Origin of the sequence: Myxococcus sp. AM011, assembly GCF_013372595.1 — a bacterium.
Lineage (GTDB): Bacteria > Myxococcota > Myxococcia > Myxococcales > Myxococcaceae > Myxococcus > Myxococcus eversor.
This window is the reverse complement of sequence record NZ_JABXEM010000057.1, coordinates 1-44684: the sequence shown is the minus strand read 5'-3', so window position 1 is coordinate 44684 and position 44684 is coordinate 1. Positions and strand designations below refer to the sequence as shown.

General features: G+C 69.4%; 29 protein-coding genes. 12 read left to right on the top strand and 17 right to left on the bottom strand.

What is annotated here, in order from left to right; translation table 11 throughout:
* The 6 genes from hutF to HUW62_RS14620 all read right to left on the bottom strand — a co-directional run.
* The coding region (gene hutF, locus HUW62_RS14645) for a formimidoylglutamate deiminase (RefSeq protein ID WP_176434794.1) at window positions 1-1247 on the bottom strand (1247 nt) is incomplete at its 3' end.
* A gap of 65 nt (window positions 1248-1312) precedes the next feature.
* Window positions 1313-2842 carry a ChaN family lipoprotein gene (locus HUW62_RS14640; protein ID WP_163869419.1) on the bottom strand — a complete coding sequence of 510 codons (1530 nt, stop codon included), beginning with the start codon at window positions 2840-2842 and terminating at the stop codon, window positions 1313-1315.
* 56 nt (window positions 2843-2898) lie between these two features.
* Window positions 2899-4392: a hypothetical protein gene (locus HUW62_RS14635; protein WP_255203430.1), complete on the bottom strand. Its 1494-nt coding sequence runs from the start codon at window positions 4390-4392 to the stop codon at window positions 2899-2901.
* 65 nt (window positions 4393-4457) lie between these two features.
* Entirely contained in the window at window positions 4458-5930 is a 1473-nt protein-coding gene (locus HUW62_RS14630; protein WP_255203429.1) for a ChaN family lipoprotein, read from the bottom strand.
* An 89-nt stretch (window positions 5931-6019) separates the two neighbouring features.
* A complete protein-coding gene (locus HUW62_RS14625) occupies window positions 6020-6499 on the bottom strand; it encodes a ferritin-like domain-containing protein (protein WP_163869421.1) in 480 nt (159 codons plus the stop codon).
* A 115-nt stretch (window positions 6500-6614) separates the two neighbouring features.
* Entirely contained in the window at window positions 6615-6920 is a 306-nt protein-coding gene (locus HUW62_RS14620; protein ID WP_163869422.1) for a hypothetical protein, read from the bottom strand.
* Between the two features lie 181 nt (window positions 6921-7101).
* On the opposite strand from HUW62_RS14620, the gene ligD reads away from it, so the two are divergent.
* Window positions 7102-8331 carry a non-homologous end-joining DNA ligase gene (gene ligD, locus HUW62_RS14615; protein ID WP_368670414.1) on the top strand — a complete coding sequence of 410 codons (1230 nt, stop codon included), beginning with the start codon at window positions 7102-7104 and terminating at the stop codon, window positions 8329-8331.
* A 78-nt stretch (window positions 8332-8409) separates the two neighbouring features.
* Window positions 8410-9357: a DMT family transporter gene (locus tag HUW62_RS14610; RefSeq protein ID WP_176434793.1), complete on the top strand. Its 948-nt coding sequence runs from the start codon at window positions 8410-8412 to the stop codon at window positions 9355-9357.
* Between the two features lie 10 nt (window positions 9358-9367).
* On the opposite strand, the gene HUW62_RS14605 is transcribed toward HUW62_RS14610, so the two are convergent.
* The 6 genes from HUW62_RS14605 to HUW62_RS14580 all read right to left on the bottom strand — a co-directional run bounded on the left by HUW62_RS14605 (window position 9368) and on the right by HUW62_RS14580 (window position 19335).
* Entirely contained in the window at window positions 9368-9781 is a 414-nt protein-coding gene (locus HUW62_RS14605) for a hypothetical protein (protein ID WP_163869424.1), read from the bottom strand.
* A 66-nt stretch (window positions 9782-9847) separates the two neighbouring features.
* Complete coding sequence (locus tag HUW62_RS14600) at window positions 9848-13588, bottom strand: FG-GAP-like repeat-containing protein (RefSeq protein ID WP_176434792.1); 3741 nt, start codon at window positions 13586-13588, stop codon at window positions 9848-9850.
* Window positions 13589-13629: 41 nt separating this feature from the next.
* Window positions 13630-15195 carry a hypothetical protein gene (locus HUW62_RS14595; protein WP_163869426.1) on the bottom strand — a complete coding sequence of 522 codons (1566 nt, stop codon included), beginning with the start codon at window positions 15193-15195 and terminating at the stop codon, window positions 13630-13632.
* 5 nt (window positions 15196-15200) lie between these two features.
* A complete protein-coding gene (locus HUW62_RS14590; protein ID WP_163869427.1) occupies window positions 15201-16598 on the bottom strand; it encodes a DUF1501 domain-containing protein in 1398 nt (465 codons plus the stop codon).
* 17 nt (window positions 16599-16615) lie between these two features.
* Window positions 16616-17293, bottom strand: a complete 678-nt coding sequence (locus HUW62_RS14585; protein ID WP_163869428.1) for a hypothetical protein — start codon at window positions 17291-17293, stop codon at window positions 16616-16618.
* Window positions 17293-19335: a DUF1585 domain-containing protein gene (locus HUW62_RS14580; RefSeq protein WP_163869429.1), complete on the bottom strand. Its 2043-nt coding sequence runs from the start codon at window positions 19333-19335 to the stop codon at window positions 17293-17295. Before HUW62_RS14580 ends, HUW62_RS14585 begins: the two co-directional genes overlap by 1 nt.
* A gap of 171 nt (window positions 19336-19506) precedes the next feature.
* Between HUW62_RS14580 and HUW62_RS14575 the strand changes: the two genes are divergently transcribed.
* Complete coding sequence (locus HUW62_RS14575; RefSeq protein ID WP_163869430.1) at window positions 19507-20064, top strand: DUF420 domain-containing protein; 558 nt, start codon at window positions 19507-19509, stop codon at window positions 20062-20064.
* 6 nt (window positions 20065-20070) lie between these two features.
* Here HUW62_RS14575 and HUW62_RS14570 read toward each other — a convergent pair whose 3' ends face one another.
* On the bottom strand, window positions 20071-20661 hold the full coding sequence (locus HUW62_RS14570; protein WP_163869431.1) for a biliverdin-producing heme oxygenase: 591 nt from the start codon (window positions 20659-20661) through the stop codon (window positions 20071-20073).
* A 190-nt stretch (window positions 20662-20851) separates the two neighbouring features.
* Between HUW62_RS14570 and HUW62_RS14565 the strand changes: the two genes are divergently transcribed.
* On the top strand, window positions 20852-21592 hold the full coding sequence (locus HUW62_RS14565; protein WP_368670413.1) for a metallophosphoesterase: 741 nt from the start codon (window positions 20852-20854) through the stop codon (window positions 21590-21592).
* Window positions 21593-21648: 56 nt separating this feature from the next.
* On the opposite strand, the gene HUW62_RS14560 is transcribed toward HUW62_RS14565, so the two are convergent.
* Window positions 21649-24216: a S8 family peptidase gene (locus HUW62_RS14560; RefSeq protein ID WP_176434790.1), complete on the bottom strand. Its 2568-nt coding sequence runs from the start codon at window positions 24214-24216 to the stop codon at window positions 21649-21651.
* Window positions 24217-24285: 69 nt separating this feature from the next.
* On the bottom strand, window positions 24286-28641 hold the full coding sequence (locus tag HUW62_RS14555; RefSeq protein WP_163869434.1) for a DEAD/DEAH box helicase: 4356 nt from the start codon (window positions 28639-28641) through the stop codon (window positions 24286-24288).
* A 285-nt stretch (window positions 28642-28926) separates the two neighbouring features.
* On the opposite strand from HUW62_RS14555, the gene HUW62_RS49965 reads away from it, so the two are divergent.
* Both HUW62_RS49965 and HUW62_RS14545 read left to right on the top strand, forming a co-directional pair.
* The gene (locus HUW62_RS49965) at window positions 28927-30786 is read left to right on the top strand and encodes a serine protease (protein ID WP_163869435.1); all 1860 of its coding nucleotides are present in this window, start codon (window positions 28927-28929) and stop codon (window positions 30784-30786) included.
* Between the two features lie 1859 nt (window positions 30787-32645).
* The gene (locus HUW62_RS14545) at window positions 32646-33923 is read left to right on the top strand and encodes a hypothetical protein (RefSeq protein WP_240357015.1); all 1278 of its coding nucleotides are present in this window, start codon (window positions 32646-32648) and stop codon (window positions 33921-33923) included.
* Between the two features lie 12 nt (window positions 33924-33935).
* Here HUW62_RS14545 and HUW62_RS14540 read toward each other — a convergent pair whose 3' ends face one another.
* Window positions 33936-34532 carry a DUF2378 family protein gene (locus HUW62_RS14540; protein ID WP_163869436.1) on the bottom strand — a complete coding sequence of 199 codons (597 nt, stop codon included), beginning with the start codon at window positions 34530-34532 and terminating at the stop codon, window positions 33936-33938.
* A 69-nt stretch (window positions 34533-34601) separates the two neighbouring features.
* Window positions 34602-36071 carry an ATP-binding protein gene (locus tag HUW62_RS14535; protein ID WP_163869437.1) on the bottom strand — a complete coding sequence of 490 codons (1470 nt, stop codon included), beginning with the start codon at window positions 36069-36071 and terminating at the stop codon, window positions 34602-34604.
* A gap of 174 nt (window positions 36072-36245) precedes the next feature.
* Here HUW62_RS14535 and HUW62_RS14530 point away from each other — a divergent pair, with 174 nt between their 5' ends.
* From HUW62_RS14530 to HUW62_RS14505, 6 genes are all read left to right on the top strand, one after another.
* Window positions 36246-37208 (top strand): PLP-dependent cysteine synthase family protein, encoded by a 963-nt coding sequence (locus HUW62_RS14530; protein WP_163869438.1) that lies wholly within the window; start codon window positions 36246-36248, stop codon window positions 37206-37208.
* Between the two features lie 144 nt (window positions 37209-37352).
* Window positions 37353-37670, top strand: a complete 318-nt coding sequence (locus HUW62_RS14525; RefSeq protein ID WP_368670412.1) for a hypothetical protein — start codon at window positions 37353-37355, stop codon at window positions 37668-37670.
* Window positions 37671-37777: 107 nt separating this feature from the next.
* Window positions 37778-39007 (top strand): TolC family protein, encoded by a 1230-nt coding sequence (locus HUW62_RS14520; RefSeq protein ID WP_176434788.1) that lies wholly within the window; start codon window positions 37778-37780, stop codon window positions 39005-39007.
* Entirely contained in the window at window positions 39004-40197 is a 1194-nt protein-coding gene (locus HUW62_RS14515; protein WP_176434787.1) for an efflux RND transporter periplasmic adaptor subunit, read from the top strand. Before HUW62_RS14520 ends, HUW62_RS14515 begins: the two co-directional genes overlap by 4 nt.
* Window positions 40187-43321: an efflux RND transporter permease subunit gene (locus tag HUW62_RS14510; RefSeq protein WP_163869442.1), complete on the top strand. Its 3135-nt coding sequence runs from the start codon at window positions 40187-40189 to the stop codon at window positions 43319-43321. Before HUW62_RS14515 ends, HUW62_RS14510 begins: the two co-directional genes overlap by 11 nt.
* A gap of 109 nt (window positions 43322-43430) precedes the next feature.
* Window positions 43431-44258 (top strand): N-acetylmuramoyl-L-alanine amidase, encoded by an 828-nt coding sequence (locus tag HUW62_RS14505; RefSeq protein WP_176434786.1) that lies wholly within the window; start codon window positions 43431-43433, stop codon window positions 44256-44258.
* Window positions 44259-44684 lie beyond the last annotated feature (426 nt).

Here is a 44684-nt window from a genome sequence, read left to right as displayed (position 1 = left end):
ATGGAGGCCAGCAAAGACGAAGGACTTGCGCCCACCAGCGACGGGTGCCCCACGTCCACCGTGAAGAAGTCCGCGAGCGCCCCGGGCTCCAGCGTCCCCGAGGACAGGCCCAGGCTGCGCGCCCCCTCCACCGTGGCCATGCCCAACAGCCGCGCCGCCAGGCCCGACACCTCCCCGCCCCCCGGGTCCAGCACCGCGCGCCGCAACCTCGCGAGCCGCAGGTGCCCTTCGAGCTGCCGCGCCTCGTCCAGCAGGTCCACCAGCGCCTGACTGTCCGAGCCCAGGCTGATGCTCGCCCCCGCCTTCGCCAGCGCGTCCGCGGGGACGATGCCGTCGCCCAGGTTGCGCTCCGTGGACGGACACGCGCACACCGTCGCGTGGGCGGTGCCCAGCATGGCCACCTCCTCGTCCGTCAGGTGCACGCCATGCACGGCGGCGAAGCCCGGGGTCAACAGCCCCAGGTCCGACAGCAGCTCCACCGGCCGACGCCCATGCTCGGCGAGACACGCTTCGATTTCCTTCGGCTGCTCCGCCACGTGCATGTGCACGGGGAACCCTCGCACCTTCGAGACGGCGGAAAGCCAGTCCTTCGTCACCGCGCGCACGCTGTGCGGCGCCAATCCCACGCTGACCGCCGCGTCGTCGCCTACCTCGCGAGCCAGCGACTCCGCCGACGCGAGGAAGGTGTCCACGTCCGGGTCGATGAAGCGACGCTGGCGGGGATTCGCCGCCACCTGGAAGCCCGCGCGCGCATAACCCACGCGCAACAGGCAGATGCGCAGCCCCGCGTCCCGCGCCGCTCGGATGACGGCGTGGGCCAGCACGTTCCGGTCGGCATACGGCGTGCCGTCATGCTGGTGGTGGATGTAGTGGAACTCGCCCACCGTGGTGATGCCCGCCAGCGCCATCTCCACGAAGACCTGCCGCGAGGCCACGTACACGTCCTCGGGCCCCAGGGCCTCGGCGGCGCGATACATGGCCTCTCGCCAGCTCCAGAAGTCATCCGCCTCGCGCCCGGAGACGACGTACTCGGTGCGTCCGCGAATCAGGCGCTGGAAGGCATGGGAGTGGCCGTTGACCAGGCCCGGCAACAGCGCGCGGCCTGGAAGCCGGACGACGCTCGCCCCGGTGGGCACGGACGACGCGTCGACGACGCGGCCCTCGGCGCCCACGGCCAGGGCGAGCCCCTCGATGAGCCGGCCTCCCACGTACAGGAAGTCCGGCTGGTAGACAGTGATGTCGCTCACCCCGACAACGTATGCCAGCGGACCGCGTCCCGCAGCAGCCAAGACACGGTCCGCCAGCGATGCTGTCAGCGCACGAACGCCACCCTGGACCCCTGGTCCGAGGCCGGGTGAACGGTGTTGTCATCCGCGCCCGGACGCCCCAGGCCGCGCTGCACCGCCGGTGCGGACGCGTTCACCGAGCCCACGTAGAACACCCCGTGGTAGCCCTCCGAGTTCACCGAGTCCCACGTGTGCACGAAGAAGCGGGAGCCATTGTCCTTGCCCTTTGCTTCACGCACACCGCAGTCGAGCGAGCTCTTCACGCCCTTCGAGTCCACCGAGCAGATCCACGTGGTCCCCGTGGCGTAGGCCATGTCCAGCGCCACCACGTCGTCCAGCTTCTCCTTCAACAGCAAGCCCATGGGCCGGTGCTGGGGGTCCCAGGGCAGGCCCTTCTTGGTGCGCGAGTGGATGTTGCCCGACAGCACCACGTGGAAGCGCTGGGGGCTCGACTCCACCTGGAATGCCACCGTCGCCGCCATCGCGTCCTCACGCTGCTGCCCGTTCGCCTTCGGGTGGTCGAACACGAAGACGTCCACATCCAGGCCCTGCGAGCGCAACTGACGCAGGTGCTCCAGCATGTTCGCCATCGCCTCGCTGCCACGGCCATCCGGATACGGGCTGCGCCAGAAGGGCGCCTCCATCAGCTTCAACCAGTCCGCCTCCGTCCCCTGGCTGTCCAGGAACGCATCCACGCGCCCCTGGTTCTCCAGTGGCAGCTCCAGGCCCACCGTCACCGGAGTGCCCGCCACCATCGCCTGACAGGCGGCCTGCGCCACGAAGCGCGGCACCTCCCGCGTGCCATGCACCTCGCCCAGGAGCAGCACCGCGCCCGGCTTCGCCTGCTTGCCCAGGCCGATGATGGGCAGTCCGCACTCCACCGCGAACTGTGACGGGGCCTCCTTCGCGCTCGGCGCCTTGGCCACCCTCACCGGCTTGGGCGCGTTCTCCTCCTTCGCCAGCAGCGGTGCCACCTCGCGGAACACCCGCCACTCCATCACCAGGTCTCGCTGCCCCTGCCCCGACTCCGCGAAGAACGAGGTCTCTCCCCGAGGCGTGGCGATGACCTCCTCCCAGTCCTCGGACGAGGTCAGCGGCGCGCTCTGTGGCTGAGTCGGCTCAGCGAGGTATGCGTCCTTCTCCTCCTCCGAACGAGGTCCCCTCGGCCCCATGTCCCAGGCGCGGGTGGGGCTCCAATCCACCTGATTGCCCGAGTTGGCCAGGGTCTTGTTCAGGCTCTTGGTGATGCGAAAAATCTGGAGCTTGCTCGACGTGGGTGTCTCGCGCCGGCCCACCACCATGTACCGGTGGAAGAAGCCCGAAATCTTCGAGCCTCCGAACTCCTGCCGCCAGTCCGTCTCCAGCACCATGCTGCCCTGGTCCTCGCGGAAGGGCAGCTGGTTGCGCGTGAAGAACTCCCGAACCTCCGGCCACATCTCCGCGAGCGGCCGGTCGTAGATGGCCTCCCGGTCCGGATAGTCCAGCGCGCCGCGGTGGGCCGTGCAACCCAACCAACCCAAGGACAGCAGCAACAACGTATACGTTATCTGACGCATCCACCCTCCGTGCCATGCAGGAAACGCGGGCAGGAGGGTGGAATATCGCCCCCGAGTCAGCGGAAGGACGCCAAGGTCTCCGCCTCGACTGCGAAGGGCTTCTTGCTGCCCTCCTTGCCCGGACCTCGCTCACCCACGCGGATGGCCGGCGCCGACGCGTTCACCGCGCCCACGTAGAACACCCCGTGGTAGCCCTCCGAGTTCGCCGAGTCCCACGTGTGCACGAAGTAGCGCTCGCCGTTGTCCTTGCCCTTCGCCTCGCGCACGCCGCAGTCCAGCCTGTCCCGCACGCCCTTCGAGTCCACCGAGCAGATCCACGCGGTGCCGGTGTCGTAGGCCATGTCCAACGCCACCACGTTCTCCAGCTTCTCCTTCAGGAGCAAGCCCATGGGCCGGTGCTGCTTGTTCCACGGCAGGCCCTTCTTGGTGCGCGAGTGGATGTTGCCCGACAGCACCACGTAGAAGCGCTGGGGCGCGGACTCCACCTGGTGGATGAGCGTGGCCGCCATCGCGTCCTCGCGCTGCTGCCCGTTCGCCTTCGGGTGGTCGAACACGACGACCTCCACGTCCAGGCCCCGCGAGCGCAACTGGCGCAACTGCTCCAGCATGTTCGCCATCGCCTCACTGCCACGGCCATCCGGATACGGGCTGCGCCAGAAGGGCGACTCCATCAGCTTCTGCCAGTCCTCCTCCCCGCCCTGGCTGTCCAGGAACGCATCCACCCGGCCCTGATTCTCCAGCGGCAACTCCAGCCCCACCGTCACGGGGATGCCCGCCACCGTCGACTGGCAGGAGGTCTGCGCCACGAAGCGCGGCACCTCGCGGGTGCCGTGCAGCTCGCCCAGCATCAGCACCGCGCCCGGCTTCGCCTGCTTGCCCAGGCCGATGATGGGCAGACCACACTCCATGGAAATCTGCGACGGCGCCTCCTTCGCGTTCGGCGCCTTGGCCACCTGCACCGGCTTGGGCGCGTTCTCCTCCTTCGCCAGCAGCGGTGCCACCTCGCGGAACACCCGCCACTCCATCAACAAGTCTCGTTGGCCCTGAGCCGACTCGATGAAGAGGTTCTCTCCGCGCGGCGCATCGATGACCTCCTCCCAGTCCTCGGCGGTGGTGAGGGGCTCGCTTCCTCCCGACGTCGGCGCGGCGTCAGTCTCGCTGCTCCGCATGAGGTGCCGCGAGGGGCTCCAGTCCAACTGCCTGCCAGCAGGGGACAGCGTCTTGTTCGAGCTCTTGGTGATGCGGAAAATCTGGAGCTTGCTCGACGTGGGCGTCTCGCGCCGGCCCACCACCATGTACCGGTGGAAGAAGCCCGAAATCTTCGAGCCTCCGAACTCCTGCCTCCACTCCGTCTGCAGCACCATGCTGCCCTTGTCCTCACGGAAGGGGAGCTGGTTGCGCGTGAAGTAGCCTTGCACCTCCGGCCACATCTCGGCGAGCGGCCGGTCGTAGATGGCCTCCCGGTCCGGAATCTCCAAGTCACTCCGGTGGGCCGAACAGCCCGCCAGGCTCCAGGCCAACAACACCACCGCATACAGTACCGAGCGCATCCACCCTCCGGATCTCACGTTCCCAGAATGGAACGCGACCTGGAGGGTGGCATATCGCCCCCGAATCAGCGCGAGGACGCGAGCGTCCCTGCCTCCTGCATGAAGGGACTCTTGCTGCCCTCCTTGCCCGGGCCCTGCTCACCCACGCGGATGGCCGGCGCCGACGCGTTCACCGCGCCCACGTAGAACACCCCGTGGTAGCCCTCCGAGTTCACCGAGTCCCACGTGTGCACGAAGTAGCGCTCGCCGTTGTCCTTGCCCTTCGCCTCGCGCACACCGCAGTCCAGCCTGTCCCGCACGCCCTTCGAATCCACCGAGCAGATCCACGTGGTGCCCGTGGCGTAGGCCATGTCCAGCGCCACCACTTCGTCCAGCTTCTCCTTCAGGAGAAGGCCCATGGGCCGGTGCTGGGGGTTCCAGGGCAGGCCCTTCTTGGTGCGCGAGTGGATGTTGCCCGACAGCACCACGTGGAAGCGCTGCGGGCTCGACTCCACCTGGAACGCCACCGTCGCCGCCATCGCGTCCTCGCGCTGCTGCCCGTTCGCCTTCGGGTGGTCGAACACGAAGATGTCCACATCCAGGCCCTGCGAGCGCAACTGACGCAGGTGCTCCAGCATGTTCGCCATCGCCGCGCTGCCACGACCGTCCGGATACGGGCTGCGCCAGAAGGGCGCCTCCATCAGCTTCAGCCAGTCCTCTTCCCCACCCTCGCTGTCCAGGAACGCATCCACCCGGCCCTGATTCTCCAGCGGCAGCTCCAGGCCCACCGTCACCGGCATGCCCGCCACCGTCGCCTGGCAGGCGGCCTGCGCCACGAACCGCGGCACCTCCTGCGTGCCATGCATCTCGCCCAGCAGCAGCACCGCGCCCGGCTTCGCCTGCTTGCCCAGGCCGATGATGGGCAGACCGCACTCCACCGCGAACTTCGACGGCGCTTCCTTCGCGTTCGGCGCCTTGGCCACCTGCACCGGCTTGGGCGCGTTCTCTTCCTTCGCCAGCACGGGCGCCACCTCTCGGAACACCCGCCACTCCATCACCATGTCGCGCTGGCCCTGCCCCGACTCGGCGAAGAACCCGTTCTCTCCCCGAGGGAACGCCAGCCGTTCCTCGGCGTCCTCGGCGCTCATCCCAGCGAGCGCCGGGTCGGCCCCGGGCCCCGCCAGACTCCGGCTCACCCCCCAGTCAATCTGGTTGCCCGGGGGCGACAGCGTCTTGTTCAGGCTCTTGGTGATGCGGAAAATCTGGAGCTTGCTCGACGTGGGCGTCTCGCGTCGGCCCACCACCATGTACCGGTGGAAGAAGCCCGAAATCTTCGAGCCTCCGAACTCCTGCCGCCACTCCGTCTCCAGCACCATGCTGCCCGTGTCCTCGCGGAAGGGCAGCTCGTTGCGCGTGAAGAACCCGCGCACCTCCGGCCACATCTCCGCGAGCGGCCGGTCATAGATGGCTTCCCGGTCCGGATAATCCAGCTCACTGCGATGGGCCGCGCAGCCCGTCACCATGAACGCACACGCCAAGACCACGACCCAGCGAACCATGCCGCCTCCAGGCAATCCCTGTCCGGAAGCCTAGAACGGCGGCACATGTCTCGCATATCGGACGGGGCAACCCCGCCCGCCTCCAGGGGTCAGGCCTGGACCTCGGAACCCTCATGGGCGGAGGCCCGCTCCCAGGGGCGGGTCCGGACGGCCTCGCGAATCCAGAGGATGTGGCGCCGCTCGTCCTCGCGGTGCCGTTCGATGAGCACACGCACGTCGGGGCTCCAGTCGAAGCGCAGCGCCAGGTCATAGGCCCGGTTGGAGAACTCCTCGTTGCCGAGCATGGCCACCAGCGCCGCCTCGGTGCCCATCATGCTGGACATCGCGGTGAGCCCCTTCATCGCCGCGCCCTTCAGGTCCGGCCGCAGGTCCACCGGTGCGCCACCGAAGTGGTGGATGAAGCCGTTGAGCTCCTGCACGTGGCGAAGGTGGTCGGCGCGGAACCCGCCGAGCCGCTCGCGGACCAGCGGCTCCGGGATTCGAGCGAGCGCCGCGTCGTACGCGCCCACCGCATCCGCGTCGAGCTGGGCCAGGCTCCGCAGTCGTGCCACCTCGGACTTCTCGGCCATGTCGACTTCCTCCGCGCCAGGGTCGCGTGCAATGTGAGAAGCCTCTTCCCGAAGGCCAACCCGTCCCGGAAGTCCCAGGTCCGTTTGCCCTGATGCCGGGCAGGCGGGCAGCGGCTCAGACTGGAGGCCGCGCCGGACGCAAGGCGGGCGCGGCGGAGCGGCGCGCTCCGCGGCGGTGCTGGAGGACGATGAGCTCCCCGAGCACGGCGCTCACCAGCAGCAGCGCGTTCGTCACCACGAAGACCCAGTTGCGCACCAGCACGCTGTAGACGGTGAAGCCCAGGGACGCCGTCATCTGTCCCACGAAGAGCCACTTGGAGACGCCCTGACTGGAGCCTGACTTCCACTGCTTGTGGATCTGCGTTCCCAGGGTCATCAACAGAACGAAGGAACTGAACCAGCCCACGGCCTCGGTGCCCATGCATCCTCCCGGATACAGATGCGCACGCGCTCGCTCGCCGTCAGCCAGGGCGGACCGCACTCGCGCGAAGCCATCGGTGACGGGGCGAGCCGGAAGGGGCCTGGTCGGCTGGTGACTCTCCGCGCCGAGCCCGCGCCCGCTCGACATTGCGACAGGCGCTCCGGATGCCAACCGTTGAGACGTGAACCGCTCCAACGCACGACTCCGCGCCTACCGTCGCAAGAAGGCCGTGGCTCGCAAGGCAAACGCTGGACGCCCGAGCCGCGCGGCGGCGGTGCCCCGGACGCCGAAGAAGCTGTTGGAGCGGATGGGTGCGCCCATGCTGGCGCGGCTCGCGCGGACCGAGGAAGCAGGAGATGACACCCATGTCTACGAGGTAGTGCGTGAGCGGCCCGCTCCCAGTGAGTCCAAGGCCGCCCACACGACACCTCGTCGCACGAAGCAGCGCGCGGCCTCCTCGCGGTCGACACGCACGGGGACCCGCCGTGCCACCGGAGAGCTGCGTGCACCCCGGGCGCAGGTCGCAAGGACGTCCGCACCCGAGCGCCGCGAGGAACCCGAGTCAGGGCTCGCGAAGCTCACCCACGGTGACCGCGTCCTCTTCCCTCGCACCGGGCTGACGAAGGCGGACGTCTTCGCCTACTACCGCGAGGTGGCGCCGCTGCTGGTGCCCATCCTCACGGACCGCCCCATCTCCGTGCAGCAGTGGCCCGCGGGAATCGCCGCCCCGGGCTTCTTCCGGCACGAGCTGTCTGGAACTCCCTCCTGGGTGCCCACGCTGAGCGTGCGCCATGTGGAGAAGTCCCTGCGACACGTGAATGTGAACGGCGAGGAGCCCCTGCTCTGGCTCGCCAACCAGTCCGCACTCACGTTGCACATGTGGCTGAGTCACGCGCCCAAGCTCTCGCAGCCGGACTTCCTCGCCATGGACCTGGACCCAGGCAAGGGGGGCTGGTCCGACGTGGTGACAGTGGCGCTCGCGCTCCGCGAGCTGCTCGAGGAGCAGGGCCTGGAGGGCTACCCGAAGACCTCCGGCAAGCGCGGCCTGCATGTCCTCATTCCACTGGCGCCGGGACACACCTACGCGAAGGTCCAGGCCCATGCGAACGCGCTGGCCCAGGCGCTGGAGGCCCGGCTGGGAGACCTGGCCACCACGGTGCGCGGCATCGAGGCGCGCAAGGGCCGGCTCTATCTGGACGCGGGACAGAACGCGCGCGGCAAGACGGTGGTCGCGCCCTACTCGCTTCGCGCTCGCGAGGCCGCGCCCTTCTCCGCGCCCCTGAAGTGGAGCGAGGTGACTCGGAGACTGGACCCCGCGCGCTTCAATCTCCGCACACTGAAGAAGCGCCTGGACGCCGTGGGGGACTTGTTCGCCCCCGCGCTGAAGCACCCGCGGCGGTTGCCTGACTGACGCCCGGTCGCCTGCCCTCCCTCGCACGTGAAGCGCTTCGGTGCACGCGCCCGAAGCGGGTGCTATGGCGACGCCACCATGGACTCCGCCACCGCATCCGGCACCGTGAAGCCGGCCGGCCCGCTCAAGGTCGCCCTCGCCTACTGCACGTGCTTCGTGTTGTGGGGCTCCACCTGGTCCGTGGTGAAGGTGGGCCTGGAGGACCTGCCGCCGCTGCGCTTCCTCGGCACTCGCATGCTGGTGGCGGGACTCTTCCTGCTGCCCTTCGCGCGCGCACGGGGACGGGTGGACGCACGCACCGGAGGGCGCATCGCCGCGCTGGGCCTGCTCCAGCTCGCCGTGCCCTTCGGCCTGCTCTTCTTCGCGCAGCAGTGGATTCCCTCGAGCTGGGCCGCGCTGCTGTTCTCCACCTTCCCCCTGTGGCTGCTGCTCATCGGGCGCGTGCTGATGCCGGACCAGCCCCTGACGCCGGGCAAGCTGCTCGCGGCGGGCCTGGGCGCGGTGGGCGTGGGAGTGCTCCACGCCTCGGGCGTCGAGGGCCTGGAGCTGTCTGGCAAGGTGCTGCTCGGCGTGGTGCTGACGCTGGTGGCCGTGGCCGTCATCGCCGTGGCCAACGTGCTGGCCCGGCGATACATGGCTCATGTCCCCGCGCAGATACTCGTGTTCGGCCAGACGCTCAGCAGCGCGGTGCCACTGCTCGCGCTCTCCTTCCTGCTGGAGTCGGGCTCGCCCGGAAACTGGACGCCGCGCGCGCTGGGCGCCGTCTTCTACCTGGCGGTGTTCGGCACGGCCTTCACGTACCTGTGCCTCTACTGGCTCCTGCCGCGCATCTCGCTCACTGCGCTGGGCGCGATGGCCCTGCTCGACACGCTGGTGGCGGTGGTGCTGGGCGTCGCCTTCCTCGGTGAGCCCTTCACCGTGTCGCTCGTCGTGGGCGGCACCCTCATCCTCGGGGGCGCCGCGCTGGCCAACGCGCTGCCGAAGGAAACCGCGCCTCGTCCCGCCGACGAGGGCACGTCTCACTGAACCACGGGCTCTACCGCGAGGCGTTCCGCGAGCGGTGCTCCTGAAGCCACGCACGGGCCTCGTCGAGCGTGTCCACGTAGCGCACGTCGAGCGGACGCCCACCGCTGAGCATGGAGCCCACCATCAGGCTCTTGGTGGTGGCCTTCTGCTCCAGCGCCGCGCCGATGTAGACGATGCCCAGGAACCAGTCCGCCTTCGCGTGGTCCACCAGGTAGCGGCGGGACTCCGGACTGAGCTGCGAGTCGGTGATGTCCGCCGCCAGGTAGAAGCGCCCGTCAGCGGACAGCGTCTTGTAGAGACCGCAGGACCAGCGCGAAGTGTCCTCGGTGATGGCCCCTCGGAAGCGCGCCCAGAGAATGTCCGGCGCTTCCAGCCACGCACGCTGCTCGCCGTGACTCCACTCCTGCTCCCAATCCCTTGCCATGAGACTCCCGCGATGAGGCCGGGCCCAGGATAGGCCCGGCCGCGCGCGGTTCCCAATGGCCCCGCGCTAGAAGCGCAGCGGCAACGCGAACGCTGTCCCGTTCTGCGTTCCTGTCCGGAAGCTCCGGGGTGCACCGATAACCATTGTTGGCGGGGTTCCACCCGAGCCCGGCACGAGCGCGAGGTCCTGCCCCACCTGTGCTCGCTCGGCGCCGTCGCCCACAATCGTGAAGTACGGCGAGAGCGCGCCGTTCAGGTTGGGCGCGCCTGCGTAGACGAACACGGCGCCACCACCATCCGAGGCCTCCGAGGCGCCCGGCGCGCTCACCACCAAATCAGGAACGTTGTCGCCCGACAGGTCCACGTTGCCCGCCAGCGCCGTGCCGAAGCCCACCGCGCGCGACTTGTGCACCAGCACCACCGGCGTCAGCCCATCTCCGAAGGCGCCCAGCACGAGCGGGCTGCCAGCGGCCTGCTTCTTCGCCATCTCCGTCGTGAGCTGCGCCTTGTCGAAGAGCAGGACGACGGGCTGGGTGACGCCGTTGAAAGGCACCGCGGTGGCGCTGATGGCCAGGAAGTCCCGCTGGTCCCCCGTCGTGCCGCCGGCGTTGGCCATGACCTTGCCCGCGCGGGTCATCGCCAGGCCCAGGCCGAGGTTGTTGAGCTGCACCTCGCTGTCGCCCGCGATGCGCCACACCGTCGCGGTGGTGCGACCGCCGCAGCGCCCACCGGCCGCGTTGTAGCCGAAGAGGATGGCCACGCCGGAGCGAGCGCCTTCCGCGTACCGCCACGCGAGGTCGTCGCAGCTGTCCCCGTTGATGTCCCCCAGCGACGTCGGCGCGCTCGTCTGGAGGGCCAGGGAGGGCCAGGAGTAGACCGAGTCACAGGTCATGGTGAGCTTCGTCAGCGAGGCATCGTCCGGAGCCCGGCCCAGGAACACCTCCATGCCCCTGTCGCGCAGCACGCCCACGTCCTCCTTGCCATCGCCATTGAAGTCGAAGCCGCCCACCAGTCCGCGACCCAGGGCCGAGCGCCTGCACTTCGCGTCCGTCTCCGGCGTGCAGGTGGGAATCAGCAGCGGCGCCCACACGCGATAGGCGGGCTTGAACGAGCCATCCGCCTGCCCCAGCGACACCAGCACGCCGCCCACGGACTGGGTGCCCGTGGTGAGGCACTCGGGTCGAACCGTCTGGTACGTCGACGCCAGCTCCGCGCTGTTGCTGGCTGGCACGACGAAGCCCTGCGCGCCCACCACCGAGTCCGGCCGACCATCGCCATTGAAGTCCGTGAAGGCCACGTCGATGCCCACCGTGCGGCCCGCCTTGTGCGGGGAAGGCGCGCCCTCCTCGACCACCACGGCGGGAGCGGCCCGGGCCACCTCGCGCACGTAGGCCCGGCCGATGGACATGGCGTCACCATCACCGTTGGCGCCCGCACCCGACCAGCCCGGCGCGCCCAGCAGCGCCACGGCCCCCTTGGGGCCCACCGCCACCGCCACCTGCTCGCCCACGCGCTCCACGCTGGGCTTCGCCGGCACGTTGGCGCTGGTGCGCGCCCACTCCGCCAGCGAGGCGCCGCCTCGGCGGAACAGCTCCACGCGGCCGGTGAAGGCCCCCTGCTCGGACGAGGAACGACCGGAGAAGGCCGCCAGCGAATCACCCTCGGCCAGGCGCCACACCGCCAGGCCCGAGCCCAGGGTGTCCGACTTCGCCGCGCCATTGAGCGCCGTCAGCGACTTGTTGATGACCGCGCCTCGGGTCAGCGTCGACAGGGGATACACCAGCACCTTGCCGCCGAAGCGCAGCGTGGTGCCGCCCGGCCCGGGAGGCGCGGCATACGGCGCGCCCAGCACCAGCTCCGGACCCGGCGTGCCGTCCACGTCGAGCACCGCGAAGCTGCGTCCCGCGACGACACCCGCCGTGTCCCCGTAGATGCGCGCGAAGGCCTCCTCGCGCTTCACCTGGGGCGGCGTGATGGCCGGGTCACCCGTGGGCGCGTAGGCGCTCAAATCGAACAGCAGCGCGCCTCCCGAGTCCGCGCCGGAGCGCACGCCGCCGCTGGCGGTCAGGTCCGGCGAGTCCGCGCGGTCCGCCACCGCCATCAGCAGGGGTGGACGCGTGTCGTCTCCGGCGATGGCGGCCAGGCGCCACGTGCCCTCATTGGAGTCCGCGAGGTTCGCGGGCAGCACGTACACATCCGGGCTCGCCCTGAAGCGAATCCCCTCGGAGCGCGCGAAGAAGACGGAGATGGCCACCTGCGTGCCGGAGACGGCGCCTTCCGCGGTGTAGCGGGACACGCGGCTGAGCGCGGCGATGTCCAGGCGCCCGTCCTTGTTGAAGTCCGCCGTCACCAGCGCGCGGCCCAGGTCGGAGCCGGTGCGCGCCATGGGCACGCCCGCGGGCGACAGGTCCGAGCCACCCAGGCGGATGGTGGGCAGGTCCGGCACCGGCGCGCTCGGCGTGGCCAGGTAGATGTCCACGGTGCCGCGCGCGCGGATGGTGTTGCTGGGCGCCAGGTCTCCCGCGGGAGAGCCCACCACCAGGTCCACCTTGCCGTCGCCATCCATGTCGGCCACGGACAGGCCCGCGCCGAACGCGGCATCCCTCAAGAGGCCGGCGAGCTGCAAGCGCAGCGGCGCGGGCGCTCCACCCTTGAAGGTGTAGAGGTACACCGCGCCCGCGTTGCTCGTGGCCACGTCGGCGCCCGGCGAGGACACCACCAGCTCCGCGCGTCCGTCACCGTCCAAGTCACCCGCGGCCAGCGCGTCACCGAACTGCGCGGTGTCCGTGTCGCCCGTGAGCACCCACAGCGGCTGGGCCTCCAGGCCCCCACTGCCGCCCTTGTAGATGAACACGGCGCCGCCCGTGGGCCGGCCCATGTCGCTCTCGCGCTGGCCCACCGCGAGGTCCAGCGTGCCGTCACCATCGAAGTCCGCCGTCACCAGGGTGGCGGCATCCGTGAGCCGGCCATGCGCCAGGCCCGGCCGCGTCAGCTCGTCCAGCACCACCACCGTCACCGACGCCTTGTCACCGGTGAACGGGTCGGCCGCCTCGAGCACCGCCGCGCCCGTGTCGCCCGCCAGGAAGCCGATGCGTCCGGCGGCAATCGTCCCGGGGCCCGACACCTTCGTCCACACCACCCTGTCACTGCCACCGCGCGTGGCCAGCGGCACGGAGGAGCCCGAGGGCACCGCGAGGAACGCGGGCGCGCCGTTGAGCCGGGCCGTCTTGCTCACCTCGTACTGGAGGATGGCCTCGTCGCCCGTCTGCGAGTCGAGCACGGTGATGAGGTCCAGCCCCTCGGTGGGGCCCGCCGTGTAGAGGCCGTCGGCGGAGAGCGTGCCGCCGGAGAGGCTCTGCGTCAGGTTGTACCGGGCGGAGCCCAGGAGGCCCTTCGCCGCCACCTGGAAGGACGTGCCCGGCCGAAGCTGCGCGCGCGCCGGCGCGACGTCGAAGAGCGCCGTCACCTCCAGCGTGGTGCGGGCGTCCCCCTCGCAGCGGGCGTCCTCCACCACCAGCGTGTCGGTGCCCGGGGTGTGCCCCGCGATGAAGCGCTGCGCTCGCAGCTCACCGGACGAGCCTCCCTCCTCCAGCCGGTAGCGATACTGCCCGCTGCCACCAGAGGCGATGAGGGACACCGGACTGCCCACGCGAACGCGAGGGGGCTCGGCGCGCAGGGTCAGCGGAGCGCGGCCCGTGCACTGGTCCACCTCCGGGGGTGGTTCGTTCTCACGCGCGGGGTCCAGGTCGTCCGAGCAGGCCGTGACGAGGAGCGCGAGGAGGGGGGCCGCGCGAGGGAATCGAATCATGGTGTGCCTCGAGGGGAGTCAGGCGGGTGCGACGGAGGGCTTCAGGGCTTCGCGCCGGACGCGGCCCAGCGCTGGATGAGGGAGATGAGCTGAGGGTCCAACGGACCATCCGCGGGCATGCGCTGATCTCTCACCGAGGCGGTGATGAGGGGCGCATTCTCCTTCCACAACTCGTACGTGTTGAGCGCCCGGCCGGGGCCGGTGGAATGGCACTTCTCGCAGCGCGACAGGTAGATGGGCTGGATGTCCGTCGCCCAGCTCAACGCCACCGTGCTCACGGGCTGGTAGTCGAACGGCACCAGGCGCCTGGCCTCGGTGCCATCCAGGAAGCGCGCCACCACGCCGAGCGCCTGACGACCGGCCTCCAGGCCCGCGAAGGAGTACGGCTTCGGGGTGCCGTCCGGCTCCTGGCCTCCCAGGCTGTACACCGGTCCTTCGCCCGTGGCGGGGAACTCCACGCCGCCCACCTGGAAGACGACGGCTTCGGGATTCACGCCGGTGGGCATCACCGCGCGCACCACCAGCCCGTCCTCCACCACCTGCATGCCCTGATGCAGTCCCGTCACGCGCGGCGCCGGAGAGCGGCTCACCGCCACCGTCTCGCCGCCGAGCTGCACCCACGCACAGCCGCTCTCGTCCGCGGACAGGAAGCGGAACTCGCGCGTGTCGATGCCCTGCGCGAGGCCCCACTCGTTCGCGTCCGCGTCGTACAGGAGCAGCGCGTCGCTCGACTTCACCCACAGGAAGCGGCCCGACGCGAGCAACTGCACCGGCCGCTGCGGCAGGGACACCCGACGCCAACCCTCTCGCGGCCGGCGCAGCAGGCCCTGGTTGGTGAGCAGCCACAGCTCTCCGGCGGTGCCCAGTCCCGGGCCCAGTCCGGCCAGCGACTCCACGACCTCGCCCTCTTCGAGCGGAGCGCCCGCCTCGCGCACGTCGAAGTGCACCAGGCTGGTGGCCACCGCGACGTGCAGCTTGCCGTCTCGCAGGAACCACACGCCCGCGGAGCCCTCGGCCGTCGGGGCCGCCGCCAGCGCGGTGATTCCGGTGAGCGCCTCGCCCTTCACCTTCAGCGCGGACAGCGTGCCGTCGCGAAGCTGGAACAGGCCCGTGGGATGCGCCAGCCACACCGCGCCGTCCGCGGACTGCGTCGTCGCGGTGATGCCCAGGCCCAGCGCGTCACGCCACGGCGGGGAGATGAGCCACCCCGACTCGGCGAGGAAGAGGCCGTTCCGAGCCTCCACCAGCGCGCTGTGCGGCCCCATGCGGAACACGGCGTTGACCGTGCCCAGCTCGGCGCTGTTGCCCGGGTGGGGCGCGAGCGCTCCCAGCGAGCCGTCCAGCCGGATGCGGACGACGGTGCCGGTGGTGTTGGCGAAGATGCCGCCACCGGACTGGTCCGCGAAGCCCGGGGCCGACGCCAGCGCCGTCTTCGACCGGACCTCGACGGGCCGGAAGGAGACGGGCCGAGGCCGGTCCAACGGGAGGGATTCGTCGCCGCACGCGGTGAGGAGGACGGCGGCGCAGAGAGGAAGGAGACGAAGAAGAACGGGGGCGGCGGACCGCCCCTCGTCCATCTCCCGGGGGGCTCGGGGATGGGTGCGCATGCGGCTCAGGCGAGGATGGGGCGAAGGGGATTCACGCGGGTGATGCTGTAGTCCAGGCCCGCCGACGCCAGCACCGTGGCGATGATGTGCTCGGGGAAGATGTTCTCACCCCGGGGGTCGAGCGCGCCGGTGCGCAGGTCGAACGTGCCCGGCGACATGCCGATGTCCCCGCTCTTGCCGAAGACGTAGTTGTGCTTCACGCCCGCGCCCATGAGCATGCAGGAGTTGGAGATGTGGTGGTCTCTGCCGCCCGCGCTGTTGATGAGCGGCGTGCGGGAGAACTCGGAGAACACCATGATGGTGGTGTGGTCCATGAACGTCCCGCCCGACGGGTGACCGCTGGCGCGCAGGTCGGCCACCAGGCTGGCCAGCGCGTCGAAGCCGCGGCGCTGGTTGTTCGCGTGGGTGAGCTGGGTGCCGAAGTGCGTGTCCAGGCCGCCGGTGAGGTTGATGGTGAGGCACTGGGCGATGCCCCGCTTGAGCGCGGTGCCCACCATGGCGGCACGGCCCGCCTCGGTGTCGTACCGGCCGCTCTGGTCCAGGCCGTAGGCGGCCCGGACGGCCGCCATCTCCGGGGTGTTGAGCTCGAACTTGAACGACTCCTCGAGCTTCTGGGCCATCACCTGCTGCATCTGGTCCCGGCTGTTCTGGTACGTGGTGCCCACGCCGCGAGCGCCGTAGGCGGCCTCCTCGCAGGTGATGGGCTGGCCCCGGAAGTCGACCAGTTGCTTCTCGATTTCGCTGTCCAGCATCTGCGAGCTGGGCTTGAGCGTGAGCAGCAGGTCGTCCTTGCGGCTGACGCGCAGCGCGTTGGCGTAGCCGGGGTAGCGGTCGTTGTACGACTCCACGTTGAACGCGATGTTGGAGATGGGCACGCGGGGCTTCATCTGCCCCACGATTTCCGTCGCCGTGGAGGAGCCGCGCGCCGCGCTGCCGATGGGCATCTTCCCGGTGAGGAAGTAGCGGTAGCCCACCTCGTGGCCCAGCGTGTTCATGTTGATGCCGCGCACCACCGTCATCAGGTCGAAGTGCTCCGACAGCTTGCCCACCGCGGGCCCGAAGTCGATGTTGGACCGGCCCACGCCCGACTTCTCCGGGCGCAGGGGGATGGCGGAGAAGCGCGCATCGTTGATGAGGTTGTAGCCCGGCAGGATGCGCGTCTCCGCCGCGCGGTCCGCGGTGAATTCGTCCGGGTCCTTCGGGTCGAAGGCGAGCAGTTGGTCCCACCCGCCGTTGAAGTACACGAAGACGAAGCAGCGGTCGGCCGGGGCCAGCGAGGCCGCCTGCGCGAAGGAACGGAAGGGCAGTCCACCCAGCAGCGTGGAGCCCATGAAGCCGGCCGCGGCCTTGAGGAAGGTGCGGCGCTCGGGACGGTGGTTCTCGTCGAGGCGATTCTTCTTCATCGAAGTCACTCCGAGCTTCAGTAGGTGATGAACCGCGAGTCGGTCAGCATGGCGATGCACGTCACCGCCAACGCGTCCGCGCGCCGCTTGGCAGTCTCCGCCCGGGCCGAGGCCTGGGTGAAGAAGCCGGCCCACTTCGTCAGCTCCTCGCCTTCCAGGGGCGCACCCCAGAAGCGCAGGGAGTTGTAGACGAGGAACTCTCGCACCTGCGCATCCGTCAGCTTGCGCAGGTCATCCCAGGTGCCCGGCAGCGTGCGCGACAGCGTCCGCTTGGAGGCATCCGCCTGCTTCACCTCATCCGCCGCCTGGGCGATGCACACGAAGCGCGCGCCATCCTCCAGGAACTTGGCGAACACCAGGTTGGGCTCGGTGTTCTCGCTGGAGACGAGGGCGAAGTCGGCGCGGCCCAGGGACGAGGCGCGCGCGTCGATGCCGTCGCCACCGTTCACCCAGCGGCGGCCGACGGCCTCCAGGATGGCGGCGTCGAGCTGGGAGACGGTGAGGCGGCGCGGGGCCCGGCCCACGCTACCGCCCTGCTCTTCCGGGTCCGGCAGCGGGTCGAAGTCCCCGGGCTGGTGGGGGTTGGCGACAGGTTCGAGCTGCCCGTCCAGGGTGGGACCGGGCTTCTCTTCCGAGGACTTGTTGCAGCCGGCGCTCAGCGCGAGCAACGCGGCGGTCAGGAGCACGCGGCGCATCAGTCAATCCTCCGGTAGGCGTCGGTCGTCACCACGCGCTCGATGAGCGCCTTGAAGCGGTGACCATTCTTCGCGAAGTCGCTGGCCAGCGGCGCCAGGTACATCCGCTGCTCCTCGGCCGTCATCGGGCGGCCCAGGAACTCGTTCCACACGCGCTTCACCGTGCAGCGCTCCAGCTCGCCGGACTGGTACATGCGCTCGACGAGCAGGCGCGGGCCCGCCTCGATGTTCTGCTCCTCGTCGGCCGTGCGGTACAGGTACGTCTTGAGCATGCCGAGGCTGCTGGCGCCGTCACCGTCATACGCCTGCATCACGTACTGGGAGCACTCGCCGCCGCAGTTGGTGTCGCCGTTGATGGCGCAGTCGCGGCACTTCGGGTCGAAGCGCGGGAACTGGTCCGGGGGCAGGAACTGCGCGGCGCGCTCGGCGTAGCGGCCCCAGTGGGCGCCGGTGGGCTCGATGGTGGCGTGGCAGTAGTTGCAGCCGCAGCGCTTGGCCAGGTTGTTCTCGCGGTTGCAGGCATCCTCGGGGTTGGGCAGGGAGGCCTCCGAGCCCGGCACGAAGGTCTTGCAGAGGAACGCCTCGTAGAACTCGGCGACGCGGGCCCGGTGGGTCGGGAACCGGTAGAGGAACCCGGGCGTCGTCAGCACGCCGGAGTGTGACTCATCCCGGGTGTATTCCTTCCAGTTCGCCATGTCGTTGTAGGCGATGGCCGGAATCGACTCCAGCGCCGCCGGAGCGGTGGCGCTGAACACGCCCACGCCCTGACGCTTCCGGTAGAACTCCGACAGCGTGCCGTTCACGAACGAGCGGCGCGTGGTGAGGATGTTGTAGTAGGGCTCGTCGCGGCGGACGACCGACTCGGCGATGCGCAGCGGCTCCTCGTTGAAGGCGGTCACCCGCGAGTCGTGCACGTTGCGCACGTAGAGCGGGTCCGTCGTCGCGCCGATGGCCGGCACGCCGCAGCGGCGCATGCCCTCGCCGCAGCCGCAGCTGCGGTCATTGGCGAAGCGGGCCGTCTCGCAGGACTCACGCGTCCAGGGATTCTGGTCGCGCTCCTGGGCCTCGACGGCGCACACCTTCACCGTCGTCGGCGCGCCCTCGGGGGCCCAGTAGCCGGCGGGCTTCGTCACGAAGCCCTCGCGCTGGATGCAGCCGCGCACCGGGGCGTAGGCGCCCTTGACGTTGTTGTTGAGGTTGAGGTCCAGCGTGCAGCGCTTGAGCGTCAGGAGGTTCGGCTTGGTCTCGGGAGTCGGATGGTCGAAGGACACCACGAAGCCGTTGGCGTCCGTCGCCTCCACCGTCAGCGCGGCGCCAGGCTTGCCGGGAGCCTTGTCAGGCGTGCACAGATACGACTTCACGGTCGCCGCGGCGCCGCGGTTGTCGCAGAAGTAGCGGTACTTCCCCCAGGCGTTGGACGCGGGCAGCGCGGCGAGCTCGGCGCAGGTCGTCACCGCGTTGCTGGTCGCGACCGCCAGCTCCGGGCAGCTGTAGTAGTTGGTGTCGTAGTCGTAGCTGACGGGCATGGGCACGCCCATGTCGTCGGTGCACTTGGTGCGCGGCACGGCCGTGAGCGGCGCGGCGTGCGGGTCCTGCATCGTCGTCAAGCAGCTGCTCTGCTCGATGTCGGAGTTGCAGGACTGACCGTTGACGCCTCGCAGCGCCGTGGACGGATTGTTCGCGAAGCCGAAGGCGGCGGTGGTGCCGTTGCCTCCCAGCCGTGAGTTGCCGTTGTCGAAGATGCTCGCGCTGATGTTCGAGCGGAGGAGAGCGCGGTGGAAGTTGCGCACGCGCGCGTAGAACGACTCGTCATTCATCATGGCGCGGACGTCCTCTTCGGACACCGAGCCCTTCGCCTGGACAGCCTTGTACTCGTCCCAAGTGGGCGGCCGACCGAGCAGGTCGAGCGTCAGCTGCCGCAGATGTCTTTCGGGGCGGACCTTCGCGACGGGCGCGCAAACAGCGGCCTCATCGGCGGAGGCTGGCAGAGCCAGGAACAAGGCGGCGCCAGCCAGGGTGGCAAGGCAACGCTTGCGGAGCACGGGGAACCTCCGTGGAGGGGGGGGTCGGGGGCGACCGTAACTGAGTATGCAAGAATTACCGGGAGAAGATCCAGCCGGCCTAACAGAATCCTTCATCCGACATGTCGGCACAACAATGTATCGCTACTGTGTCGGTTGCATCGGCGGACGTGTCGCGGGAGATAGGGGCGCATGTCGAACGCCACCTCTGCTCCGCTTCAGCCCCGAGTGAGTGACCGGGCTTTTTATGTCTTCACCGGTGTCGTCTCCGCGGCGGCATTGGCATTCATCGCGTGGATCTTGATGGGCCGACGCAGCGGTGTGGAGGGCGTGGACTTGCGCTTCCTGCCGGCCGTCAACGCGAGCCTGAACGCGACGGCGGCGGCGCTGCTCATCGCCGGTTGGGTGGCCATCAAGCGTGGCGCGCGGCGCGTGCACCAGTACCTGATGGTGGCGGCCTTCGTGGCGTCGGCGCTGTTCCTGGTCTGCTATCTCACCTACCACTACGTGCACGGCGACACGCGCTACGTGGGGGACTGGCGGGGGCTGTACCTGTGCATCCTGGCCAGCCACGTGTTGCTGTCGATGGGTGTCGTTCCCCTGGCGCTGGTGGCCTTCTACTTCGCGTGGCGCAAGGAGTTCCCCCGGCACCGCAAGGTGACGCGGTGGCTGGCGCCCATCTGGGTGTACGTGTCGGTGACGGGCGTGGTGGTGTACTTCATGCTGCGCGGCGGCCTGACGTCCCTGTAGCGCCGCTCAAGGCAGCTCGCCACGGAGCCAGCGCTCGAAGGCGTCGAACGTCTCCTGGGCGCCCTTCATCACGCGGTCATCGAAGGTCGGGTCGGCCGCGTCCACGGACGCACGCGTGAGCACTTCGCCAAACGCGCGCCACCGGGGGCCCACGTCGTCTCCGTAGGCGCGGAAGAAGACGAAGTCGCCCGCGGGGGCGCCCTCGAAGTGGCGGCGCAGGTGCCGGAGGATGAGCTGGCCTCCGAGCGTGGCGCCCTCCAGCACGTAGCAACCTCCGAGCGCCTCGGGCAGTCCCGTCAGCGGCGGTGGCTCCGGGCACTTCGGCAGCCGCGCGAGCGAGGGCGTGTCATGCCCGAGCCCACGCAGGTCCTCCTCCAGCCACGGCACCTTCACCCGCTCGCGCATGAGCAGGTCGGGCAGCGCCAGGTCCAGCACGGTGGTGAGTCGCGCCTCCACGGGGAGATGGAAGCCGTGGAGCGCCTCCAGATGGCGGCGATAGCCTTCGAGCGTCAGCCCGGGCTCCAGCAGGCGCACAGCGGACTCGGCGCGCTCGTGGTGGGGGCGGGTCTCCGTCTTGAGTCGCTGCGGCAGGGACACGGTGAAACCAACATGGCCTCACCCAGGCGCGGAGGGAATGGCTAAATCCCAACGGGGACCAGAGGGAGCCCCTGTCAGGAACGTGGGGAGGCGGCCGACCGGGGGCGCCATGCGAATCCTGACGTTGGACGAAGTACCGAGTCATAGTTGGCCTTATCAATCCGCCGCGCCGCGAGGTGGCACTCAGACCGTGTGGTTTCCCCTGCTGCGCGGCACGGTGGACGCGCTGCCGGATGAAGTCTCCGCGCTGCTGGTGCTCTCCGACCTCCAGGGCGTGGCCCCGCATGCGCTCCAGGACGGCGCGGTGGCGCTGCTCGGAGAGGTGCTCGCGGACGAGCTGGCCATCCTCGGGGAGTTGGGCGAGCTGCCGATGCCGGGAACCAGCGGCGTGGTGCTCGCGGGGGACCTGTACTCGGACGTGAATGCGAACGTGCGCGGAGCCTCCGGTGACGTGCGCGCCGTGTGGCAAGCCTTCGCGGAGCACTTCCGCTGGGTGGTGGGCGTGGCCGGCAACCACGACACGTTCGGCGGCGCGCGCGAGCAGGCCCGCTTCCAGCAGCGCCCCGGCATCCACCTGCTCGACGGAGACGTGGTGGACCTGGAAGGCCTCCGCGTGGGGGGCGTGGGCGGCATCATCGGCAACGCGGACAAGCCGGGGCGGCGCGACGAGGCGGAGCACTTGCGACAGCTCGGCGCGACGCTGCGCGAGTCACCGGAGCTGCTGGTGCTGCATCAGGGGCCGGACGTCGAGGGCACGCGCCTGCGCGGCAGTCCCGTCATCCGGGAGTGCGTCAGCAAGCGCAAGGGACTGCTGGTGGTCTGCGGCCATGCCCACTGGGTCACCCCGCTCGCCACCCTCCAAGGCGACGTCCAGGTGCTCAACGTGGACAGCCGCGCCGTGCTGCTCGAACGCGCTCGGGCTTCGGCTTGAGCGCGGCGGTCCCCGGTCTCACTGCCCCGGGAACCGGCTTCACTCCGGACAGCGACTCAGCGACAGAAGCCGTCGGACCGGCAGGTCGCGGGAGACGAGCAGGAGAGGCCCGTGCCGATGCAGCTCGGCTGACAAAAACCGCTGCCCGTGCCGTCGCTGTAGCAGAGGTAGCCCGAGCGGCAGTCGCCCCGGCCAGTGCCCACCTCGCGAGAGCAACTGTCCAGACAGTTCTTCAGGCCCGACGTACTCACGACATAGCACTTGGAGCCCGTGGGGCACGCCGCCGCGTTGCACACCAGGGAGCAGTAGCCGCCAGGGAAGTTCGTGTTGCAGAACCCTCCCGGGCAGTCGAAGTCACCCCCGCATGATGCGCCCACGTCCAGCGTCGGGTCATCGTCGATGGGCGCCAGCGGGAGCAGGTCGAAGCTGATGTTCGGTGTGGAGGCACCGGTCTCCACGTCGAGGGGTTCGAAGGAGTCGATGTTGCGCCAGAAGCCCGTGCGTTCTCCGTCCTCGAACAGCTCGCCGTCCTCGTCGTCGTCGATGGTCGCCAGCACGTAGTAGGTCCTGGGCGCCAGCGCGAGGGAGTAGGCATAGCCGCGCGACGCGCGCGCCACGGTGATGGCCTCGTCGGCCGCCTCCCACTCGCCCGACACCGCGTCCTGCCAGACGAAGGCGACCACCGCATCCAAATCGCTCGACGACCCCACGCCAATCTTCAGCGCCACCGTCGCGGAGCCCGCGGCGCCGGAGCCCACGAGATTGAGCGTCACCACGTAGTCCCCGTCCGTCAGTCCCGCCGTGTTCACCGCCACGTCCAGCGCCGTCGAGCCGAACGCGGGCACCGTCTTGGTGCTCCCTCCTGGGAAGGTCACCGCGGACTGCTGGGGGCCCGAGACGGTGGCCGTCACCACGAGGTTGCCTCCCTGATTGCCTCCCACGTTGCTCAGCGTGAGCTGCTGCGTCGCGCTCTGCTGGAAGAAGAGCGTGGTCGTCGACACACTCAGCTTGGGCAGCTCCAGCGAGGGGTCCGTGCTCTGGATGCGGCGCAGCGCCGCCTGCGCGTTGATGAGCCCCGCGCCACAGCCACCCGTGCACTGCGCGGCGGGAATCGGCGTCGCGGTGGCCTTCAGCGCGCTCTCCGCCTGGGCCGACGTGAGGTCCGCGGTCAGCTTGGCCGCCGTCGCCGCCATCAGCGCCACCACGCCGGCCACGTGCGGCGACGCCATGCTGGTGCCCTGGGAGAAGGCATACGCGGGCTGCCGGTTGTCATCCAGCACGGTGGACAACACGCCGTCCGCGTACCCGTCGCCGTTGAGGTCCTCGCGCATCTCTCCACCGGAGGCCACCACGTCCACGCGCGCGCCGTAGTTGGAGAAGCTGCTGCGGCGGCCCGACAGGCCCGTGGACCCCACGCAGATGACGTTCTCCTGATTGCACGGCGTGCTGTTGGAGGCGTCCACGTTCTCGTTGCCCGCGGCGACGACGATGATGGCGCCACGCGCGACGGCGGCGTCGATGGCGTCCTGGTAGAGCGCCTGCGGCGGCGCGGTGCCACCCAGGCTCATGTTCACCACCTTGGCGGCCCTGGCCGGGCTCTGGGAGATGCCGGGCACCGTGCCACCGGTGGCCCAGGCGATGGCCGCCGCGATGTCGAAGCTGTTGCCACCCTTGGTGCCCAGCACGCGCACCGGAAGAAGCTGCGCGTTCCAGGCCACGCCCGCGACACCGGTGCCGTTGTTCGTCACCGCCGCCACGGTGCCCGCCACGTGCGAGCCATGCCACGACGAGCCGCCCTGTGGCTCATCGCCACCTTCGTCCAAGGGGTTCGGGTCACGGCCGTTGCCGTCACCCGCGTTGGTCGGGTCGGCAATCATGTCGTAGCCCTGCACCACATGGGCGTTGAGGTCCGGGTGCGAGACGATGCCGGTGTCGATGACCGCCACCACCACACCGTCGGCGCCCGACTCGATGTCCCACGCGGCCGGCAGGTTGATGGTGGGGTAGTGCCACTGCAGGCCGTAGCCCTTGTCGTCGGGGACGGCCGTCTTGTACATGCGCAGGTTGCGGTCCGTGAAGCGCACGCCCGGCACCGCCGCGAGCCTCGACACCAGCTCGCGCGTCTCGCCCGCCGTCACCGCGTGGCCGTCCTCCGCCTCGAAGCCCACCAGGTGCAGGTGCTCGCTCGCGTAGCCCTTGTGCACCGCGCGGTAGCCGGGGAGCGCCGTGGCGGACAGCACGCGCTCGGGGGACACGCCCGACTCCTCGAAGCGGACGACGACGTCACCGGGAATCGTCGCGTCTTCCTGGGGGATGCGAGCGAGCGGCGGAGGCCCCAGCGGCGCGGGGATGATGGGCAGGCCCGGGTCTGTCTGCTCCAGCGCCGCGCGACGCACCCGCAGCTCCTTCGTACCGCGGAGCTGCTCCTTCAGTCTCGCCAGCACGCCCTTGCCAAAGGGAAGGTGGGTGGCCCGGGAGACGCCTCCCTCGGAAGACTGCTCGTTGCTGCGGAACGGCGTGAGCGTCCCCGCGACGGTGCCGGAGTCCGCATCTGGACCATCGCCGGACTCGTCACACGACGTGGCCGAGAGCAGCAACAATCCAACGAGCAATAGACGACGCATTCGAGAGAACCCCCTCCTGAAGATAGCGGGGGGGACCCTAACACCGGGAGTGCATGCCGACGTGGATTCTCAGCTCGCTTGCGCCACCCCGCCGCCGCCCTCCGTGTCATCGCCAACGTTCTCCTCGGACTCGTCCTCCAGCGCGTCCACGCCGCCCGGCACACCGTCCACGTAGGTGACGACATTGCCCGGCATCGCGGGCACACGCGGCCCCGGCGTCACCACGCCCGTGAGATTGAGCGGGTCCACGCCAGAGAGCTGCACGCGCACGCCGGAGGGAGGCTGCCGCCGCACCGCGCGCGCCATGTCCACCGCCTCCGGTAGGGCGAACTGCTCACCGACGAACCCCGCCACGAAGCGTCCACCCCGCACCTCGCCGCGCGCCTCCATGCGTCGGTAGACGAACAGCAGCTCACGCCACGTGGGCGCCAGCGCCTCGCGCATCACCAAATCCCGCCAGACGATGCCGTAGCGCTGGAGGAACAGGCGCGCCAGCGAGTCCATCACCTCGTCGGACGTCTTCGGCTCCGCGGGCGCCAGCAGGCTCCAGCGTCCAGGCCCTCCGCGCTGCAGCAGCTTCTGCCGCTTGCGATGCGCCGGGCTCTGGAGCACGCGCAGGTTCTGCACCGCGTCCGCCGTCACCAGGCCGCGCGCCACCAACTCCCACAGCGCGTCCTCGATTTCCGCCGGCAGCCGTCGCGCTCGGGACACCAGGTCCTGGAAGAAGCACGCCCCCCGTCGCTCCAGCACCGCCACCACGTCCTTCGCTGCCGCACTGAGGTCCGGTGGCGTCCACACGTCCCCATCCGCGAGCACCGCGTGAGGCCGCGCCGCCGCGAGCATCCACTCCAGGTCCTCGCGCAGCGTGAAGGTCAGCGGAGCGTTGCGCGTGGGCGAGGCACGCGAGCGCGTGGGCGCGGGCACCTCCGGCTCCGGTGGCAACACGGGCGCGCCACGACGAGGTCCCGGCACGGGCTTCGGCTGGTCCTTCATCGTCAGTCGGCCCCAGGCCACCTCGCCCGCGTAGCAGGCCCGCTCCAGCATGTCCGGCGTGTAGCCCCGCATGCGCGCGGGCAGGAGGAAGCGCTCCCACGCGGAGGCCGGCGCCTCGTAGCCCTGGAGCAACCGCACCGCCTTGATGAGTCCCGTGGAGCCGCGCAGCGCGTCCACGTCCTCCATGTGGTGCCATCGGAAGAGGAAGCGCATGAAGTCGCGCCCGCTCAGCGGCTCGATTTCCCGGCGCAGCCGCCCCACCGTCATCCGGTGGATGCGCTGGAGCAGGCGACGGTCGCACCACTCCAGGGGCAGCGCCTCTCCCGGCGCGAGCGGCGTCTCCAGCGGACGGAAGCGGCCCCGCAGCACGGTGCCCTGCATCTCCAGCTGATGCATCGCAGCGTTGACCTCGTCCTCGCTCAACACGCACAGGCGCGAAAGCTCCGCCACCGTGGTGGGGCCCACGTTCTCCATCCGTCCCCGCACCACCTGGAGCACCGCGGCCTCGCGCTCCACCGGCCGGTCATGCGCGAGCACCGGCAACGGCGGCTGCGTCACCCCCTCTGGGAACAGCACTCGCACCGCGCTGCCCCGCTCGGCCGCGACGAGGAAGCGCCCGGCGGGCAGGTCCAGCCACGCCACCCGGCCCTGCTCGAACAGCGGAGTCGCCAGTCCCTTCGGAATCTCCGAGTCCCGCACGAGCACCCACTGGAGGAGCATGTCATGCAGCTCGTCCTCGTCGCGCATCGGCGGCGCGGCGTCCTCCACCACCGTGGCGATGGCCGTCGCGTCCAGCGCGCCGAAGGCCGCCGCGTCCTCTGCCGGCAGCGCGCGTCGCAAGGCCACGTTGCGCACGCGGCGCTCCTCGGCCGGCGCGTCATCCAGGAAGGTGTACGGCTGGCTGTGAATCATCGCGTGCGCGAAGACGCTCGGCTCCGGCACGTCGCGGGCCTCCAGACGGATGCGGCCGTCCTTCATCTGGCGGAGCACCTCGCGCAGGCCCTCCACGTCCATGGCTTCGTGCAGACAGTCGTCCATCGTCTGCTTCACCAACGGATGGTCCGGCAGCTCCACGTCGCCGCCGCCGTGATTGTCCTGACAGCCCACCTGCGCCGGGAAGACGGCGGCCAGCAGGTCCTCGCTGCGCGCGCGCTGGAGGTTGGGCGCCACGCGCTTGCCTCCCATCATCCGGTTGAGCGCCAGCGCCCGCGTGGCCACCCAGCGGAAGCGCGTGCCGAACAACGGCGACTGGAGCACCGCCTGGACCAGCACCTCTTCCACCTGGTCCGGGTGCAGGAAGTCGAAGATGTCCGCCAGCGGGAAGGAGTGCTGCTCGCCCAGGGAAAGGAGGATGCCGTCCTCCGTCGCCGCCGCCTGCAGCTCGAAGTCGAACGAGCGGCAGAAGCGCTTGCGCAGCGCCATTCCCCAGGCCCGGTTGATGCGACTGCCGAAGGGCGCGTGGATGATGAGCTGCATGCCGCCCGCTTCATCGAAGAAGCGCTCGGCCACCACGAGGTGATTGCTGGGCACCGCGTCCAGCATCTTCTTGCCCAGCCGCAGGTAGCCCAGCAGCGCATCCACCGCGGGCGGCGGCATGCGCAGCTCCTGCTCCAGGAAGCGGGCCGCGTCGTCGCGGTTGAGCAGCTCGTCGCGCAGTCGGCCGACCTGGAGCGACAGCTCGTCCGTGCGTCCCGGTGCCTCGCCGCGCCAGAAAGGAACGTTGGGCGCGGCGCCGCGCGCGTCCTCCACCATCACCGTGCTGCCCATCACCCGCTGAATGCGCCACGCGGTGCTGCCCAGGAGGAAGACGTCTCCGGGCGACGACTCCACCGCGAAGTCCTCGTCCAGCGTGCCCACCACCTTGCCCTCCGGCTCGGCGGTGACGCTGAAGGTGAAGGTGTCCGGAATGGCGCCGCCGTTGGTGAGCGCGGTGATGCGCACGCCGCGCCGACCCTTGAGGCGCTGATTCACCCGGTCGCGGTGCAGGTGGATGCCCGCGCGGCCACGCCGGTCGGCGATGCCCTCCGACAGCACCTCCAGCACGCCCTGGTACTCCTCCCACGTCAGGTCGCGGTACGGATACGCGCGCTGGAAGAGGCTGAAGAGGGCGCGCTCGTCCCACTCCTCGCACGCGCACGCGGCCACCACCTGCTGAGCGAGTACGTCCAGCGGCTTCTGGGGAATGCGCACCGCGTCCAGGTCGCCCTCGCGCACGGCGTTGAGGAGCGCGGCGCACTCCATCAGTTCATCGCGCGTCATCGCGAAGATGATGCCCTTGGAGATGGCCGCCTTGTGGTGGCCCGCGCGGCCCACGCGCTGGAGCAGCACGGAGATGGCCTTCGTGGTGCCCAACTGGACGACGAGGTCCACGTTGCCCACGTCGATACCGAGCTCCAGTGATGCGGTAGCCACCATGACGCGCAGTCGGCCGTCCTTGAGCTTCTCCTCCGCCGCCAGCCGGATTTCGCGCGACATGCTGCCGTGGTGGGCCGCTACGAGGCCTTCACCCAGTCGCTCGCCCAAATCATGCGCCACGCGCTCCGCCATCTTCCGCGTGTTGACGAAGATGAGCGTGGTGCGGTGCTCACCCGCCAGCGTCACGAGGCGGTCATAGACCTGGCCCCACATCTCGTGGCTCGCCAGCGAGGACAGCTCCGCGTCGGGAATCTCCAGCTTCAAGTCCCACGGGCGCAGGTGGCCCACCTCCACCTTGCGGCACTCGCGGTGGGACGCGCCGGTGAGGAAGCCGGCGATGGCATCCAGCGGCTTCTGCGTCGCGGACAGGCCGATGAGCTGCGGACGCGTCTCGGTGAGCGCCTTCAATCGCTCCATGGACAGCGTGAAGTGGCTGCCCCGCTTGTCGCGTGCGAGCGCGTGAATCTCGTCGACGATGACGGTGCGCACGCCGCGCAACGTGGCGCGGGCGCGCTCGGCGGTGAGGTAGAGGTAGAGCGACTCTGGCGTGGTGATGAGGATGTGCGGCGGACGGCGCACCATCTGCGCGCGCTCGGACGCGGGTGTGTCACCGCTGCGCACCTGCACGCGCAGCTCGCCTGGCGTGTAGCCTTCCGCGCGGGCTCGCGAGAGCAGCTCCTCCAGCGGCTGGAGCAGGTTCTTCTGCACGTCGTTGCCCAGCGCCTTGAGGGGCGAGACGTAGAGGACCTGGGTGCGATCTTCCAGGTTCCGCTCCAGCGCCAGCCGGAACAGCGAGTCGAGCGCGGCGAGGAACGCGGTGAGCGTCTTGCCGCTGCCCGTGGGCGCGGCGATGAGCACGTCCTGGCCGGCCTGGATGAGCGGCCAGCCCTCCACCTGGGGACGCGTGGGCTCGCCGAGTCGCTCGGCGAACCAGCGGCGGACCACCGGGTGGAAGTTCGCCAGCGCCGGGTGCGCGGCGCACTCGGCGGCGAAGTCGAGACTGATTTGCGGGGGCATGCGCACCTCTCCGCAAGAAGCCTGAACACAGGTACAGGCGGGCGTCAACGCGCGCGTGGAGCAGAAGGAGCCGCTCCTACATGCCCCACTTGGGTGCTCCCTCAGCGGACGGCCCGAGAAGACAATCCAAACGGGGCTCCAAGGTGAGCACGGAGTGGCATTCGGCTATTGCTTGTCAGCCCTTCAAGCGCACGCCTACCATTCCGCTTCCCCCTCACCACCTGATTTCGTCGGCATGGGCTTCCGCCACCGACCGAGGTTCTCGCGATGACGCTACAGGAGTGCGTGGCGAAGCTCGTCTATACCGCCGCGCTGGCGACGCTCGGCGTGGGGTTCGGCTTCCTGTTCTACAACGAGTTCACCAGGGTCTGGCTCGACAAGAACCTCTACATCGGCAAGTTCGAGCTCGTAGACATGGGGGAGGAGAAATCCAGCGAAGCGAAGTCCTTCCCACGACTGGTGGCCACCTACCACAAGACCTTGCTGTACCTGCTGCGCCAGGAGGCGCAACGATTGACTACCGCCCAAAGCGGTTCCTCGGCTGCCGGGAACGTGGCGGGAAATACACCCCTGCCAGACTCCACCTTCCTGCCCAAGGAGGTTGATCCTCTCAACATCGCCGCCAGCAAGTTTTCCGAGGTTGAACTCACCATCCAGGGCGTCAACGTCACACAGTTGCTGGCCAAGATTCGTCAATGGGTCAGCACACCCAACGAACTCGTGGGAACCGTGCAGAAGAGTAGCAGTGGGGTGCGGGTGGAGGTGAATTGGAAACAGGGGCCATCGCGAACGGCCGCCGGTCACCCCATCGATGGCCAGACGCTGAACGTCTCCGGGCAGCCCGATATCGAGAAGGCGGCGTTCCACGTTGCATGCGGCCTCATCTGGGCGCAGGGGGCGACAAGCGCGGAGGACCTGGCAGCGGTGTCCCGTGCCGAGTTCTGTGGTTGGGCCGAGGGATGGACAACCTACATTGATCTTCGCGAGAGGAGCGCCACGTTGAGCGGGCTCGGCGCGGACAGCATCGAAACGATGAAGAAGCTCCGGGCCTTCTTGAACCGGATGGTGGATGGCTCGGCGACCTTCCCCGAGGTCTATCGCCTCCGAGCAGATGTCATCGAGCTGCTTCCTCCGGAACAGAAGACCGAGCAGGACCTGGCCCAGGCCCAGGGCGACCGGACGAAGTACGCCCTCATGAAGACCCAGACACCGTCGGCCAAGGCCGCGCTGGCCGCGAGGAAGACCGGACACGAGGCCTTCAAGGTCATGGCCCAGGCGCGTCCCGCGCTGCGTCTCCAGGGCGACGCGATCATCGACCCACTGTCGGACACCTGGAAACAGGTGATGAAGTCCACCCGAAGCGAGCCCTTCACCATCAGCCGCGCTACCGGATCCCTCTCGATACCCATCATTGACGACCCCCAAGACCGCAAGGCGTACCAGACCGCATTCGCCGTCGCCCCCAACATCATCATGACGGTGGGGCACAAGATTCCGCGCGAGATGCTCGGACACGAATCCCCCGTCTCCCTGCCAGCACAGTCCTGGGAGTTCACCTTCGACGACAACGCCAGAAGCCCCATGGAACACGTCCATCACGTCACAAGGATTCTCTTCGCGGTCGACAATACTCCCGGGTATGGTGGTCTTTCCTTCGCCCTGCTCGAAATCGCAAGCCACGACTCGTTGCAGCACCCCTACGTGAAGCTGGAGTGGAACAAGGACGCGGTCAGGGCCCACCTCGAAAAGTATGTCTATGTCGTCGGGTATCCTGTGTCGGGCGGTAATTTGCCTCAAGGATTCATCGACCCTCTCCTGGGTAACGAGTTCAGCACCAAGCGACTGATGCCAGGTCGGCTGCTGTCGTTCACGCCGCAGCGTGGACTTGAGCACCGACAAGTCCGAAAGCTGGTCAGCGATATCAGCACCACGCATGGTGTCTCGGGCGCGCCACTCGTGGACATGGAGAGTGACACGGTCCTGGGACTCCATATCGAGGGGCTATGGAAGGAGAACGAGGGCAAGTTCGCCTACGCCTTCGCGATGCCGGACTTGCTCGACATCCTTCCAGAGTCCGTGCTGCAGATAATCAAGCCCGGCACCATCCGTGACATCCCGACCCAACTCGGTCAGGCGTCACCCTGAGCTTCGGCTTCGTGAGGAAGCCGTGTCTCCATGATTGGGACACGGCCTCTTCTGGAGAAGCGCCTCACGGCGTCGCCGCGAACACAGCGCGCTGGTGGGCGGGGCGTGGGGTCGTCCCGCTCATGAAGTCAGGCAGGCATCCCCAGCTCTGAAGGTCTTCGGACACCGTCGTGCAAAGCCACCCCACCGAGCAGGAGCGCAGGTCCTGTGGGTCGCAGCTCGAAAAACACGCGCTACCCGTGGGCCCGCCCAGGCCGCAGACCTGGCCCGAGGAGCAGCTCTCCGAGCGCCAGGAGTCACAGGCCGACGCGCAGAACCGTCCCGCGCGTCCCGCCCTCCCCCTGACGATGCAGTTCTCCTCCTCCGAGCACGGCTTCGCGTCGGAGCACTCGTCCACGACGAGGTCCAGACACTGGAAGCCTCCTCCATTGAGCGGCGCGCATTGCCCGCCCTCGGAGCATCCCTGCTTTCGGCAATCAGGGAGGCAGGCGGCGCCACTGGAGCTCTCCTCGCAGGTATGTCCATCCGGGCAGCCTCCCGGCTCTCCCGGCACACAGAGAGCTCCGCAGCGGTGATTGATGCAGTACAGGTCCTCCTCACAGGCCTCCGCGCGACTCGTCGGCAACCGACTACACGATTCTCCCGCGCGACGAGTTCCCGCCTGGAGACACCTGCGAATCACCGGGCCCGGAACTCCTCCCGCGGCGACGCGGCAAACGAATCCGTCAGAGCACTGTGAGTCATCCTCACAATCGCTGGCCGCGCACTGGAAGGCGCCCTCTTTGTAATCGATGACGCACCCCTCCCCCTCTGGGCAATCCCCGTCGGTCGCGCACTCCCCACAGCGGAAGGCCCCTCCATCCGTCAGGGAGCAGTCCAGCAGTTCACCCGGACGCGAGGCCCGGCTCTCATCCAGAAGCGTCGCGACCTGTTGAGCCCGGTGGCCATCCTCTTCTTGGATGGGAGTAAGAGAGGTCCTCGTGACTTCTGGCCTGGCGTCCGCGACTCGCGTGCTCGTGTTGACGTAGGTCATCGACACGGCTGAGACGCCCTCGGCCGCGTCCTGGTGGACTCCCAGGGCCCGAGTGGCTGAATAGCTCTCGGAACGCGGCTCCTTCGGCATGCCCGCGACACACGCCGTTGCCGTGACGGCCCCACAGGTTCCTGATTCAACCGACACCAGCATCCAGAGGCCGTTGACCAGGAAATAGGAAAGCAACGCGACCCCGACAAAGACGCCCCCAGGAACAGCGATGCGCCCTAGCATGGGCCACAGCAAAAGCCGGTGCTGCCATTGGGCAGGCACGTGCAGGGATAGCAACAGGCCACTTCACGGCTCTGCGCATAAGCAGTGCCCGCCCCCAACGCGGCGGCGGTACCAACAATCATCACCCAACGACGCAGTCGAGCACTGAGAGTCGCCATTTCATATCTCCCTCTTGCGTGGCATCCTGGGAACCCCTTCCCTGGATGTTTGGACAACCAAAGCAACACAGCAGATAGCCCGTCCCTCGACCCAAGGCATTACCTCTCAGGAGGTACGACCGGAGCCCTCCCAAACCAGCGCGTCTTCGGAAAACGAGCCCAAGTAGCGCGGAGAGGGCAGCGCACGGAGTCGCGGAAAGGAGGCATTCTCGCGGGGAGCGGCAAGCCCGAGTGCGGCGAAGCGGGTCGGCCCTGACAACGGAACATCTGTCATCGCGACCGACAACGTCAGCTCACGCATGCATGGCCCCCCGAAGAAGCAGGTCCACGATACCCATGTCGCGGAATACGTCTCTCCCTCCACGGGGGTAGAAACCGGCCCGAACGGGGCTCCGCCCTCCCAGACCGGGCGACTGCACCGTTAAGCTGGGGACATGCGTACGCCCTTCCTCCCGTGGCTCGTCGTCGCGGCCTTGAGTCTCGGAGCCGCTCCTCCAGAGAAGGCCGAGGCGGAACCCCTCACCACGCGCATCCAACGCGCCTCCGAGTACGCCCGGTCTGGAAATGACGTAGAGGCCCAGAAGGAACTCGCACTGGCGCTCAAGGAAGCCCCCAAGGATGCGAGCGCCCTCTTCGTCCAGACGTGCGTGTTCCTGGAACAAGGCGCGCTACCCAAGGCGGAGCAATCCCTGAAGCGGCTTCGCGCGGTCGCCGCGAAGGACCCGGAGGTCGTCATCCTCGCGTCCCTGGTGGACCAGCGCCGCCGCCAGCCGAAGCTCGATTGGCATGCCGCCTTCCTTCGCGCCTGGGCCCAGGCAGGGCGCCCCCACTTCGCCGAGAGCCGCCTCTTGCTGGAGCCGCCAACCTCGTCCAGCGATGGCAAGATTGAGGTCGAAGCCGCCTGGGAACGCATCGAAGCCGTGGATGTCCGCCTCATCCTCGCGCTCTCGGGAAACGTGCTCGGAGGCCCTGCCCTGGAGTGGCTCGCCACGCACCTCGACGACGTGAAGGACCCCATCCTCCTACGCGCCGCGTTCGAGCACTTCCTGACCGCCGGGCCACAACATCCCGAGGCGCTCGCGAAGGCACGCGCCACGCTCAAGCCACGCCTCCAAAAACTCGCCGCCGAGGCTCCCCAGGAAATGCAACTCCGGTTGCTCCTGCTCCTGGGAGACACCGACCCGAAAGCGCCCTTCACTCCGGAAGAACTCGCCGAACTGGAGCGCATCGCCGACCTCGCTGACTATCGGACCGCCTCGACTCTCTCGATGTACACCGAGGCCATGCGGCTCCTGACGCTGGCGAAGGTCTCCCGCCCCCAGGCCCGTGCCTTCTCCGCCTTCGTGGGAGAGCTGGCGCTCACCGGTCCCTACCGCCTCACCCAGCGAGCACTCGTCTTGGACACGCTCCCGGCCGCGGACCGTGAGCGACTGGGCCACGTGCTGTCCTCCATTGGCGAGCGCATCGTCGAAGAGACCACGCTCGTGGAGTATCTGGTGGGCCTGCGCATGGTGATTCAGGGCGTGGAAATGCTCAACGACCCGAAGCGACGGGAGAACGTCGGCGCGGCACAGCGCCATGCCTTCAAGCTCGCGCGCGTGACCCAGCCCCAGGACATGGACCTGTGGCCCCTCCCCTCACTCCAGCGAGCGTGGACCACCGCGTCGCTCGAGAACGAGCGGGAGCACCTGCGAGCCTTCCTCACGCCTTGAGCGAAGAGCGCTTCACGCCCCCGGCGCGGGAACGGCCTCACCCACCGGCGCCAGGGCCATCCGGCTCCAGACGATGCGGTACGTCGCCGCCGTGCCGTCGAAGGCGATGGGCTCCACCAACACGTGCCCTGCACCCGCGACGCGCAGCGACTCCGCCAGGAAGCCCGCGGAGAAGTACGGGTTGTCCGCCGCCACGTCCTTCATCCACAGCGTGGCGGAGCCCTCGGCGGACTCCTCCACCCGCACCTCGTTGAAGTTGTTGCCGGCCCTCACGTTGTAGGGCACCCGCTCCAGCGTCCTCATGGGCCCCAGCCGCGTGACGAGCGACAGGCTGGCCCGCCCCACCGGTGTCTGCCGGAACCCCTGCAGATAACGCGCGCCCAGCGCCAGCCAGGCGTCCTTCGCCGGCAGCGACGGGAAGATGTCCTGCACGGCCACCCGCAGGAACGCGCGCCACTGCTCCAGGGAGTAGGCCGGTCGCAACCGCTCCGACAAGTCCAGGCCCACCCCCTTCAGCCGCTGGCGCCCCTCCTTCGTCAGGTAGGGACCCAGGGCCCTCACGAAGAGGGCCTCGACGGACTGCGCGAAGATGAGCTTCTCGGGCGACATGACGGAAAGGTGGCAATGGCCCCCCGCAACGGCGAGCCATTCGGCATTTCAAACGTCAGCTGGTCATCATCATCCCCGGGGCAGCCGCACCGTGAAGGTCGTCCCACCGTACGCACTGGACTCCACCGTCACCTCGCCGCCATGGGCGAGCAGAATCTGTCGGGTGATGTACAGACCCAGCCCCAACCCCGAGGACGCCACCGCCTCGTTCTGCACGGCCCGCGAGCCTCGACGCCATGCGGCGAAGATGTGGGGCAGCTCCTCCGGAGGAATCGGCGGCCCGCCGTTGTGGACGCGCAACACCACTTCCCGCTCACCCGCATCGCCCCACATCCGCACAGGACTGTCCACAGGACTGTACTTCAGCGCATTCGCCAGCAGGTTGCTGAACGCCTGCTCCAGCCGGTCCAAATCCCACGCGCCGCGCCCATCCCCGAGCACCTCCAGCACCAGCATCCGGCCAGGGTGGCTGGCGCGCATCTCCTCCAGCGTGCGCCGCGCCACGTCGAAGACGTCGCAGTCCGAGGCCACCACCGGGACACCACCGCCCAGCCGCGAGCGAGCGAAGTCCAGTAGCTGGCGAATCATCCGGTCCATCCGGTCCGCGCTGGTGAGGATGCGCTCGGTGAGCGAGGACTGACGCTCGTCCAGGTTGCCCTTCCGCTTGAGCTGCTGCGCGGACATGGACATGGCGTTGAGCGGATTGCGCAGGTCATGCCCGAGCATCCCGATGAACTGCTCGCGGAACTCCTCTTCGCTGCGCTCCTCGGTGACGTCCCGCGAGGTCGCCATCAGCGCGGCCACCTTGCCGTCCCCGTCCAGCGTGGGGGACAGCGTGAAGTCGAAGTGCCGGGGCCCCTGGTCCGTCGACAGCGTGACGGCGCCGCGTTGGACTTGTCCGGTGCGCAGCGCCACTTCCATTAGCCGGATGAAGGGCGCGAGCGACGGGTCCTTCGCATCCCGCGCGCCCAGCGACTCACCCGAGACGAGGGCCTCGTGGCTGCCGCGCGCCGCGTACGCCGCCTGGTTGGCGAACAGCAGACGTCCCGTCGCGTCAAACAGCGCGATGGGGTCCGCCGCGGACGCCATGGCCATGTCGAGCAAGCGTCGCTGACGCTCCACCTCTTGCGACAGCGCGTGGACCTCGCGCTCGGCGCGGCGCAGCCGCAGCAGGGCGTGGACCTGGGCGACCAGCTCCTCGGGGTCCACCGGGGCCACCAGGTAGCCATCCGCGCCGTGCTCCAGGCCATGAGCCCGGTCGCCCGGCCCCACCGCCTGTGCGGACAGATGCAGGACGAGCATGCCCCGGGTGCGGGGGGAGAGCTTCAGCCGGCGACAGACTTCCAGCCCGCTGATGTCCGGCAGTCGGACGTCCAGGATGGCCAGGTCGGTGTGCTCATCCGCGAGGGCCAGCGCCTCGCCACCGGAACCGGCTTCCACGACCTGGAAGCCCGCGAGCCCCAACACCCGGCTCGTGACATAGCGACTGGCGACATCGTCATTGACGTTGAGGATGACCGGAGAGGAGGAAGGACTCATGAAGTACGGGGCAGAGGTACTCCTTCGTACCCGCCGGCCCTCGGTCGCGCCACATCCATCGCCACCCACGGGCGCTTCCTTACAGGCCGGGCGGACGGCCCATGGAAGCCCCGTCCGTCGGGAAGACGCGCGGGACGCTAACGGCCGGAGGCGATTCGCGATAGGGAGGACCTCATGCGCCCTCCCTGTCGCCCGCTGCCCGCGGATGGCCGCTTTCTCCAGGCCATCGCTCCCACGCCTCTCGTTCCCGTCCGGCTGGACCCGGAGGGGCCCACCATCTGGTGCAAGCTGGAGTTCCTCAACCCCAGTGGCTCCACGAAGGACCGCATCGCGCGCTACATGTTGGAGAAGGCCTGGCGCATGGGCGAGCTGCAGCCCGGCGGCGAGGTGGTGGAGGCGTCCAGCGGCTCGACGAGCATCGCGCTCGCGCTGGCGAGCGCACAGATGGGCGTGCGCTTCACCGCGGTGATGCCCGAGGGAGTCACCGACGAGCGCGTGCTCACCATCCGCGCCTACGGCGGCGACGTGGTGCTGGTGCCGAGAGCGGAGGGCGTGCGTGGCGCCATCGCCAAGGCCGAGGAGATTGCCCGGGAGCGCAAGGCCTTCGCGCCCCGCCAGTTCGAGAACCCGGACAACGCCGAGGCGCACCGCGTGTGGACGGGGCAGGAAATCTTGTCCCAGATTCCGGGCGGCCTGGTGCACGGCGTGGTGAGCGGCGTGGGCACGGGCGGCACGGTGGTGGGGCTGTACCAGGCGTTCGCGGAAGCGGGCTGTCCGGTGACGGCCTTCATCGCGCGTCCCATCGCGGGGCTCGGCTGCGACATCGAATGTTGCAGCTTCAGTCCGCGCGTGCCCGGCGTCGTCGACGGCATGTCCAAGCTGTACCGCGACTCGGACATGCCGGGGCGCGTGGAGCTGGACGTGTCGGACGAGGAGGCCATGTGCACCGCGCGCGCCCTCATCCGCCGAGGCTTCCCCGTGGGTCCGTCCTCCGGCCTCAACTACGTGGCGGCCGTGGAGGCCGCGCGGCGACTGGGTCCCGGCTCGCAGGTGGTGACGGTGTTCCCGGACCGGATGGAGCGCTACTTCTCCACCGAGCTGATTCTGGGCCGGCCCGCGCCCGTGCGCGTCGCCTGACGCACACTCACGCAAAGGGCGCCGGTGTGACGACACTCCACCGGCCCTCGCGGACGAGCAGGCATGCTCCTCAACCGATGTCTGGTTCACGCTGAGCGTGCATCCACGTGCGCGGCGTCCGGGGCCATGCTAGAAGCCAGCTCCGTGCTCACACGCATCTGGCTGTGCCTCAGCCTGTTGCTGTTCGCCCCGACGGAGGGTGGCCTGTGGATGGCCATCGCCGACGCGACGGAGACCGTGTGCGCGCAGCGTTGCCCGGATGACGATGCGAGCGGTCAGTGCGCGCCGGACTGCGCGGACTGCACCTGCTGCGGCCATGTGCGCTCCATCGCCGCGCCCGTCTCCCCTCCCTCGCTGCTCCTGGAAGGACCCCGGCCGCGTCTCGTCCTTTGGGATGAGGCCGCGCCCGCCTCGGCGGACCTGGACGACATCCTCCACGTCCCCAAAGCCCTCCTCGCCTGAGGCTGCGTCCGTCTCTTCGCGCGAGCGATTCCAGGTGAGGTGCGTCCACGGCGGTACCGGGACACCTCGCGCCTGACGCTCGCTTCCCTTTCGCGAGGTCTTCTTCCGTGTTCAATCCTTCCGCGACGGTGGCCCTCGGGCTCACCGCCGCCCTGGTCTGGCCCTGCGCCAGCACCGCTTCACCTTCCGAGCTGTCCTTCCAACAAGCCCTGGCCCTGGCCCGCGAACGCGCTCCCGCGTTGCTGGACGCCGAGGGCCGCGTCGCCGAGGCACAAGGAGCCGTCGCCGGCGCCTCGCCCTGGCTGCGTGACAACCCCACCCTCAACGCCGAGATAGGCCCGCGCAGGCAGGAAGATGGCGCGCGCGGCCTCCAGCTCTCACTCGGGCTCGCGCAGCCCTTCGAGTTGGGAGGCAAGCAGGGCGCCCGAAGAGAGTCCGCGCGCGCGGGCCTCGCCCGGGAAGGCGCCGAGCAGCAGGACGCCGAGCGGCGGGTGCTCGGTGAAGTGGCCGCGTCGTTCCTGCGCGCGCTCTACGCCCGGGAGTTCTCCCGGCTGATGCGCGACACGGAGGAGGCCGCGAAGAACCTGGCCAGCTCCGCGAGCAAGCGCTTCGATGCGGGCGACGTGCCCGTGGTGGACGTCAACGTGGCGCGCGTGGCGCTGGCTCGGGCCCACGCGGCTGTCGTCGTGGCCGAAGGCGAGGAGGCCGCGTTGCTGAGCGAGCTGCGCGCCTGGCTCGGACTGTCCCTCCAGGAGCCGCTCGCGGTGAGCGGCGCGCTCCGGGAGCTCTCCTCCCTGCCGGTGGCCGCGCCCACCAATACCTCCGAGCGCGCGGATGTTCGCGCCCTGGAGTCGGCGCTCGCCCAGGCCGAGGCGGAGCTGCGACTGGGACGCGCGGAGGCACTGCCCGACTTGAGCGTGGGCGTGCGCTACGAGAAGGAGGTGAACGAGACAGCGTGGCTCGGCACCCTGAGTGTTCCGCTGCCCGTGTTCTCCCGGGGCCAGGAAGCGAAGGTGACGGGAGAGGCCCGCGTGAGAAGGCTGCGCACCCTGCTGGAGGCCGCGCGCCGCACGCGCGATGCCCAGGTGGAAGCCGCCCGCATCCGAGACATGCGGCGTCAGCAGGCGCTGGAGGTGCTGGAGAAAGAGGCCCTGCCGCTGCTGGACGAGAACGAGTCGCTCTCACGCAGGTCCTACGACGCCGGGGAGATGGACCTCGCGGGGTTGCTCCTCGTCCGCCGTGAAACGCTCGAGACGCGCGTGGCGCTGCTCGACAGTCACCTCCAGGCCGCGCTCGCCCGAGTGCAGCTCGCCGTCGAAACAGGAGTCCTGCCATGAAGCCCTCTCATCTGCTCCTGTCCGCCCTCGTCGCACTCTCCGCCTGCAAGTCCGACAAGCCGGAGCACGAAGACGAGCACGCGCACGAAGAAGGCGCCGAGCCCAAGGGACATGACGAAGGACACGACGAGTCCCACGTCCACATCGCGCCGGAGATGCTGCGCGACTTGCGAGTCACCACCGCGCCCGCGTCGGCGAGGCCCGGTGGAGAGAGCGTCACCGCGCTGGGTGAGCTGATGTTCAGCGAGGACGCCTACGCGGAGGTGGCGTCTCCCATCTCCGCCCGGGTGGGCACCGTCTTCGTCACCACCGGCCAGGAGGTGAAGGAGGGCGAGAAGCTGGCGGAGCTGCGCAGCCCCGAGCTGGGCAAGGCCCGCGCCGCGCTCCAGTCCGCGAAGGCCCGCGCCACCGCCGCCAGGCAGACGGCCGAGCGCAAGCGCGCGCTCGCCGCCGAGCGAATCGTCGCGCAGAAGGACGTGCAGACCGCGGAAGTCGAAGCCGCGGGCGCGGAGGCGGAGGTCGCCGCGGCCCGAGCGGAGCTGGCGGCCCTGGGCGCGAGCGAGGACGACTTGCGTCAGGGCGCGGGCACGCCGGGCTTCATCTTGCGCTCGCCCATCTCCGGCACCGTCATCGAGCGCGACGCGAGGATGGGACAGATGGCGGACGCGGAGCATCCGCTCTTCCGCATCGGCGATTTGGGCTCGCTGTGGCTCATCGTCCACGCCTTCGAGCGCGACGCGGTGCGCATCCAGAAGGACGCCGAGGCGCGCGTCACCTTCGCCGCCTTCCCGGGCAAGGAATTGACGGCGCGGGTGGGCCACGTGGGGCAGCGCGTGGATGCGTCCTCGCGCACCATCCCCGTGAGGCTGGTGCTGGAGAATCGCGAGGGCCTGCTCAAGCCGGGCATGTCCGCCACCGCGTCCATTCCGCTCGGCAGCCCGGATGGCACCATCACCACCGTGCCCACCGCCTCGCTCCAGCGACTGGAGAACGGCTGGGTGGCCTTCCTGCCCACCGGAGAGCGCGGCTCCTTCGAGCGGCGCGAGGTGGGACGCGGCCGCACGCTGGGAGACCACGTGGAGGTGCTCTCCGGCCTGAAGGTCGGCGAGCAGGTGGTGGTGGACGGCGCCTTCCTCCTCAAGGCGGAAGTCGAGAAGTCCGCCGGCGGAGGTGAAGACCATGGCCACTGAGCCCACGTCTTCCCTGGTGGGGCGCATCCTGCGCACGTCCTTCGCGCGGCCTGGCCTCACCGTGGTGCTGGCCCTGGCGCTGTCCGCCTTCGGCGCGGTGGCGCTCCACGGGCTTCGCCGCGACGTCTTCCCGGACCTGTCCGCCCCCATCTTCAACGTCATCGTCCAGAACGCCGCCATGGGCGCGGAGGAGCTGGAGACGGCGGTGGCCATTCCCATGGAAGTCGCCCTGGCGGGCCTGCCCGACGTGCGCCGCATCCGCTCCACGTCGCAGCTGGGCGTCACGCAAGTCACGGTGGAGTTCGAGCCGGACGCGGACTACTTCCGCAGCCGTCAGTACGTCGCCGAGCGCGTGGCCCAGGCACAGGGCGAGCTGCCGCCCGGCACGGACGCGCCCCTCGTCTCCAGCCTCACCGGCCGGCTCAATGAAGTCTTCGAGTTCACCCTGGAGGCGGAGCCCGGCGCGGCGGACCTCATGGCGCTGCGGGACTTGGCCGAGTTCGAGGTGAAGAACCGGCTGCTCGCCGTGCCCGGTGTCGCGGGCGTGGAGCGGCTGGGCGGCTACCTGCGGCAGTTCCAGGTGCTGTTGGACCCGGACCAGATGGTGGCGCGCGGCATCAGCCTCAACGAGGTGGAGCACGCGCTGGAGGGCGCCAACCTCAACGCGTCCGGCGGCTTCGTGGTGCAGGGCCCCATGGAGTGGACGGTGCGAGCGATTGGCCGTGCACAGACGGTGGAGGACCTGAACAGCACGGTGGTGGCGTTGCGAGCGGGCACGCCCGTGTTGCTCGCGGACGTGGCCGACGTGCGCGAAGGCCCCGCGCTGCGCCGGGGAATCGCGCACCGCCTCAAGGGCGAGGTGGTGAGCTGCCGCGTCATCAAGCAGTTCGGCGCGGACACGCAGCGGGTGGCCGCGGGCGTGCGCGAGGCCATCAAGGAGCTGGAGCAGTCGATGCCCAAGGGCGTGCAGTTGCGCGTCGTCTATGACCAGTCGGTGCTGGTGGACGAGGCGCTGGGGGGCGTCAGCCGGGCCATCCTGCTGGGCGCGCTGCTGGTGGTGCTGGTGCTGTTCGCGCTCTTGGGAGACTGGCGCGCCGCGCTCATCGTCACCCTCACCCTGCCCTTGTCACTGGCGCTGGCGGGCATCCTCCTGAAGCTCGCCGGCATCGGCATCAACACCATGACGCTGGGCGGGCTCGCCATCGCCGTGGGCCTGCTGGTGGACGCGGCCATCATCGTCACCGAGAACATCATCCATGACCTGCGCGAGGGCGCGGGCCGCAAGTCCGTGCGCGACGAGGCGCTGGCCGCGTCGCTGGAGGTGGGGCGTCCCATCGCCTTCGCCACCCTCATCGTCGTGTCCGTGTTCATCCCGCTGTTCGCCATGACGGGAATCGAGGGGCGCATGTACCAGCCCCTCGCCGCCGCCGTGGTGGCGTGTCTGGCCGCATCACTGGCGCTGGCGCTCACGCTGGTGCCCGTGGCCTCGTCGCTCCTGCTCAAGGCCCCGCGTCCGGGACAGCCCGAGGACGTGTGGCTCATCCGCAAGCTCAAGTCGGCCTACGCGCCGATGTTGGACACGTGCATGCGCAGGGCGGGCCTCGTGCGGCTGGTGGCGCTCGCCATCACCGTGCCGGCGCTGGGTCTCGCCTTCGCGGTGGGCAGCGACTTCATGCCCCGACTGGACGAGGGCGCCTTCCTCCTGCAGACGGTGCTGCCCCCCGAGGCGTCACTGGAGGAGGTGGACCGCCTCAACCACCTGGTGGAGGACGTGCTGCTCGGCTTCCCGGAGGTGGAAGACGTCGTGCGGCGCACCGGCCGCGCCGAGCGCACGGAGGACCCGATGCCTCACACCGTCTCGGACGTCCTCGTCGTGCTCAAGAAGGACAGGGGCAGGAGCCTGGAGAAGCTGGAGGCGGACCTGCGCGTCGCCGTGGCGCGAGTGCCCGGCGTCACCACGCTCTTCACCACGCCGCTGGGCATGCGCATCGACGAGGGCCTGGGCGGCAGTCCCGCGGACCTGTCCGTGCGCATCTTCGGGCCGGAGCTGGAGACGCTCGCCGCGTTGGGAGAACGCGCGCGCGCCATCCTCGCGAAGGTGGACGGCGTGGAGGACCTGCGCGTGGAGAAGCTCAGCGGCCTGCCGCAGCTTCGAATCACCGTGAATCGCGCCGCGGTGGCGCGGGTGGGACTGACGCCCGGCGACGTCATCCGCGCGGTGAGCGTGGGGCTGGTGGGCGAGGAGTCCTCGCAGGTGTGGAAGGGCCAGCGGCGGCACGACCTGGTGCTTCGGCTGGCGGACCACAAGCGGGGAGACCTCCAGGCGCTGCGCAACCTCCTGGTGGACGGACATGACGGCACGCGAATCCCCCTGAGTCAGCTCGCGACCATCGAGGAGACCTTCGGCGCGGGCAGCGTGCGCCGCGAGGCAGGAAGCCGTCGACTCGCGGTGGAGGCCAGCGTTTCCGGCCGGGACCTGGGCAGCACCGCCGCGGAGGTGCGCGAGCGATTGGCCGCCGAGCTGAAGCTGCCCACCGGGTACTTCCTCGACGTGGGCGGGCGCGTGGAGAGTCAGCAGCGCGCCGCGCAGTCGCTGGCCATGGCCATCGCCGTCGCCATCCTCGCGGTGTTCATCCTGCTGTACCTGGCGCTGGATTCGGTGGCGGAGGCGCTCGTGATTCTCGCCACACTGCCAGATGCCTTTGTCGGCGGAATCCTCGCGCTGCTCATCGCCGGAGAGACGTGGAATGTCTCCAGCCTCGTGGGGCTCATCGGCCTGTTCGGCATCGCCGTGCAGAACGGGCTGGTGCTGGTCTCACAGACCAAGGATTTGCTCGCGCGTGGGATGCCTTTCGACGCGGCCATTCGTCAGGCAAGCCTAGGTCGCGTCCGACCCAAGTTGATGACCGCCGCCACGGCCATCCTCGGCCTGCTGCCGCTGCTCGTGCTGCCCCTGCACGGGACGGAAATCGAGCGGCCCCTCGCCGTCGTCATGGTCGGCGGGCTGGTGACCTCCACGCTGTTCACCCTGCTGGTGCTCCCCACCTTCTACGCATTCGTTCATGGAGTGAGAGAGCGGCTCCGCCACCGTGCGGCCGCGCGCAGGTCGACGACTGTGACCTGAGTGTTACCTGAGAGACAGGGAAGGTGTTCCAGGCTTTGGATCGGCAACTTTCAGCCTGGAACACCGACAATCCCGTGATTTTCCCCTATTCCACAAGTCGGGGCCTCTCATGAGCGTGCGCCTTCCCTCCTCCACCGCGACCCGTACCACCACCAACAAGGCGGCGGCCGCGACGCCTGCCGTCACCGCGCCTCCGGCGGGACTTCGTAAGGGCGACACGGGCCCCAAGGTGAAGCAGCTCCAGGACGCGCTGGTGAAGCTGGGCTATCTGACGAAGGCGCAGGTGGCCACGGGCCCTGGGACCTTCGGCGCGCAGACCGAAGCGGCGGTGAAGAAGTTCCAGGGTGACAAGAAGCTTCCCACCACGGGCTACTACGGTGAGCAGACGCAGGCGGCGCTGAAGAAGGCGCTGGGGGGCACGCCCACGACTCCGACGACTCCCACGACGCCGGGCGCCAAGCCGCCGGTCATCAGCGCGCCTTCGCCCAACTCCGACAGCCGCAACGGCGCGGACATCGACACCATCGTCCTGCACCACACCGCGTCCAACGACGGCAAGGCCGACCTGTCGTGGATGCGCAACCCGGACAGCAAAGTGTCCGCGCACTACATGGTGGACCGCGACGGAAAGATTTATCAGCTCGTCGGTGACGACAAGCGCGCGTGGCACGCGGGCAAGAGCGAGCTGCACGGCGTCCCCACGGACGTCAACGCGCGCTCCATCGGCATCGAAATCGTCAACGACGGCAGCGGCAAGACGGCCTTCACGGAGGCGCAGTACAAGGCGCTCACCCAGCTGACGAGCCACCTGAAGGAGAAGTACGACGTGCCGATGAAGAACATCGTCGGCCACGCGGACGTGGCGGTGCCCAAGGGCCGCAAGAACGACCCGGCGCCGAACTTCGACTGGACGCGGCTGCGCAAGGGCATCTCCTGAGCGTCAGACGCTGAAGCAAATGTGGTGAAGCGCGGGTCGAGGGTCCTTCGGGACGCTCCCCGCGCTTCGTGTTTCAGGGGGCAAGTGGAGTGCGCCGGTGAACAGCCAGGCACCACTCCAGCCATCACAGTGTGATGACTCCGGTTACACCGGCGCTCGAGCCCAGCTCGCGCCTTGACCTCGCGCACGTCGTCAATCCGCGGAGTTGTCTTTTGGGTCGACATGGCCTGGGCCTTGCTGAACAGCGCAGCGATTCCTGGCGCTGTCACAGCGCGCCACTTCGAGGTCCTTCATGCGTTCCTTCCTCTGTGTCCTCGCGAGCCTCGTCACGCTCGCCGCCTGTGCTTCCGAGCCCAAGAGGCTCGCTCCCGCCGTGGACCCGTCGAGCCCCGATGCGCCCGAGTCCCCGCCCGCCTCCCTGCCCAC

What these genes read in the sequence shown, in the direction of transcription:
- HUW62_RS14585 (WP_163869428.1), bottom strand. Translation starts at nt 17,293, where the DNA reads ATGCGCCGCGTGCTCCTGACCGCCGCGTTGCTCGCGCTGAGCGCCGGC.
- HUW62_RS14560 (WP_176434790.1), bottom strand. Translation starts at nt 24,216, where the DNA reads ATGCGTCGTCTATTGCTCGTTGGATTGTTGCTGCTCTCGGCCACGTCG.
- HUW62_RS14555 (WP_163869434.1), bottom strand. Translation starts at nt 28,641, where the DNA reads ATGCCCCCGCAAATCAGTCTCGACTTCGCCGCCGAGTGCGCCGCGCAC.
- HUW62_RS14595 (WP_163869426.1), bottom strand. Translation starts at nt 15,195, where the DNA reads ATGCGCACCCATCCCCGAGCCCCCCGGGAGATGGACGAGGGGCGGTCC.
- HUW62_RS14540 (WP_163869436.1), bottom strand. Translation starts at nt 34,532, where the DNA reads ATGTCGCCCGAGAAGCTCATCTTCGCGCAGTCCGTCGAGGCCCTCTTC.
- HUW62_RS14610 (WP_176434793.1), top strand. Translation starts at nt 8,410, where the DNA reads ATGGACTCCGCCACCGCATCCGGCACCGTGAAGCCGGCCGGCCCGCTC.
- HUW62_RS14545 (WP_240357015.1), top strand. Translation starts at nt 32,646, where the DNA reads ATGCGTACGCCCTTCCTCCCGTGGCTCGTCGTCGCGGCCTTGAGTCTC.
- HUW62_RS14510 (WP_163869442.1), top strand. Translation starts at nt 40,187, where the DNA reads ATGGCCACTGAGCCCACGTCTTCCCTGGTGGGGCGCATCCTGCGCACG.
- HUW62_RS14575 (WP_163869430.1), top strand. Translation starts at nt 19,507, where the DNA reads ATGTCGAACGCCACCTCTGCTCCGCTTCAGCCCCGAGTGAGTGACCGG.
- HUW62_RS14625 (WP_163869421.1), bottom strand. Translation starts at nt 6,499, where the DNA reads ATGGCCGAGAAGTCCGAGGTGGCACGACTGCGGAGCCTGGCCCAGCTC.
- HUW62_RS14640 (WP_163869419.1), bottom strand. Translation starts at nt 2,842, where the DNA reads ATGCGTCAGATAACGTATACGTTGTTGCTGCTGTCCTTGGGTTGGTTG.
- HUW62_RS14515 (WP_176434787.1), top strand. Translation starts at nt 39,004, where the DNA reads ATGAAGCCCTCTCATCTGCTCCTGTCCGCCCTCGTCGCACTCTCCGCC.
- HUW62_RS14635 (WP_255203430.1), bottom strand. Translation starts at nt 4,392, where the DNA reads ATGCGCTCGGTACTGTATGCGGTGGTGTTGTTGGCCTGGAGCCTGGCG.
- HUW62_RS14590 (WP_163869427.1), bottom strand. Translation starts at nt 16,598, where the DNA reads ATGAAGAAGAATCGCCTCGACGAGAACCACCGTCCCGAGCGCCGCACC.
- HUW62_RS14530 (WP_163869438.1), top strand. Translation starts at nt 36,246, where the DNA reads ATGCGCCCTCCCTGTCGCCCGCTGCCCGCGGATGGCCGCTTTCTCCAG.
- HUW62_RS14605 (WP_163869424.1), bottom strand. Translation starts at nt 9,781, where the DNA reads ATGGCAAGGGATTGGGAGCAGGAGTGGAGTCACGGCGAGCAGCGTGCG.
- HUW62_RS14630 (WP_255203429.1), bottom strand. Translation starts at nt 5,930, where the DNA reads ATGGTTCGCTGGGTCGTGGTCTTGGCGTGTGCGTTCATGGTGACGGGC.
- HUW62_RS14505 (WP_176434786.1), top strand. Translation starts at nt 43,431, where the DNA reads ATGAGCGTGCGCCTTCCCTCCTCCACCGCGACCCGTACCACCACCAAC.
- HUW62_RS14620 (WP_163869422.1), bottom strand. Translation starts at nt 6,920, where the DNA reads ATGGGCACCGAGGCCGTGGGCTGGTTCAGTTCCTTCGTTCTGTTGATG.
- HUW62_RS14535 (WP_163869437.1), bottom strand. Translation starts at nt 36,071, where the DNA reads ATGAGTCCTTCCTCCTCTCCGGTCATCCTCAACGTCAATGACGATGTC.
- HUW62_RS14600 (WP_176434792.1), bottom strand. Translation starts at nt 13,588, where the DNA reads ATGATTCGATTCCCTCGCGCGGCCCCCCTCCTCGCGCTCCTCGTCACG.